This window comes from Peribacillus sp. NPDC076916 (assembly GCF_050269675.1).
Classification (GTDB): Bacteria; Bacillota; Bacilli; order Bacillales; family DSM-1321; genus Peribacillus; species Peribacillus aracenensis.
This window is the reverse complement of sequence record NZ_JBNNIU010000002.1, coordinates 633,819-691,489: the sequence shown is the minus strand read 5'-3', so window position 1 is coordinate 691,489 and position 57,671 is coordinate 633,819. Positions and strand designations below refer to the sequence as shown.

Sequence of the window (57,671 nt, the reverse complement as noted above, 5' to 3'; positions counted from 1 at the left end):
AAGTCGGCTTCGTCCCTGGTCAAATATGGGAAGTCGACAATAATTAAGACATTATCATCCTCTTTTTCAATTCGTGGCCTTTCCTCATCGTCCAGTGGGTCTTTCATGAAGTTAATCGGTAATTGCAAAGTCGTGCATATATAATCTATTTCAGCTTCTGTGGGCGCAACAATGTTCACCCAGGAACCTTTTGTCATTTCCTCGATATTGATTAGGTGACGGTTTTCATCCGTCTTGTAGATTTCAATCATTTCTTGACCTCCTCTTCTATAGAGAAAGCCTTATTTACCTTCTTCGAGCGGATACTCAGGGAGAATAACAGTCTCGACTTCTAGCATCATATCGGCTTCCTCTTTCTTTCTGGGTTCAGGATCATAAGAACTGCTGCTCACTTGTATCCACTTCCTTTCGATTCTTTAATCTTAATCCTTATTCATTTAAAGCACAATAAAGAATTTAATACCATGAATCCATCTGTGAAATTCGCAATTATCTGATTTTTATAATTTTAAAAATATAATAAAAATAACGCTTGGGTATCCCCAAGCGAGTCTGTTTGCATTATCCATGCTTCGCATTATTATAATAGTGAACACCATACATGGCGCCTTCATCTACCATTTTATTATCGTCATGATCATATGGATCAGGGTGACCTGCCTTTTCAATTACGGGATCCAGCTCGGAAGCCTTCCTATTCCAAAAACCTACTGTTTTTGCTTTTGCATTGGACCATATGTCCTTCACTTTTCCTCTGTTCGCTTTATTCGATAAAAATGAGACTCCGGCAACTCCGACTCCTATTAATACAACGTTTTTTCCTAATGCCATCATTACCTTCCCCCTTATTTATTGACTTGCTATATCTATACCCCACGCCAGTTAATTTAAACCTTTATTTATATGGAGGAATTTGATAAAAGAAATTAGGTTTCATTATTTCATTGTTATATGGCTGATGAAAAACGTGTGTCGTCGCTGGGGACAACGGTGGAATCAACCAGGTCCAGTCCCCCGTTACTTTCCTGGCACAAGAGGCTTCTTTTTCCTCGAATTTCTTGAATTGTTTGGCTGCTGTATGGTGATCTACGATGCTGACTCCGTGTTTTTTATATGAATGAAGGACTGCTTCATTCAGTTCGATCAGGGCTCTATCTTTCCATAAATTCGAATCACGCTTAATATCCAAGCCCATCCTCTCCCCGATTGCCGGCAGCATATTGTAGCGTTCTTCGTCCGCAAGGTTCCTGGCACCGATTTCAGTTCCCATGTACCACCCATTAAATGGCGCAGCCGAATAAGTAATACCGCCAATTTCCAATCTCATGCCGGAAATGATTGGAACCGCATACCATTTGATTTGAAGATCTTTGAACCATTTTAGCTTAGGGTGGGTGATTTGGACTTCTTTAACGAGGCTTTCAGGTATATCATGAAAACTAGGGGGGTTACCGTCCAATTGGACTACAAGGGGTAAAATATCGAAAGGTCCGTTTTTCCCTTCCCATCCTAATGCCATACATTGCTTGGTGAATTCGATTGAACTTGAATCACCGATCACGCCATGTTCCGTCTCATATCCTGCATATCGAATGAGCTGATGATTCCAAATATCCACTTTTCGATCATGATCTTTCTGTTTGAAAATTGTAATCACAGGCCTGATGCTCCCATTATTCGTAGCATATTCGATATGCTCAAAGAGAGCCGATACTATTCCTTCTTCGCTTTGAATCATCCTTTTATCAATCACCCTCAGCGATTCCCAAAAAAAGCGCCCAATACAACGATTGCTATTACGCCAAGCTAATTTAGCACCATATACCAATTCTTCATATGTATGTTCATATTTGCCTGTTTCATTTATTTCCTCGTTAATTTGTTCGATCCTGCCATTTATGTCCTCTTCCGTTTTCAATAATTCAGGATAACTTGTCCTGATAAAGGATACGGCCTCTTGCAGTAAATCATTCATCATTTCCACGGATCCTTCCATTTGCAAAACTTTGACTATAATATTAAAATAACATATTTTTCATGGTATCTCTAAAAAACACAATTTTTTAAAAGCGCATTTTTTTAAAATGTGGCAATTCAGAGGCGGATTACTTTTCATAATACTTAAAGTAAGTTCATAAATTTCTTATACTATAACATCTCTAGTAACTAAATAATTATCGGTAAAGTTGTTACATTTGAGGTAAATGGATTATAATATATTAATAATGAGGTGATATGATGAATAATACGACACTTTGTCCACGATTTGAAAAAGGAATGCAAATCTTGAGTAAACGCTGGACTGGATTGATTGTCAATCAATTACTTAATGGCCCTCAACGGTTTTGTAATATTGAATCTGCATTCCCGATAAGCGGCAGGATTCTTTCTGAACGTTTAAAGGACTTGGAAATTGAAGGTATTGTTAAAAGGGACGTATATCCAGAGACACCGGTCAGGATTGAATATTCCTTAACTGAAAAAGGAAAGGCTCTTGCACCGGTAATGAACGAAATTCAAAATTGGGCACAAGAATGGCTTGAACCAATACAGAATCAATGACATAGGAATTAAAGGAAGGAGGAAGTTCCGCCAGCTGCGGACTCCCTCCTTTTTTGTTTAAGCGCCAGAGACTGGTGGTATATTTTTTACAGATAGAATAACACTAGGTTTATTCCAAATTTATGGGCGGTGAATTCATGAAACAAGCAGATTGCATTATTATTGGTGGAGGGATAGCCGGTATTCAGGCAGCCATCCAGCTCGGAAGATATAAACATGATATTATCGTCATTGATTCTGCTCAAGGCCGATCTTCCATTGCCAAGGCTTACCATAACATTCTTGGATGGCCTGATGGGGTAAGCGGCAAACAATTAAGGACGCTTGGCAGGCAGCACGCTGAAAAATTCGGTGTCGAATTCCTGGATGATACAGTGAAATCTCTTGAAAAAAAGCAGGACAAGTTTTTTATCCGAACAAAGAATGACATGGATTATGAAGCCAAAATGATTTTTCTTGGTACTGGCATTACTGATAACATTCCTCCAATCAAAAACATTTATCCGACCCTTGGGACATCCACATATATATGCCCTGATTGTGATGGGTATGAGATCATGGATAAGCAAACCGTTGTCATCGGAGGCGGAAATGCGGGAGCGGGCATGGCGCTTACTCTATTATATTGGTCAAAAGATATCATTTACGTAAATCATTCGAAAACAAGAATTGATGATGAGTATAGGGAAAAGTTAAAGGAAAATCAGATTCCTGTAATTGAAGAGGAAGTTTGTGAAGTTCATATTAATGCCAAACAGCAGTTGAAAGCCGTTCAATTAACATCCGGTAAAATAATCGAAGCTGAAAAAGCATTCACGGCATTTAAAGGTAACAAACTTAATAATGAGCTAGCCTTGCAATTAGGTGTGCAAGTAAATGAAAACAATCATGTGGTGATTCATCCACGGACTAAAGAAACGAATATTAAAGGAGTCTGGGCAGGCGGCGACCTCGTTGCCCATTCCGAACAAGTCACCATTTCGATGGGGGATGGCACCCAAGCAGCGATATGGATTCATAAAAGGCTGCTAGGCCAGCCACTTCCATACGATTGACAACCTGATGGAAAAACACAAGGCGACCTGTCCACCAGGCCGCCTTTTACATTGGTATTTATAAAGTTTTCCACGTTAGCCTTCCATACACATCTATATTCGATTCCTTCCCTTAAAAACTTTAACCAAAATGAGAATGACCGCAATGATAAGCAAGATATGTATAAATCCTGCAGCCACTTTAAAGACTAAACCAAGAACCCATAATAATAATATTATACCAATAATTGTCCAAATCATGATAATCCTCCTTCTTCCCTTCTTTAAATGATTTTTTATTAATAAGAAGCTACAACGAAATTTTTTGCTTACATTTAAATTACCCATATCTTTCTGTAACAAACCCTCACCCTATTTTTTACATAAAACTGTAAATGCTGTAAATGATAATAAAGAAATAAGGAATCTTCCATATTGAAAAACATCCACCATCAGGAAGAGACTTACAAGCTTTATAGGTACCGCAAAAATCAATTAGAAGGAGTCGTTCATTCATGAAAAAGTTTTTAGTCATCTGTCTAACAGCCTGTTCCCTGTTCTTGGTTAACCTGAATCATCCGGCTGCACAGGAAAATAAAGTAAAACAGGAAAGTGTCCAATTCACTGAAGCTCAAAAATCGGAAATCGCTAAGATCCAAAAGCAGATACTCGCTGACAAAAAGCTATTGATCGAAAAATATGTCGAGTATGGCGCTCTCTCGAAAGAAGAAGCCGATAAAATGGTTTCACATTTTGAAGAACATTATAAAATGATGGAAGAACATAATTTCCAAATTCCGCCGCACCTCCCACATGCTCGGCACATGCATAAGTAATTGTATGTTTTTTTGCCTATATAGCCTAATAATCCGACCTGATGAATAGGCCGGATTATTTTCATTCTTTTGTCCTTGATAAATAAACATTACGCGTTTACCATTTACTAAAGGATTTATATTTCTCTTTAGCGAAATACATAACTATGAGAAATGAAAGGGTGAAAAGGATGAACAAAATAGGCATTACAGCAAGAGACTTATTTCACTTGAAATCAGTAACCGATCCAAAGCTATCCCCGGATGGCAGCATGGCGATTTATGTCCAAACCAGAATAGATGAAAAAACGGAAAAATACATTTCCAATCTGTATATGTTCAGCCTGATTACGAATGAAACTAAGCAATGGACGTTTGGGGATAATCGTGATACATCACCAGCCTGGTCCCCCGACGGCAAGCATATCGCCTTCATATCGGACAGATCAGGTAAAAAACAAGTTCACATTATTGGGAGCATTGGTGGGGAAGCTCGACAGCTGACACATTTCGTTAACGGCGTAACAAAGCCTATTTGGTCTCCTTGTTCCACAAAGTTGCTGCTTTCAACCGGATTAAAGGTGGGCGAAAACCTTAATACGGTTAAGGAAAATGATTTGTCCAAAGAAGTTCATAGGTATGACCGTATTAAGTATAAATGGGATGGGAGAGGCTATTTTGATCAGTTATATCAGCAGCTGGTTATAGTAGGAATTTTTAAGGGAGATTCCACATTGCTAACAGAAAACAATATTGATCATCATCCGAATGCATGGTCCCCAGACGGACAGCATATTGCCTTCATAAGCGGAGATGCAGAAAGAAGTGATGATGAACTTTTTTCCGATATTTTCATCATGGAACTAGAAACGAAAGCTTTAGAGAAGATAACGGATGGCAAAGGTTTCTTTAGAGATCCGAAATGGTCACCAAATGGTGAATATCTATCATTCATTGGCCATAATAAAGAATTTGCCGGTGCCACCTTTTCAAATATCTGGTTATATTCCATATTCGATCAAACGACTCAGTGTTTGACCGATGGATGGGACGTCCAAATTGGAGATTCCGCAATTGGGGATTTCCAAATCGGAGCTGTCGACCCAGGTATCTTATGGACAAACGATAGCCAAGGCTTTTATTTTTTAATAAGCGATTACGGAAATACCGGAGTTTATTATGGTTCCATTGAAGGAGCCATGTATCCATCGATCCTTGACCCGCAGCATATATACGGCCTGACTATAGATCCCCAAAGCCATCGTGCTGTCGTGGCCATAAGTACACCTGTTCATCCCGGGGATCTCTTTGCTTATAACCTTACCAATGGCGATAAGAAACAAATCAGTTTTGTTAATGAGGATTTTTTGAAGGATAAACATTTGTCCATGGCTGAACCCATTACATTTCCATCTGTTGATGGACTTACCATTCACGGCTGGCTCATGAGACCGACTGATTTTAAAAGTAATCAAAAATATCCGCTCATTTTAGAAATCCACGGCGGTCCGCATATGATGTATGCCAATACATATGTTCATGAATTCCAGACCTTGGCTAATGAAGGGTATACTGTTTTGTTCACTAACCCGCGCGGAAGTGTTGGATATGGCCAAGATTTCGTAAATGCCTGCCGGGGCGATTATGGAGGCATGGATTATAAGGACTTAATGGCTGGAGTTGATCACGTTCTAGCTACGTATGATTTTATTCAGCATGAAGATTTAGGTGTATCCGGAGGAAGTTATGGAGGGTTCATGACAAATTGGATCATCGGACATACCAACCGCTTTAAGGCCGCTGTGACTCAGCGTTGCATCAGTAACTGGCTAAGTTTTTATGGTGTCAGCGACATTGGTTATTATTTTACAGAGTGGGAAGTAGGCGGCGATATCGTTAACTCTGCTGAAAGATTATGGCAGCACTCTCCTTTAAAATATGTTTCCAATGTGACTACCCCTTTACTTTTACTTCACGGTGAAAAGGATTTCCGCTGTCCCATTGAACAGAGCGAGCAATTTTTTGTCGCTTTAAAACGGCAAAAAAAAGAAGCAGTGCTTGTTTCATTCCCAGATGAAACTCACGAAGTATCCCGAAGCGGATCTCCAAAAATGCGCCTGCAACATGTTGAGGAAATCAAAGGATGGTTCAATAAGTATCTTTAAAAACAAAGCTCTGTTAGCAAAAGCTAACAGAGTTTTGTTTTTAGTGTTGAATTTGGTCCCTGTCTTCGGAAATTGAACTTAAAGCATTTCCCGCCATTGAATTTGTCTGATGGTGTACAGCAAGATCACCTAATGCCACGACTCCCACCAGCTTGTCATTCTCAATGATAGGGAGCCTTCTGATTTGCTCGGTAGCCATTAACTCTTCAGCTTCCTCCACTGACATACCTGGCGTGCCTGTTACAAGGTTCGTGGAAATGACATCAGTAATTCTAGTTGAATTCGGCTTTTTCTCTGCCACACAGCGAATGACGATATCCCTGTCCGTGATGACACCAATTAAATGGTTATTCTCCAAAACAGGAATGACACCAACATCATCATTCTTCATTTTGACTGCTGCTTCATATATATTATCTTCCGCAGTGCAACAATTCACGTCTGTTGTCATGATATCTCTTAATGTAGTCACGGATATCCCTCCATTTTCATAAGTTGCTTGTTTATTTTTGACTTCTGAAGAGAAATTATTCATGAAACATATTCATGTTTCATTCCACATATTTCCCATGGTCCGGCTTAGCTAATGAATCGAATTCCTTTGCAAGCTTTGATAAACCCATTTCCAGCTCATGCCCTTCAACAGGATACCCGTGCCCCGTTATGGCAACAGCCGGCTTCATACTTTCCAATAACTTTACAGATTCTTTTGCAGCCTCCCAATCGGTTGTCAAATACCGCGGTGGGCCTGCTATTTCTTTCTCCTGAGTGATGACCTTGTATAGTGAATCTTGCCTGACATTCACAAAAGCATCTCCAGCAATCAAACTTCGGTCACTATCACGGAAAAGTGAAATATGTCCTTTTGAATGGCCAGGAGTGTGAACCCATTTCCAATCACGAAGTCCGGGAACACTATGATCATCAGGCAATGGCTGAACTTTTTCATCAAGGTTGATTCCCTCATTCGGAAATATCCAGGAAATTTTTGCAACCATCCCTCCTTCAACAGTAGGGTCCGGATGGGGGTAATCTTCCTGTCCCGTTAAATAAGGCATTTCTTTTATATGGGCATAAACTGGAGCTCCCCAATGCTCCATTAACTCAATCAGTGCTCCAACATGATCGAAATGTCCATGTGTCAAAATAATGGCAGCAGGTGGATTTTGCGGTCCATATATTTCTTCTGCAGTTTTCTTTATTACCTCTGCTGAGCGTGGCATCCCTGCATCTATCAATACCCATTGATCATCTTTGGGTGACCCTACAAATATTACATTAACGATTTGGACGGACAGACAATATATATCCTCATTTATTTTCTGTACATCACCATTGGAGACTGAAGTCATTGGCATGAATTTTTTATTCAAATGATTATCATCCATTTATAATCCTCCTAATTTTGAACATTCTTTTTTAAAAGGATACCCTGTACAAGAAAATAAAAAACAACCTATTATTTATATAGGCTGTTTCAGACAGAAGACAAATTCAAAGTAAAAAGCGAGTTTGCCTTCTTTTTTTTATTTTTAAAAATGAAGATGATTTCAGAAATCCGCTCGCTTTCCGCCGTCTGTCCGCCGGGGGTCACGGCTAGCCATTAAACCGAGTCTTCTTTTGAAATCCGGTTCGGGCTGCGACACTTCCGGAAGCCCTTTTGTCAACAAACTGAAACATCCAATAATCTATATAGTCTGTTTCTCAGAATACATCCCTCCGGGTAAACACTGTAAAAGATACAATTAAAGCAAGAGCCCACCAAACGAGCAAGGTAATGACAGATGATAATAAAGTCATCCCTTCTATCGGTGGAGCCGTGCCGCTAATATAAGCGGTCAACTTCAAATTCACCATAAAGAAATACTTCGCTGATTCCCATGATGAAACCATATTGTTCAATATAGCCCCGGAAATTAATGCAGCCAGCATGATGCCCATGCCAGCAGGAGTGCTCCTTACTAAAACCGAAAGCATGAAAGAAAGAGTCCCTACAACAACCGCCACCAGCCAGACAAGTCCCAAATCCATCAATAGGAATTTCCATTGTTCAACTAACCTTACTTGACTGACATCTACATCAGCACCATTCAATTCAAATCCCGTTATTATGGGGGCCCCCCAGCCTTGGTACCCGAAAACGATTCCTGATAAAAGGTAAGACAATAAGGCTGTCATCGCCACGATAATCGAAACCGATAATAATAATGTTACATATTTGCTCAATAAGATTTTCCAGCGCTCCACTGGCCTTGTCAACAGAAGTTTGATCGTGCCTTGTCCATTTTCGGAAGAAACCAAATCACTGGCCACAATCATGATCAACAGCGGAATGAACAAATCAATTGCATTTTCCAAAAACATGCGTGTAAAAGTAGCTGCGCCTGGTTCTGAGGGATTAATATCATGATCGAGATAATATTGCTGCTGCTTCAGACTTACTTGCAGCTGTTCACGCCACTCATCCAGCATCCTATTCGAGCCCAACCGATTTTGAGTATCAATGATTTGCTGCTGAAGAGCCGCACGCCAATCATCAGTTCCCAACTTCTCCCGTTGCTCTTCCACTTGTTTGTATTGGGCATATGTAAACATCAACACTAAAATTCCAACGATAATACCGATTATGATCAGCCGTTTTTTTGCCAACATCTTCATCATTTCATTTTGGACCAATTTATTCAATGCCTGCACCTCCGACACCGGTAACTTGTAAAAACAACTCTTCCAATCCTGGGAGCTTTCGATTCATTTCATGCACCCTCACCCCTGCTTGGTTAAGTGCTGCATTCCATTCAGGCGTTTCGGATTCATCATAAGCTGTAATGATATATTTTTGATCTAAGGTAATATCGGTGAAGCGGCTAAGAATTTCCGCTCCCTTTTGAATAGGTTCCACCCGCCAAATTATCCGCTCCTGCTGGGATAATAAGCTTTCCACTGTATCCGTTTTAATAATTTCCCCGCCTTTAATAATTGCGACCCGGTCACAAAGTTGCTGTATTTCACCTAATAAGTGTGAGGAAACCAGCACACTCATACCCTCTTCTTCAGCCAGCTTCCTGATGAATTGTCGCATTTCACGGATTCCGGCAGGATCTAGACCGTTAGTCGGTTCATCCAATATTAATAGCTTAGGACTGTTCAGCATTGCCTGCGCGATTCCTAAACGCTGCCTCATACCTAACGAATAGGTCTTCACTTTATCGTGAATTCTCGCTTGCAGACCGACGAGTTCAACAACCTCGATCATTCTTGTTTCATCGACTTCAGGTAACATTCTTGCAAAGTGGAGTAAATTATCCCACCCACTCAAAAATGGATATAATTCTGGATTTTCAACGATGCAGCCCATTTGCTTCATGGCCTTCGTAAATTCCTGACGAACATCATAACCGCATATATGGATGGAACCTGAGGATGGCTTAATCAATCCGACCAACATGCGGATTGTCGTCGTCTTACCTGCCCCATTCGGTCCTAAAAAGCCGAAAACCTCACCTTCATTCAACTCAAAATCTATTCCTTTAATAATTTCCCGTTTGCCAATCTTTTTTCTCAATTCCCTAACAGACAATGTCACCTGTTTCATCGTTCCACATCCTCCCATTTGATTAAAGGAGCAACTCTATCAGCAATTAAACGATACCCTTTCTTATTAGGGTGAAAATTGTCCGAATACAAATACTCATTTACCGACAATTGAAATAAATCGAATGTTGGAACAAAAATTGCATTTTCATAATGAGCCACGACTTCCGCCGTTGCATTATTCCAGTCCCGTACGATGCGGTTCGTATCTAAGTCTTTATCCAAATCTATAAATGGATTATACAGACCAAGTAACAAAATAGTAGCTGAATCATTGACTTTATTTATATCTTTAAAAATTTCATGTAAATTTCCCAAGAAATTCTTTTGTGAAACGGATATAGCTTCACGATCATATTCAAGCAGGGTCTGCCCTTTTTGAAATAAATCGTTCCCCCCGATTGTAACTAAAATAACATCAGCTGCCTGGATTTGGCGCTTAACTTCCGGTTGTTTCACTTGCTGCACCAATTCTTTAGACACTTGTCCATTAATTCCGAGGTTATGAATGATTGGTTTTCTTTTATATTGACTCTTCAACTCTTCAACAACAAGTCCAACATAGCCTTTGCCTGTTTCATCACCTGTGCCACGTGTTAATGAATCGCCTAATGCCAATACCGTAAAATCAGCAGGAAGGTCACTTTTAATGGGGGTTTCTTCAATTACTTCCATATCGGACGATCCTTTTCCATAATGGTCCATCATCGCCCATCCTAGGCAAAATGCAAAAAACAGGCTGATTAGGGCTGATACGATGGTAGTAGCTAACACTTTTGGTTTACTCAAAAACACTCACCCTTCCATTCATTCTCTATCTTCCATTAAATCATATTATTTCCAAAAATAAAAAAACGTTTACTTATGGACAAAATCCCAACAACTTATCAAAAAAAAAGGCAGAATGGGACATATGTATTCCCTTTCTGCCTTTTTGGAATGACTGTTTAATCGATTCCTGACCTTTCACGTAATACCCTTTGATATTGTCTACTCCTTTTGACCTGAAACATGATGCCACCCCCTAAAGAAGGCACTCGGGGGCCGCTAGTGATGAGAAATGAACGGTCGTTAATGAAGCCCTAGACCTGAGTTTTGCATGCCCACTTCAATTGAAATCATTTTTGATCTTCCTTATTAGAACTGTTCACTCATCAATTTTCCATTATACCTATGGGTTTCCCCATTACTTTTACATTCTTTTCTACCTTCATGAGCCATATTGTAAGCAGGATCCCGATCAGTGTGAGTAATCCATAAAATAAATAGACTGAATATATCCCTGATTTTTCCAATATTATACCGCCGCTGAAGGTACTGAACCAGTTCCCCAATCCGTTGCCAATGGCGGAATAAAGCGTTATTGCTGTTACTGTTATACGTGCTGGGACAACTTCCCTGATATATTGTAAAGCTGCTGGAATGAATAAGCCAAGTGAAAACCCTTGAATGATCGAAGTCACATATACGGTAGCCAAACTTGGTTCAGTGAAGTATAAACCCCAGCGGAGCAATGAAGCCGTGCCAGCCAGTAAGGTAATTGGCAGCAAGCCTATCTTATGAATCCAGGCACCTGCCATTCTCATAAAGGGGATTTCCGATAATACAGCTAATAGGAACGCGATGCCAATTCCTGTATATGTACCGCCTCTTGCCTCGACAAACAAACCATAGTATACATTATTTGCAAGATTAGGACCAAAAAGCAAGAACGTTATAGCAAGAAAGATAAGAAATCGCTTCATGGTAATCAATTCTTTCATTCCACCAAAAAGTTTCACTTTCCCCCCTGGTGGTTCTTCGGGCAAACGAAGAGCCAGACCAGCCGCTATCAGCAGGCCGAAGAAAAAGGCATAAAATATAACGGAAGGACCCATGAAGGATTCAGATAACTTGCCCATTATAAAAACAGCCACACCGTAACCAAGTGATCCGAATAAACGGATTTTCCCATAATTCGATTTGATTTTTGTTGTATATTGAAGGGTGATGCTATCAGAAACTGGTATTATCGCACTTTGAAAGATGGCCAAAGCGATTGCGACGGATACGAAAAGGAAATAGTGTTCGAACAGCAAGTAGCCTAAACCGAATAGACCAGCAAGAAACGATGTCATTGCGAGTATTTTTGCTGGTCTCCCGCTCCAATCACAAACAATTCCCCAAAAAGGTTGAAAAACGATCATCACTATCGGTCCAACAGACATGATCGTCCCTATCTCAATACCTGATAAACCTCCCTCATTGGCCAAATAAACGCTTAATAGCGGTGTTAAACTTCCCACTGCAAAAAAAGAAAAAAGGTAAAATACCTTCAAGCTAATAATATTGACATGCTTTTGTTTTTCCAAATCCCGTTCCCCCACACAGACATCTTCTAAAAAGTTGATGATTTTTTTCATTGCTTCCTATTAGACATTAGGGAGCACGATATTAAAGACTGTTCCTTTATTGACTTCGCTCTCGACATAGACATTTCCAGAATGGCTTTCTATGATTTTAAAGCTGATCATGAGACCTAACCCATTACCAGATTTTTTCGTTGTGAAAAATGGTTCTCCCAATCTCTTAAGCTGCTCTGGCGGCATCCCAATTCCTGTGTCGGTTATGGATATATGCACATTATCCTCTTTAAGTTCAGTAATGACTTTTATGAATCCACCGTCAGGCATAGCTTCCATACCATTTTTAATGAAGTTCAATATGACCTGTTTTAACCGATTCTCATCACAACGAACGAGGATTTCTTCGTCATTACATTCCGAAATCAGCGTGATGTTCTTCTTCCTGGCTTCAAACTCCGTCAAAGATACAACATTTTGAATGATCGACACAAGGTTCTTCGTTTCCAATATCAATGCCTGTGGTTTGGCCAATTGTAAGAACTCTTCAACTATCTCATTCACACGATTGATTTCATCCATGATTATTTCTAGATATTCTTGTTTATTTTCGTCCGTTTCATCCAATTGCAAAAATTCCGTATACCCTTTCATGGAGGTCAGCGGATTCCGTATTTCATGCGCCACCCCAGCAGCAAGCTGACCGACAGCGGCTAATTTATCCTGCCGATGGAGCATCTCTTCAGATTGTTTACGCTCAGTTATATCATATCTCAGTGCCAAGAACTGAAACGGCTTTCCTTCTTCGCTGAAAAATGGAACAATCGTTGTATCGACCCAATAAAAACTGCCATCTTTCGCCTTGTTTCTAATTTCACCTTTCCAAACTTTCCGTTCATGGACGGTCTTCCACATTTGTTCAAAGAATTCCTTTGAATGGTATCCGGAATTAACCATTCTATGGGTCTGGCCTATCAATTCACCTTTGCCATAACCTGAAACCTCCGAGAACTTTTCATTCACTTCAATAATGACTCCTTTATCATCGGTTATCGCCACAATCAAAGATTGGTTAATTGCATATTGCATATCTTCTAGTTCCTTGATTGACCCCTTTAAAGCATTTTCTGCTTTTTTACGAGCGGAAATGTCCGAACGGATGGAAATATATTGATATGGTTTCCCCTTTTTCATAAACGGAACGATAGTTGTATCCACCCAATACAGATTACCATCTTTAGCCCGATTGCATATTTCACCATGCCATGTATTCCCTTGGCTGATCGTTTGCCATAAGTCAGTGAAAAATTCTTTTGCGTGATAACCAGAATTGATTATCGAATGATTTTTTCCAATTAGTTCATGTTTTTCAAATTGTGATATTTCCAGGAATTTTTCGTTAACATATGTAATGATTCCTTTTGCATCCGTGATGGCGACGATTGCCGATTGATCTAAAGCATAACGGATATCACTCACAGTATTATCACTTTTTGCTAACCTACGGCCCACGATCGTACTTGAAGCTATCAAGCTGGCAAGGATGAATATTGAAACGAAGCATGTAAGATAAAGCATAAGTGGAGTGAGTGGAACAAATTCATCCGTTTCATTTTTCACATTCATTGGTAACACTCTCACAAAAAGATAATAGCCTTCAATGATTGCACCACTCATCATGAGCGTACTGACTGGCTTTAGCGAAGATTGACTTAATTTGTTAAAATAAAATAATATTGCAAGCGCTGCTACAAATAATACAAAGATACTGAAAAGCGTACTGAGAACCGACAATGGGCTAAAGTGCAAGGAGTGATTTAAAGAAGATGTTCCCATTATATAATTAGATAAAATGGCCATCGTAAACATAAAGCCGCAAAATACGATTTGCAGGACTTGGGTTTTATACGATATGGCCAATAACCCAACCCCTGCGAGCGCTATCGCTAAAGCTAACGAAAAAATTATTGTAGAAAAGTTGGATGCTGCCATTCCTGAATTATCGAGGGTATATATGACCACAAAATTAAGCGTCCAGATAGCCACTCCCATAGAGCAGCTGCTCCCTATATATACCAGGCGTTTATATCTCTCTATCGTCAGTAATGTTGTCAATAAATCCAATGCCGTATAACACGCCATTATTATCAATAGTACTGCAATCATAAAGAGGACAGGATTTGATGCCACAATTGATTGTTCCATTTTTTTACTTGATCACCTCTAACGTTCTATTCTCCTATATTGTAATGTAAATTCATAGGACCTCAAAGGTTTTTATTTCCTTACTCCTGTATATTTACACTCTGATTCTTTCGGCGCAACCCCTTCCTCAAGAAAATGCAGGTTTTTTCATAAAATCAATTAAATGAGAAATACTATTGTTTTATATGGAGTAGAATATGAATACATGGTACTGACAAGCATTCACAACCCTGCTTCATCATTCCAGGGAATGATGAATAATACCAAAAATTATTCAGGAATATAATAATTAGGAATGTTAATTTCTTTATTTAATTATACCTATAGGTTTATAATTAAATGGAACTTATATAGAGAGAAGGAGTGGGGGCATGATTATGTCAGACCTGGCAGGTGCAAGTACAACAGAAATTATGCAAAAGAAGACCCAGCATAAAAGATTAACACTTAGACAAATTTTACAAAGAGGTCTATTAATTACAATCGGTGCAGTTTTAATGGCTGTCGGCCTCGAGATTTTTTTAGTGCCGAATAACGTAATCGACGGGGGCATAACGGGTATTTCGATTATGTTATCTTACATCACTGGATGGAAGCTTGGAATCTTTCTTTTCATTTTGAATCTTCCTTTCTTTTTTATCGGTTATAAACAAATCGGAAAAACCTTCGCATTCTCTACCCTTTATGGAATTTTAGTCCTTTCCATTACCACTGCATTGCTTCATCATGTACCAGCTTTCACTCAGGATATCCTTCTAGCGTCCGCTTTCGGCGGTATGATTCTTGGAATTGGTGTTGGAATGGTCATTCGATATGGCGGCTCGTTGGATGGCACAGAAATACTTGCTATTCTCGCTAGCAAGAAGCTCCCTTTTTCCGTTGGGGAGATCGTCATGTTCTTTAATTTATTCATCCTTGGCAGTGCGGGCTTCGTATTCTCGTGGGATCGTGCCATGTATTCGATCATAGCCTACTTCGTGGCATATAAAACGATGGATATCGTCATCGCAGGTTTAGACGAATCTAAATTTGTTTGGATTATCAGTGATGAATTTAATGATATCGGCGAAGCGATAATGAATCGTCTTGGACGGGGCGTAACCTTTTTAGCTGGAGAAGGTGCTTATTCTGGTGATGATAAAAAAGTCATCTTTTGTGTAATAAACAGGCTTGAGGAAGCAAAACTTAAAGAGATAGTCAAAAGCTTCGATCCATCTGCATTTCTTGCCGTAGGGGATATCGCGGAAGTTCGAGGCGGTCGATTCAAGAAAAAAGATATCCACTAACCTCACCTGCTTTTTGCTTCATCCAATTGGCAAAAAGATAAAAAAAGCTGAAGGGAGAATCCCCTTCAGCTTTTTTTATCTAGCCTTAATAGTTCCTTGGATTGTTGATTGCTTGAAGCATTCTGGTGCCGGGTTTCATCTCGCTGCTACATAACGGACAAACATGTTCATCATTACTTGTAAAGTTATCGCGAATCCAACCTTTGCAATCTTCTGATGTACATTCCCACACCTTAGTTTCTTCAGGAATGATTTCTTCCGTATTATTTCTTCTATACATATATCTCACTCCTTAGAATTGAATTGACTCCGTCCTGCATAACAGATCACAAGCCATAAAGATAAAAGAAAGAATAGATGGCGTTTAATCTAAATTGTGAGTAAATAACCATTCGCAAATTTAAGTATGATTATTGTTTTCTTTCAAAACAAACTTTTGAATGGTAAGAACTTGAGATTACGACATGATTTTTTCATATCTCAGTACCCATTATATCATATATATGCTTTTTTTATTTGAAGAAAAATTCTAAAAAAGAAATGATTCCCCAAAATGAAACACAGTCCCTGACTTACCCTTCAAGATAATCGAGACTGCGCTGTTCAAGAATCCATTCCATATGGTTCTTCCTGCTCGTTCAATGAACATTTCAAAGCGTATCGAGCATGAGAGTAATTTTTAATGCCAAAACCTAAAACAATGAAAGCCCTGCCTCTCTCCCATCCATACGGTTCCTAGACCGTGCCTGCGAGAATCAGATAAAAGCTTGTAAGTACATGTTTATTAATTAAAACCGTCCGTAATTCCAATTGGGTAGATTAAATTCCAAAAGACAAATGGTACATAGAAGTAAGTTAATGAAGAACAGAAATGGATCGAGGAAAATAATTACATGTAGTTCTTTTTTCTAGATGTGTTTAACTTGTTTCTACTTCATCATGAAAATGATGAAAAATTATTTTATTAATAAAAATGTTACTTTAAATTACCCTCCAGTGCTTTATTTCCATAACACTGAAACTTAATAATACCATAAATATTTTTATATGTAAAGCGTTATTCAAAATGAAATCACTCGTCATACTTCTTTCTTAAAATAAAAAATAAAGAGGCTATGATTCACCTCTTTTATTTAAACGCATTATACTCATTTTCAATTTTTGGAAGTTCCCTGACTTCCTCAATTAATTGACTTCCGCACATTGGGCAATCATAGTTTTCCGAGGCAAAATCTTTTCTCATCCAACCATTGCAATCCGCTGATCCACATGCATATACTATCGTATCTTCCATAACGATTTCTGGTTCCTCTGAATTCTTTTTACCAAAATACATGAGCAACCTCCTCTTTTTTATATAAAGACTCTGATTAAAGGCGCAAAATTCCTCCTTTTTATCATTCCTAGTATACGCAATAAACTAAATTCTTATTTATTCAATGAAAAAATTATCCAAAAAACCTTATCACCTTTCGTTTTCCAACCCTGCTTTAACCAAGATCGCTTTAATCATGAAGTAGGAAATATGCTCAGGCAAGGCTTCTTTTAGCGGTTTCAATTTTTCAGAATCCAATTGTTTCGCAGTTTCCAAAACAAGATCAAACTCTTTATCCGAGAAAATCTCATCCCATTTGATATCCAAATGTTCTTCTGCACACTTTAATAAATGATTTTCAATTGAAACGGAAGACAGCCCTCTCAATGTTCCTATTTCCTTGATTGATTTGCCTTCCCGATATAAGCGGTAGCTTTCTAAATGAGATGGTTTAGTAGCTCGCTTTACCGTTTCCTTTGTAACCATAGTATTCATTTCTATTTCAGGATGTGCCTGTACATACTGGGAAATACCTTGTAAGAACACAGATCCGAAGCGTTCAAATTTCTGCATCCCTACGCCTTTAACTTCCAGGAATTCCTCTTCTGTCCTCGGCAATTTGACAGCCATATCTTTCAAAGATGCATCGGAAAAAATAATGAATGGAGGTACATTTTCCTTACTTGCCAATTCTTTTCTTAACTGTCTTAAATCTTCGAACAACCCATGATCTGCACTGATGCTGCTTACTTTTTTCATTTCCTTACGCAGGACTTTTTTCTGTCCCAGTAACACTTCCCTGCCAGCATTGGTGACCTTGAGGACCGGAAACTGGCCGCCCGTCATTTCGATGTACTGTTTTGCGGTCAGGAAATCAATGAAATCACCTACATCCTTCGCAGATTGATCATTGATGATACCATAGGTTGAAAGCTTCTGGAATCCAAACTCTTCAATTTTCTTATTGCGTGATCCCGTAAGCACTTGGGAAATCATCGTTTTACCGAATCGCTCACCCATTCGCAACATGCATGAAAGGACCATCTGTGCCTGAGTAGTTACTTCAACAGAGTCACGTTTATCTGTACAATTTTCGCAATGACCGCAATCTTCCGGATTTTCTTCTCCAAAGTATCGAAGGATGAAGGCTTGCAAGCACCCTTCTGTAAAACAATAATCCTTCATTCTGTTCAATTTCTTTAATTCCTGGGATTGCCACTCCTGCGAGGGATTAGATTGATCAATCAAGAAACGCTGTATCTGCATATCCTGAGGGGAATATAGGAGGATACATTCACTTTCCAATCCATCCCTCCCTGCACGGCCCGCTTCTTGATAATAACTCTCCATGTTCTTTGGAGTTTGGTAATGGATGACGTATCTGACATTCGACTTATCGATTCCCATCCCAAAGGCGGATGTTGCTACCATCAAGGGAACGTCATCCCGAATGAATTGGTCTTGCTGTTCCGACCGGTCTTGTTCATTCATGCCAGCATGGTATCGACCTGTTTTGAACCCGGCTTTAATAAGTTTGGCATACAAGGTATCGACTTCTTTCCTAGTGGCTGCATATATGATACCGGATTCACTTTTGTTTTTCTCTAAATAGCGCATTAAAAACCGTCCGCGATTTTCTTCTTTCACAACGGAAAAGAACAGGTTATCCCTGGAAAATCCCGTTGATACTGTATGCTGCACTGATATTCCTAGTGACTGACATATATCATCGGTCACATGCGGTGTGGCTGTTGCCGTTAATGCCAGTACAGTCGGAGCTGATGGCATGTTTTTCAATAAGGTTTTGATTTTTAAATAACTTGGTCTGAAGTCATGTCCCCATTGAGATATACAGTGGGCCTCATCAATGGCAACCAATGAAATTTCCACATTAAATAGGTCCTGTTGAAATGCAGGATTTTCCAGCCGTTCAGGTGCAACATAAACTAGCTTATATCTACCCTGCTTAATATCGTTCATTCTATTGGATGATTCTATCCCAGAAATGGAGCTATTAAGAAATGTGGCATCAATCCCATTTTGTTCGAGGGCATCTACTTGGTCCTTCATCAAGGAAATAAGTGGGGATATCACGAGTGTTACACCTGGTAACAGAAGGGCTGGAATTTGGTAACATATTGATTTACCTCCGCCAGTAGGCATGATTCCCGCCGTGTTTATTCCTTCTAAAACTTGTTCGATAATCTGTTCCTGACCTTTTCGGAATGATTCATAACCAAAGTATTCCTGTAAATAATCACGAGCTTTTTCCATCAATTTACTACTCCTCCTATATTCCTTGTTAGGATTCATAAGGATCTATTTCTTTCATTGTACCTGCTTTTCCCGTGAACCAAAAGGACAAAAAAAGCAGACACATTATGTCTGTGTCTACTTTTTTCAATATATAAACATGTTTTGTATGGTTTAATTAATTCAGGATTTGAACTTTGACGTTTTTAACGCCCCAATTCACGGCATCTTTTTCGTTAGGTACAAAAATGTCCACTCTATTCCCTTTGATGGCACTGCCTGTATCAGCTGCGGTCGCGTAGCCATAACCCTCTACATAAACTTTAGATCCAAGCGGAATGACTGATGGGTCCACTGATATTACCTTTGCATCAGGATTAGCTTTCAGGTTAACTCCTGTGGCTGTAGTACCGCTGCAGCCTTGACAATCAGCCGTATAGGCAGTTGCCCTAACAGTGATTTCCTTTTTGATTCCTGCTTGATCGTTGGATTCATTGTTTGTGTCTGCTTTTTCAGATGATTCTGCTGGTTCCGATTGTTCAACCGGCTTTGTTTGTTCTGCTGGTTTCGATTGTTCCACTGGCTTTGATTGTTCTGCTGGCTTTGATTGTTCCACTGGCTTTGATTGTTCTGCTGGTGCAGCTTGCTTTGATTCCTGCGCTGGCCCTACACTCGCAGCTTCTACTTTATTAGCTGCAGGTTTAATGACCAGTTTCTGGCCAGGATGGATTGTATCTGAATTTAAACCGTTCCAAGATTTAATATCATTTACCGCTACATCATATTTGTCTGCAATTTCCGATAATGTGTCCCCTGACTTTACTTTATAATGCTCCTCTTGAGAAATATGTATGGTTTCTCCGGCATAAATCACGTCTGAAGACAAATTGTTCCAAGACTTAACATCTTCTATTGATACTTTATATGTTTGAGATATCCCCCATAATGTGTCTCCATCTTTCACTTTGACATCTTCTGCTTGTACCGGAATTGTAAATGCACCGGATATTGCAGCCGCTGCCGCTAACGATAAGATTGATTTTTTCATATGTTTGTTACCTCCTTGTGAGCTGCTTTATAAGCTATGAGTTAAATCTTAACATAGTATTCTTCTATACAAAGAACAAACAGATAAAGAATAGATGACAAACATCACAGCAAGATAACGGGACTATAACAAGATTTTTTAATATTCTGAAAAAACATCATTTTCCAGATAATTTCCTTTCCAGGCCAGAGAAGTCATATTATGCATTATCCAGGCATAAAAATTAAAAGCTATATCTTTACAAAGGAGGTATTTTTTTGACTCGCGAAAAGACTTTTACATTAGTTAAGTCATATAAACCTTTCCATAGTAAATTCGATCCTTGTCCGCCTATTGGGAGAAAGTATTACAGGACACCTCCTAATTTGTATATTAATTTTCAACCGCCTAATATGGAGCAGTTCACACCGGAAGAAGCTTTGAAATACGGTACACTTTGGAAATTCTTTTATGATTTTTATGATAATCCATATCGGGAAAGGGAGACGTAAATGAATAAGAACCTGGATGATGAATATTATCAGTTGCTTGAACAAATACAGGCTGCCGATTTCGTACTTGTCGAGTTGACTCTTTATTTGGATACACACCCTAACGACCAGCAGGCTTTACAGCAATTTAATCAATTTCATGAATATTCCAAACAGTTGAAATCGGTTTTTGAGCCTAAATATGGTCCATTATTGGGATTTGGAAACAGTCCAGGCGGTGAAAATAAATGGGAATGGGGCCAAGGCCCTTGGCCATGGCAGGTATAAGGAGAGATGAGCTATGTGGGTTTACGAAAAGAAGCTGCAATATCCAGTTAAAGTCAGGGACTGTAATCCTCGATTGGCTAAATTTTTAATAGAACAATACGGGGGTGCTGATGGTGAGTTGGCTGCAGCACTCCGATACTTAAATCAACGATATACAATTCCGGATAAAGTGATTGGCCTGCTGACGGATATCGGAACGGAAGAATTCGCTCACCTGGAAATGATTGCCACAATGATTTATAAACTTACAAAAGATGCCACACCACAGCAGATGGCCGCAGCCGGCCTAGGTGAACATTATGTCAATCATGATAGTGCTCTTTTTTATCAAAACGCGGCAGGAAGTCCGTGGACTGCCACATATATTCAAGCTAAAGGCGATCCGATTGCTGATTTATATGAAGATATTGCCGCTGAAGAAAAGGCCAGAGCAACCTACCAGTGGTTGATTGACATCTCGGATGATCCTGATATCAATGATTCACTCAGGTTTTTACGTGAAAGGGAAATTATCCATTCGATGAGGTTCAGGGAAGCTGTGGAGATTTTAAAAGAAGAAAAAGGTAAAAAGAAGTTCTTTTAATGAAATTCACATAAAAAAAGGCAGCGGAGAAAATCCGCTGCTTTTTCATTTTCGGTCTGAAGAATATGTCCATCCATCTTCCTGGTAAATCTTTTCTTCTTTCATCAGTTTGCCGAGAGCACGCTTGAACGCTCCCTTGCTCAAACCGAAGTGAAACTTAATATCATCAGGTGGCGTTTTGTCACCATAAGGCATTGCACCGCCGCGATTCATTAAGTAAGTGAAGATGATATCAGCATCTTCCCCCATTAAATCTTGTTTAAAGGGGATTAATGAAACGTTAAGCGTTCCATCTTCTTTACTATCAATGACGCGCCCTTCAACTAATTCACCAAGACGGGGCTCCTCCTTGCGTTCACTCTCGTGAATAAAACAGCGGTACCCTTCTTGCGAAATAAAGAAAGATCCAACCATAAGCAAACGATAGACATTTCCCTTAATACTGGTATTACGGACTCCTTTTAAAGGAGCTTTCACTGCAATCTCCTGAATTATATCTTCCGTTGCAAGTTTACCAAACAGGCGATCATGACGATCTGTCTTCAGGGATACAAATAAACGATCACCAACCTCGGGCCATAAGCGATCTATATTCGGAAGGTCATCCAGGGATACAAGAATATCTTTGGAAAGACCGATGTCCACAAAAACACCCAGTTTCCTTTTCACATTGACAACTTCCGCCCAGCCATATCGATCAATCTGAATTTCGGGTATCTTCATTGTCGCTGTTAGCCTTGCTTGTTTGTCATGGTAGATGAACACAGTTACTTCATCGCCAATCTCAAGTTCCGTTCCTTCATTCATTTCATTATGATGAAGTAAGACATCTTCTGAACCATCCGTTAAAAACCATCCAAAATCAGCCTTACGTTCCACTTCTAACTCTACAGCCATACCGGCCTGAATTTTTTGCATGAATAAAAATCCTCCTGTAACTTACCTTTACCTACAATTGTACCCAATTATTTATTTTTCCAACATATTTGAATTTATCATTTTTTTGGTGTTCTGTATACCTATTACGGTTTTTTATTTTTTAACCCTTCTTTTCTTCATGGAATACTTGCGGGATCAGAATCTGCCCTTGTTTACCGTTACTTAACAAGGTATGCATGATCACTTTGGATAATTGGCTCGGTTTATAAGGTTTAACTAAATAATCCTTCGCTCCCAAGGAAATTCCCTTCTCCCTTTCGTCAAGTGCAGTCGATACAAAAACGGGAATCTCATTCAAGTGAGCAGATCCTTTTAATTCCCTTAGGATAGTCCAGCCGTCCATCTCTCCCTCTTCAAGAAGGATATCCAGTACAATGGCATCCGGAGGTGAGGTTTTCAGTTTTTGAAATGCCTTTCTACCACTGTTGAAATAGCTAACGTGGAAGCCACTGTCCATCAATTCATATTTTAGCAGTTCCGCTAAGTTTATATCATCTTCAATGACCATGATTTCATGGTTAAGTTTTCTTGGCTGTCCTTCATGGTTCTGCCCCAATTCTTTCAGAGTTACTCTAGGTAAGGATATGGTAAATGTACTTCCATGTCCATAATTGGAAACCACCGAAACATTTCCGCCGTGTGACTTTATGATTTCATCAACAATGGCTAATCCAAGGCCCGTTCCTCCAATCCGCCTGCGATCTGAATTATCGACCCTATAAAATTTCTGGAATAAATGCGGCAGTGATTCTTTTGGGATGCCTAAACCCTCATCCTGGATATCTATGAAAAGCATATCGTTCCTGCTATATACTCGGACAGAGATCCCGCCCCCATCAGGAGAATATTTGATTGCATTGCTTAAAAGGTTTGAAAACGCTTGTTCAATTTTTAAGCGATCCCCTAGGATCATTAAATCCTTGGCTTCGATATTGAGCCGAATATCGTGCTGTGCTGTATTTATTTCCAAATGTTCAATTACCTTTTGAATTAATGGAATGATTTCCACATATTTTTTTTCATATATTTGTTTACCGGACTCCATTTTTTGAACATCCAGGAAATCATTGATAAGTGCGGTAAGCCTTTTTGCTTCATTGTAAATTGTCTGTAAATATTTTGTTTGTCTTTCGGGTTTCAATGGTTTGTTCAGCATCAATTCGGTAAAACCAAGGACGCTTGCAAGCGGTGTCCTTAATTCATGACTAACTGTACTGACAAATTCGGACTTCATTTGATCCACTTCATATTCTTTTGTAATATCACGATAAACTAAAATTGTGCCATAGCCTTCATCGCGATAATGCAGTGTTTCAAGATATACCTTTATGACCTGATTCGTCTCTTCCTTTTTAAATGTAAAACTTCGTTCTTCATCATTCACTCCCTCCGGATTATTGATCGCTTCATCCATTGCATATAAAAACCTCTCCCCCTCCATTTGAGCAGCCATTTCAGCACTCCACGTTTCCCATGACATGTCAATTATTTGCTCAGGAAAAGAACCTATTTTAAAAATATCGCAAAATGGCTGATTGACCTGAATGATCTTTCTTTCCTGATCAATCAATTGGATGCCTTCCTGAATCGTGTTCAGGATATCCTGATTCAGCTTCCTATTCTCTTCTGTCTGTTCGTAAAGCTTGATCTTGTCAAGCGACGTTGAAATTTGCTTAGCCAAGGTTTCGCATTCTTCCACTTCCTGATCGGTAAATGGTGTCCCGTACCTGCTGAAAACCATGATTGCATCCACTTCTTTAAACGTGGATAAAACGGGAAGATATAAATCATAACTGTAATTCTTATTTTCGTGATACCCTTTCTCAGCCACATCTTGTTCTCTCTTTATAGTGAAGGGTTTCTTCTCTTCAAGGAGACGATGATTCAAACCGCTGTGGATATTATTCCGGAATTGCCGTATTCCATTTTCCGATATTCCGAATGATGAGGAGACATCCTCATGTACTAAAGCAATCATCCCACGATCAGCAGAAATTAACCTGCTCATATTAAAGACAATGCTTTTTAGCACTTCCTTTTTATCTAAAGTCGATGATATACCATTGATCAGTTCATTTCTCCTCGTGAGCTTCTGCTCATTATCAGTGATGATTCCAAGTGTTACTTGAAGTTCATTTTGCTGGGCTTGAAGTTCATCCTGCTGTGCAAGCAGTTCTTCATTATGCGCCATCAATTCCTGCTCTTTTTCCTGAACGCTTGTAAACATTTTTTTGAATGCAATCGACAATACCCCTAGCTCATCCTTCCGGTTCTCCTTGACGGAAATAACAGCCTCCCGTCCGGCTGCAATTTCATTCGCCGCTATTGAAAAATCCGAAAGAGGTCTTCCTATGTTCCGGATGATCGATCTGACGATGAATAAGAAGATGAATAAGAAAATAAGAACGAACCCGACAAAGGCTCCTTGAATATAGGACTGCTCTTTCGTCAGATCCTTCACATTTTTATCGAGCCTTTCCGTTAAAGTGCCCGAGTATGATTTAATAGTACTGCGAAGACTCGTAATTTGTGCCGTAATTTCAGTACTATCCATTTTTTCAACCTCTAACTTCCCCCCTTTTTTTTCGGAATCAAATAAAGATGGAAGAACCCCACTAAAATAATATTCAGTAAAAGTCCCAAGCTCATTGGAGATATTCTTATCCTCCTTTGTATTGGCAATCTCCTTAAACGCTTCAATATTTTCCGTGATTGAAGTTTCCTCATTTAATGCTTTATCCTTTAATGCATCATTATTGAAAGCTATATATCCCTTAATATCTAAAAAGACGGTATTATATTGATCGAATATTTCATCCATCAACAATTGTTTATCCACAATGCTTTGCCTCTGTTGGATATATTCAGTATTCAAAGACTGCAAAAAATAAAATAAAACCCCTGTACCGACAATAAATAAAATGATACAACCCGTCATTAAAGAAACTACTTGCCTAGAAAGGCTCTTAGTAAAGTAAGGATTCAGTTTCATGCAAAATGACCTCGATTTTTTCTATTAATTTTAACGGACTAAATGGTTTGGACATGAAATAATCCGCACCCGCTTCCAATATCCTTTCTTGTTCAAATTGTTGGCTTTTTGCAGATAACATCAAGATTTTCCCTTGGTTTTTAATTTCAGACGACTGGATTTTTTCAATGATTTCCAATCCGGTATATCCGGGCATCATATAATCAAGAATTATAAGGTCGTACGTATTGCTTTCGAGAAGCTGTATGGCCTCCATTCCATCCGCTGCTTCATCAACCTCATAATCTTCATCTTCTAAAGTGTCAACTACTAGCATACGTAACACTTCCTCATCTTCCGCTAATAAAATACGCTTCATCATTCATCCTCCTAATTAACCTTCATGCGATTGGTGACTTGACTCCTGAAGTGTTCATGCTCCATTTTGCAGATGGTATTCCATCGCAATATGTGACCGTAAAATCCCCTTGCCCAGTTAAATTAACTTCGTCAATAGACGCTCTATCCTAGCCTGAAGTTCCCTAATGCTAAATGGTTTCGTTACATAATCATCCGCACCAAGTTTCAAAGCATTTGCAATAGCATTTGTACTTTTCCTTCCAGTTAGCATTAAAACGGTGAAAAACTCAGCATTACTGCTTTGTTTCACATTTTGCAGCACTTCAATTCCATCCATGATGGGCATCACTCCATCCAGGATTAAAAAATGCCCTACATCTTCTTTTGCTCGATTGGATTTCAAAAATGATGGACCATCTTCATATACAGCGATATTCAAATCAAAATGCGGAATTTGTAGCGAATGCAAGGCTTTAGTTAAGATGGTCCGGATAATGAAATCATCATCGATAACGGACACATTGAGGGATTTCTTGTTATTTCCCGCTATTTGCATGCTTCCAACTCTTCCGCGACCTGAGCGTTTCGCTTCATATAAGGATGTGTCGGCTTCCTCCAATGCCTTCTTGGGCGTAACATCTTCATTATCAACCGTAAAAACACCCGCAGAAAATGTAACCGAAAATGTGTGACCATTCTGGTTGAATTTCTTTGCAGAAAAGTCCTTGATTAACTTTGTTAACTTGTGTTTAGCTTCATCATTCGATGTATCGGGGAAAATAATGATGAATTCCTCCCCTCCATACCGGCAAATCAAGTCCGAATTCCTTATATTGCTTTTCATGAATCGGGCAAACTCAGCCAGTACAAAGTCGCCCACCGAATGTCCATATTGATCATTCACCCTTTTAAAGTGATCTAGATCAATGATGCTTATCGAAAAATGACGCCCTGACCGCTTATAATCATTAAAATAGCGTGGCAGTGTATCTTCTAGGAATCTTCTATTATATACCTGTGTCAACTCATCAATAAGCACCGATTGATCAAAGATTTTCTTCCGCTGTATATGCCTTTCCATCTTTACGATAAACTCATCGATATCAATCGGCTTACCAATAAAATCATCCGCACCCATCTTGAATGCTTTTATCCGGGAATCTTTATCGTTCTGTATGCTGATCATGATCTTCGGTATGAAATATTTCTCGTTATGTAGATGAATCTCTTGAAGGATTTGAAAACCGTCCTTTGCAGGTAACTGAATATCAAGAATTAGGCAATCCGGCTGCATTTCAAAGTATTGATTTGTCGCTTTGACAGGGTCGGCGTTCGTTATGACCATCCATCCCTTATCCTCCAATAGATCTTTCAATAAAATCAACATGGAAATATCATCATCAATGATCTGGATGAGCGGGGCTTGTGAATCGCGGACAGGTTTTGCTTTTATTTCAACTTCATCAAAATGCTCATATTCATATGTATGTTCAATGAGCTCAAAAAGGAAATTCCTAAGTTCCGTCCGATTCCAGACCTGCTCACTATCTTCATCCATCCCTTCCAATAGCTGTTCGGTGATGGACATAAGTCCACACAATTGCAGGGTACCAGCCGTTCCTTTGATTGAATGCAGAAAACGGAATATCTCTTGGGCAGGAATGGTCTGCTCTGCATCCAGCTCTAACCAATCAGATAGTTTGTTTTTTATATTCCCAAATAAGCTATTTTTGTATTTTTCCATATTTACAAGATTCACTTCTTATCACTTAACCCTTTCCACCTAAACGACCCTACGGTCATCCTACTCCCAACAATTTCAACAATGACTTTTTGACTACTAAAATCTGTTTAACTCACTTTAACTAGGCCTAAAGTATATGCTTTCAGGAATATTTTACATCATAAGGGTTAGTCTGATAAATAGAATATTGCCATCTTGCACAATTTATTTAAAATTTGTCATAAAGTTTACTTATTTACCTGACTTTTTCTTCTAAATCCGCAATTTCATACTCAGGTATTTCGATGATATAATTTAATGATCAACAGAAAGGAAAAAGAAATCATTCATGACAAAAAAATTGTATTACACATCCACAAAGACTTCCCAATGGGATACCAAAATTCAGGAGAGCTTTGAAGAAGATGGCTTTTATTACATCACTCTTGAAGAAACCGCTTTTTATCCCGAAGGGGGCGGTCAGCCTGCAGATACTGGTTTAATAGAAGGAATCACCGTTCTTGACGTTAAAAAAGGCAATGATGGAACGATTCTGCATAAGACGGAGAAAAGGCCAGATTCAGAAATCGTACACTGTGAACTTGATTGGTCCCGTCGCTTCGATCATATGCAACAGCATAGCGGTCAGCATTTACTCTCTGCTGTCTGCAGGGAACTGTTCGACTCTAATACGGTCAGCTTTCACCTTGGAAACGAATATTTAACGATCGATATAATGTCAGGAGTTCAATGGACTGAAGAACATACGGCTGCTGCTGAAAAGCTAGTTAATCAATATATCATCGAGAATCGCGAAATACTTATCTATTACGTGACAAACGAGCAATTACAGACACTTCCTGTCGTCAAAATGCCTAAAGTTTCAGAGAATATCCGTATTGTCGAGATTGAAGGGATTGAATATAACCCTTGCGGTGGAACCCATGTAGAGCGTACAGGTGAGATTGGCTTAATAAAAATTTTCAAAACGGAAAAGCAGAAAGAGCATACCCGTCTCTATTTTAAGTGCGGCTTCAGGGCATTGAACGATTATTCCGAAAGTCTAGGCATTCTTTCAGCATTATCGAATAAGTTCAATACCGGACGTACAGAGATTCTGAATAGGGTGGAGAAACTGGAGAATGACTATAAGCAGTTACTATCGGCAAATGAAAACTTAAAACTTGAAAATGCAAATTTTCTTGCTGACTCTCTGCTTGCAGAAAATGCAGGGGAATTCATCTCTCATATTTTCGAAGATAGATCAATGAAGGAACTTCTTTACCTTGCAGGTACGATTGTAAAAAAGGAAAAGGTTACCGTATTATTAGCATCACGTAAGGAGCAAAAGGTCATCCTTACGCACAGTGGGGCCATGCCCTTACACTGCGGACAATATTTCAGGGCCGAACTCGGTTCTTATAACGGGAAAGGCGGAGGGAACGAACAGACTGCACAAGCAGGTTTTGCGTCACAAAATGACTTAATTGAATTTTACCAATACACAGTTGAAAAATTAGGTCATAATCTTGGTGTATAAAACCTTTGCGTAGTGGTTGAAGACATTCGTGATGAACAAGGAAATCATGACTTCCAAGAACGATAAGAAAGAGGACAAATTATGTCCTCTCTCTTTTTATTCTTCAATTTTCAATTTTACTAATCCGTGTTCTTCAATATGAAGATGATATTTTTCTTCAAGCTCCATGATACGTTTAAACGCTTCCTCCTGATTGTATTCATGTTTATCCGACTCCTCGGCAAACTCTTTTCTAGCCAAATGGTAAGCAAGCTTATCCCTGAACACTCCTTCTTCATACTCATTTATGACTTCATGAAGTTGCTCCTCCAATTCCCTGCTTATATCATAAATTTCATGTTCCTTCACAAACTGGACACCTTCCATGCCGAAATCTTTGGCAAAGGAATTGAGATACTGTTCCACTTCACTGAACTCTTTATTATTTTCAGTATCGGAAGCAACCCAATATCCGTACTGAACCATTTTGAATAATGTCTCATACTGTTTCTTGGTAAAATTGATTTTCATGTCGATACTCCTTTTCCGGTTTCCTTACAACAAAAAGAATAAACCGCAATGGAACAAAAGTCCAATGCGGTTTATTCTCAATCCAATATTTCCGTTACTGAAAAATAAGCTGCTTTTTCCGTATCTACGACATAATGGCAATCGCCTTTAACTAAATTATAATAGCGGTGCTTTTGAATATTTGAAATCATTTGAGTTGAGTCATCGCCTTCAACCTCATGCTCTAGTTCTTTGCCACCCGGAAAATAAAAACTAACTTTCAATTTCATCTTTCTCATCCTTCCCCTCATCTGGTTGAATCACTCTTTTATTTCTTATCCTTTCTCATGCAGTTTTAAACATAAATAAAATGCTAATTCACTTTTTCCATGATATTCTAGGGAAAAATACGAAAATCAGAAGGTGTTTTCATGAAGATAAGGAAAGCCAAAGAAAAAGATGTAATTGGAATAGCAAATGTCCATATTAACAGCTGGAAAACGACTTATAAAGGAATCCTCCCGGACCAATATATGTCCTCCATGAATCTAGAAGCCAAAAAGAAAAACTGGCTAAGAAATTTAAAGATGCTGCATAATGCCACCTTTGTAGCGGAAAACGCCAATGGGGAAATTATCGGTTTCGCTGCCGGCGGGCCTGAACAAGCGAAGGATCCGCATATTCAAGGTGAAGTGTATGCCATATATTTTTTAAAAGAATATCAACGGCAGGGACTCGGCCGAAAAATGATAAAAGCGGTCATACATGAGCTTATTGAAATGGGACATAAGAATTTAATAATCTGGGCATTAAAGGATAATCCTTCATGCGGTTTTTACAAAGCCCTTGGCGGTCAAGTGATAGCTGAAAAAACCGTTAAAATGGCAGGCATCGAGCTCATCGAAGTCGGTTTCGGGTGGGAAGATATTCAGGATATCCTTTTGCATTTGTAATCGTATCTCAAAGAGGGTGGTTACACTCCACCCTCTCTTTCACGTCTCGATAAGGAAAGCCTTTTTCTCATTACCTAAAAAATAAAGCCTGTGCAATGGCCTTGTCATTGTTACGTACAGCAATTTGATATCAAGTTCATTTCCATGGCAATACGCTTCTTCCAGGGATATTGCAAAAACGACATCGAATTCGAGACCTTTGGCTTGATAGGAAGGAACAATCAACGTTTTATCCTTAGGGATGTTTCCAGCTTCATCTATTAAATGAAAGCCTTGATGGAATCCCTTTAGTTTCTCGTTTGCCAGTTTGCAATCTTTCATCGTTTTAGCAATAACGGCAAACGTTTTAAATCCTTCTTCTTTAAGGCTTGCAATAAGTTCGATAAGTTCTTCTTCCCAATCTTCCTTTTCAATGGAAACGAATTCTGGATCTTTGCCATGACGGACTACAGGTTCAACTTCCGGGAAATCATATGTTAACAACTGAAGTATTTCATTAGCTTGTTTCATTATTTCAACAGTAGTTCTGTAGCTTTTTTGTAATTCAGTATACGTTGCCCGGGGGAAAATACGACTGTGAACCTCTTCCCATGTTTGAAGTCCGCGGTATGAATGGATGCCTTGTGCAAGATCGCCTACAAGTGTGAACATATCGGTATCCACTGCCGTCTTTAGTGCCTGTAACTGCATGAAGCTGTAATCCTGTGCCTCATCAATGACGACATTTTTTGCTTTGTTTTCTTTATCGACACCAAAAAGCCGCTCCTGAAGATATAATAATGCTCCTAAGTCCTCCAGCTCGTAACTTTTGACAGAAAATAATTTATGATTATACTCACATAATACACTGGCATCTTCAACAGTAAGTTTACCGTTGCTGTAAGAGGCAAGACGCTCCGGATCTTCGTATAACTCCTTATAGTAATCCAAGAGATCTTTACTTTTGAATTGCTTAAAATACCCTTTTACGGAAGTACGGATCGCCTTTTGGATCTGACCAATCCTTTCCTCCTTTTTATCGAGGCATTTTGTAACAAAATCCTTACGAATGACTGGATCAATATTTCTATAGAGAGCTTTCTCAATTTTGGCATCATAAAGATCAACAACACGTTCAAGCATTATTTTCTTTTTCAATTTCACTTCATTTTGTAAAATGGCCTTCAGTTTGTCCAGCCTGCTGTATAATGGTAAATACCAATAATCCTCTTCCAATAATCTAATGAACTTCTTAGCGGAATAGAGGCGATATTTATCACAATAAAAATCAGCATTAGGATGGAAACCCTTGAAAATATCCTTTACATATTCGTCCAATATATATTTAAAGACAGGGGAGCCCTTCAGACCTGATATCCAGACCGCTGAATTAATTTCTTGATCATCCTTTTCCAGCAATCGAGTTAATTTATCATCCGCTACAAGCTTCACCTGCTTTCCTATCGCTGCCTGAACATATTCGGAAAATGTGAATTGTTTTACCTTTTCCACACCCAATTCAGGTAAAGCTTCAGATATGTAATCAATGAAAACCCGGCTCGGAGCAAGAATCATTAATTGGCGCGGATCGAACAGGTCTTTATAGTGATAAATGAAATAAGAGATCCTATGTAAAGCAATTGTAGTTTTACCACTGCCCGCTGCGCCTTGGACAATGATAGGTTTATTCAAATCTGCACGAATGATTTTATTTTGTTCTTCCTGGATCGTGGTAATGATATCTGTCAGTCGATTGCTGGAACTTTTGGAAAGGGATTCTTGCAATAATTCATCCGTCGTTGTCAAATCAATGTCCCTTATCTCCTCCAAGACACCTTCTTCGATCATTAGCTGTCTTTTTAAAGTGATATTCCCGCTGAATGTCTCTCCTTCGGCTTCATATTCTATTTCACCAATCCGTCCCTCATAATAGAGGTTTGCAATCGGCGATCGCCAATCGACGATGATCTGTTCCTGGCTTTCCCTCTGATAAAGCGATGTTTTTCCGAAATAAAGGACTTCGCCTATATCACTGTCATTCCTTTCGAAATCCACTCTTGCAAAATAAGGCTTTTTACTTGCTTTGCGTAAACTTTCAAGTTCGGTTTTGGACATCTCAAAAAAGTTGGCCGTCGTCAGTAACTGTGAATATAAGCCCGATTCAGACCAATCGGCATCGCCAAAAGCTTCTTGCATATTCCGCTGAAACTGATCTTTGCTTGTTTCTGATGTTTTGATGACTACATCGATATAACGTTTCGTAAAATCCAGCCGCTGCCGTTCCTGTTCAAAATCAGGGTGATTACCCAATGAAACCACCTCCCCTTCCTTATTTAGTTATCACACTCATTAAAATGCCGATGCTAAGACGAAATGGACATTTATACTATCAGAAAAGCCAATGGTTGACAAATCTGGAGACATAGAATGATATAGTTGAAATTTTACCTTCCCTGATACTTCATATAATTTGTAGAATGCGCTAATAATTCCAGATTGGATTTTGCTATAATATGTTGACTTATGAAGGAACATTCAAACTTCCAGTAGGAAAATCATTTAATGCTTTTTTTACCATTCTGGGAATGGGAAGTTTATTTCCATTTCATCAGTTGGATATCACATGATCCGATGCATTGACAATTATACTATCCTCTTTATACATAATGATATGCAATGAATTCATGTATATCAAAAAAACAACTGCCCCCCTCCTCTATCAAAACTGCTATAAGATTGCACAACAGTTATTGCATGTATTAGGGGGCAACCATACCACCGTTTTACTTGTTATTTTATTATTCATATATTAGGAAAGGCTTAATTCAGGCACTTTGGCACCATTGGATTGATCATTAGTGTAGTTATGTATGTGATGCACGCTTTAATGACTTTTTCTTATCCATGAAAGCCTTCACCTGAAAAGGAATTCAATCAAATAAAGTTGGCCGAGGTAAAAGGGGCGGACATCATAGAAAGCTACAATTTGTGCGGGTATAACTGCGACCGTGCATTAGGCATCATCATGGGTATGTTGGATTGGGATATCCCAATGGACTGGCGGGGGGTGACATACCTTTATTCGGCAAGGAATTTACTTCAAGATACATTTTTTTCAGATAGGGTCTGACTAAAAATATTATAATGTTTCTTCTACGGCTATAACTAATCAAGTCTCTGGCTTCAATAATGTATGGTCCTCATGATTCTCTGGAATGACCCAGCACTTCCATTAGGATAAAGTGCTCGATTATACTTTCTTCTACAATTGTCATCATCTCTTAACATAAATAACGCTAATTTAATATTTTTATTGGAAACTCCCATTATATACTTACATTACAATTAAATAATTTTTTTAAGAAAGTGGGTACTGTCATGGAAATGAATGAAAGACAACCAATGCTATCCCCTAAATTAATCCATGAACTTGAAATTTTATCAACCAAAACAAATATGCCTATCTCCGAACTATTGGAAATATCTGTAGTGTCACTGCTGGAAAAGGTGAATAATACTAAAGAACTGAATGTTGGACTTAATAATAAGGAAATGATCTTAAGAAATAAAATCATTATCAATCAAAATAAAGAGGTTTTGAATAACCAAAGCACTTGACCATATAGGTGAAGTGCTTTTTGCTTCCTAACTGCCACTGTTTAATAGATAAATATTCTATCGTGGTTTCCAATATAATATTTATTAAAAATAGCCCTATAAAATATTCAGCAAAATCCCCTTCATATTTGATTAAGATGCCATGTAGGGTTCCTGAAAAAATCATATCGGTTTGATAATTACGCATAAAAAAAAGCAGCTATTAGCTGCTTTTCAAAAGGATGGCTATCTAAATGTTAAACAAAGTGACTCCCGCATAGAAAAGTTCGTACAAGCGAGTGCCCTCCGTTCCAATCAACGTTTGAATTTTTAAAAACCCTCAAAAAACTATAGACAAACTTGATCCTCCAAGTTTGCCTACAGTCTGAAACAGCTATTAAACTCTTATCATTGAATCATGGTCTATTTGATGTCACGTATGTACCAGCTATGAAATCATGTATCGCTCTATGGTCTTTCCTTAGGCCGACCATGAATGCACTAACAATAAACCCTATCCCCAATGTAATGGCATAAACCAAAGCAGCAACTAAATACCTCAATAGCATTGTGCCGATTCCTAATTTTTTGCCGTCCATCCTTACTATGCGTATTCCCATAATCCGTTTACCTACTGTATAGCCATACCATAATATCGGGACAAGCAGCATGTAAAGAAAGTCGAAGAGCGTTGAATAGTTTTCATTTTCCCAATCTCCAGTAATCAACCCGAAAATTATCGCTAATGGTAAAGATACTATTATGCCATCCAATAATCCTGCTAAAAAACGTTTCCAAAAACCTACTGAATCACTCATTTATGATCCTCCTGTCGTGTTAGTTACAGTTACCTATATTACCAATTAAAAGGGTGATGCGTAACGAGTCTTTATACCTATAATCATTTTTGTTTAAATAATAAAACATACTTTATACGCTACAATTTTAAAATAAAATTTAATCCTTGTGTAATTTTTGCCTATAAACGTTTGTTTTTGCTAATCTGCCTTTAATTTTCATAAGAAATAAGATACAATTTAAATGATGCACAGTTTAAAACATACAAGACCGTAAACTGCTGTTTGTGTGAATCAGCGTATAACTAATGAAACAAAGTGTTGGACACGTTGAAACAAAAGTATTTTGGAGGAATGTAAATAAATGATTACAGTAAATAATGTTGGTTTACGCTATGGCGATCGTAAACTGTTTGAAGATGTTAACATAAAGTTCACGCCTGGTAACTGCTATGGCCTGATTGGGGCGAATGGTGCGGGTAAATCCACTTTCTTAAAAATCCTTTCAGGTGAAATTGAAGCGCAATCCGGCGATGTCCATATGGGCCCTGGCGAACGCCTTGCCGTTCTAAAACAAGATCACTTCGCTTATGAAGAGGAAGAAGTCCTTAAAGTTGTCATTATGGGACATGAAAGATTATATGAAGTCATGCAAGAAAAAGATGCCATCTATATGAAGGAAAACTTCACGGATGAAGACGGAATGAAAGCGGCCGAACTTGAAGGTGAATTTGCCGAATTAAACGGATGGGAAGCCGAACCTGAAGCTTCAATCCTCTTAAAAGGCCTTGGCATTGCAGAAGACCTGCATACAAAGAAAATGGCTGAGTTGACTGGTGGCGACAAAGTTAAAGTATTGCTTGCCCAGGCACTATTCGGTAAACCAGATGTTCTATTACTGGATGAGCCTACCAACCACTTGGACTTAAAAGCGATCAAATGGCTTGAAGAGTTCTTGATCAACTTTGAAAACACTGTTATCGTAGTTTCCCATGACCGTTACTTCCTTAACAAAGTTTGTACACATATCGCGGATCTTGATTTCGGTAAAATCAAAATTTATATCGGGAACTATGACTTCTGGTATGAATCAAGCCAGCTTGCCCTTAAATTGACTCAAGATGCCAATAAGAAAAAGGAAGAAAAAATCAAAGAGCTACAAAATTTCATCGCGCGCTTCAGTGCCAATGCATCGAAATCGAGCCAGGCGACATCCCGTAAGAAATTATTGGATAAAATCAGCTTGGATGACATCGAGCCTTCTTCGCGCCGCTATCCATATGTCGGCTTTACACCTGATCGTGAAATCGGGAACGACCTGCTTCGTGTAGACGGACTCTCGAAAACGATCGATGGTGTAAAAATATTGGATAACGTCAGCTTCACGATGAATAAAGGCGACAAGATTGCATTTGTCGGTAAAGATGAGATTGCTAAAACAACAATGTTCAAAATCTTGGCAGGTGAAATTGAACCGGATAGCGGCTCATTCAAATGGGGCGTTACGACATCCCAGGCATACTTCCCTAAGGATAATGCTGAATTCTTTGAAGGTGTCGATTTAAATCTTGTCGATTGGCTCCGTCAGTATTCTCCTAATGACCAGAGCGAAAGCTTCCTGCGCGGTTTCTTAGGCAGAATGCTATTTTCTGGCGATGAAGTAACGAAAAAGGCAAGCGTACTTTCAGGGGGCGAAAAAGTCCGCTGTATGCTTTCCAAAATGATGTTAAGCGGATCGAACGTCCTAATGCTTGATGAACCTACCAACCATCTGGACTTAGAGTCGATTACGGCATTGAACAACGGTTTGATCAGCTTTAAAGGATCTATGATCTTCTCTTCTCATGACCATCAGTTCATCCAAACTATAGCGAACCGGATCATTGAACTTACACCAAAAGGTACAGTCGATAAGCAAATGAGTTATGATGAATACCTTGAAAATAGCGAATTGCAAAAGCAAGTAGCTGAAATGTACAAATAATGCTTTATGAAAGCACATCCTTAGTTGGATGTGCTTTTTTCGTTCCCGATTCTTCTGCTCCATTTATTAATGTATTGAAGGTATAAAAAACACGCTACATTAAATATAATAATATTTCCCGAAAGATGGGCACTGAATAATTTCATTGATAAAAAGGTATATTGATAAGGAAGGAGTGGGTTAGAATTGGATGCTCATACAGTGAAAAATATTTTTGATGATACAGGATACCTTTTTTTATATGATAAATTCAGTTATCATTTTTATGTATCCGGATTGTTCGACTTAGTGGATCAAGAAAAAACGATCTCGGATTTTTTAAATTCCTATGGATTCGATGATAAAAATCCTCTTTTTTTTGACGACTTTTCCTTTTATTTTAATTGCTTTCATTATTCCCACCAAAAACAAAAGATGATAAATTACTTGAAAACCGAGTATGACGAACATATATGTTAAGTATAAAAGGCCAGATAAACTGATCCTGCCTTTTTTAAACGAGCACTATTCAAAAAAAGGTAAGAGCATATAAGTGCTCTTACCTTTCTTCATTTTATTCTTCTCTGTTACTCTTCCTTGCCTGCTGCCCTATTCATGTTTTCTTCAGCATTTTCTTGTTTGATGGCTGGTAATGGTATATTGCGGTTCCCTAAGAAATTCTGAAAGAAAGTCTTTGACATCAATGCCCGAAGATGCCTTTAATGACTCCTGCAATGTGGCCATTGAATCCGTTGCATACCCAGGCCCCGCCATTCGCACCGCTTCCAGCTGTATCCACTACAGTGATTTTGTCGATATTACTAAGCGGGCTTGCCGCTTGTTTTGCATCTTCCGGAAGCATTTTCAAGATCATATCCATGACGGCTGCCTAACCGAACTGTTCAAATGATTCGGCAATCTTCTGCTTGACTTCGACATCTGCCTCCCCTGTCATCGACCCAAGAATGGAACGAAGATGTCCCTCTTTGTAACAGGGTTAAAGAACTTATATATGGAATATGGAGTATCCATTAAACCCAACCCTTTATTTCTCCACTTTTTCCTTATTTCTTAACTTCTCCACTTTTTCGGGAGTGAGGGTGATGTCCCGGACAGGCGAAACTCTTCCCCATTCATCCTTGTGTACGATGTGTTTTCGTTCAAATTTGGTCGGAGTATCTATACCTGCGGCAGCTGCAAGGTTAAACAGCCCCTCGCGGAGTGAAATCACGTAATTGGCGACCCGGAATTGTTTTTCCTCAATAACCAGCCCTTCCTGCAACTTTGAATCAGTCGTGGCTACGCCCGCGGGGCAGTGGTTTGTATGACAGATTTCAGCCATGATGCAGCCAACGCTTATCATAAAACCACGGGCAATATTGACCAAATCTGCCCCCATCGCTAAAGCGACTGCCACTTTATCTGGAGAAGTCAGCTTGCCGGATGCAATCAGTTTGACCCTGTTACGTACATCATATTTTTTTAACATCTCGTCTACAAGTGGCAAAGCTGACATAATTGGAAGTCCGACTGCATCAGCAAGCTCCTGATAGGTTGCCCCAGTTCCACCTTCTCCACCATCCACGGTGATAAAATCCGGCCCTTTACTTGTATCTCTCATGGTTTTCGTCATTTCCTCAAGTGCATCAAGATCCCCCACAACAATCTTGATACCGATTGGCTTTCCGCCTACATCCCTCATTCTTTCCACGAATTCAAACAATTCATTAAAATTCTTGAATTCATAGAACCGGTTAGGGCTGTTGATCGTTCGGCCAGGCTCTACCAGGCGGATTTGGGCAATTTCTTCAGTCACTTTTTGTCCTTCAATATGCCCACCCCTGATTTTGGCACCTTGTGCCAGCTTAATTTCAAATGCCTTTACTTGCTCGATTTCACTTTTCTTCTTGAATTCTTCCCAGGAGAACTCCCCACCTGGTGTCCTTACTCCAAACAGTCCCGGGCCGATCTGCATGATGATGTCGGGATTTCCGGAGAGATGGTATTTGGAAAGACCGCCTTCACCGGTATTCATCCATGTTCCTCCTGCAAGGCCTAATCCTCCCGACAGTGCAGTGATGGCATTCTCTCCGAGTGCACCGTAGCTCATTGCAGACTGTCCTATGAGCCCCTTTAATTTAAATGGATTCTGGCATGTACCCCCTCCGATTATGACAGCATCCTCGTCTCGTAAGTAGTACGGTTCTATTTGTCTATCTTCCCGCTTCTCCTTTCGGGTCAATAGTCCTTCATCAACTACTTCATATACCTTTGTATTGATTTTTTGGCTATTATCTATTCTCAATTCTTCCCGGAGTTTGGGAAACATGCTATTACGAATATAGTATCCAGCTTCATTGAAGTCACGTTCCGATCCAAATCCGATTAGACGCTCCTTATATTTACCTGCTTTTACAACATCCTCGAATTCCTTTCTTGAGAAAGGGGTGCCTTCATTATTATTCTCAAATAAATACTGCCTAAGTTCAGGTCCTATTTGCTCTGTCATGTATCTAATTCTACCGATTAGGGGGAAATTCCTCAGGATTGAGTGTTGTTTTTGTGTATCATCCTTACGGTAAAAATACGCTGCGGCCACAGCTGTCCCTAAAACGGCAGATCCTTTTAAAACTGTAGGAAGATATTTTTTCAACTTGGACATTTTATCACCCTTTGTTTCTTATTTTTTGTGCAAGTTATTCGAGCTGTCTATAATCTTTGGAGTGCTTCATGAATCAGAATTTCTCCAGAAGTAACGTTGATCGTTTTATTAAATACTTCTTTAGTATCCAGCGCTTCTACCAATACGGAAGCAATATCCTCTTTTGGGATCTCGTCTTTGTCATGCTCAATTGATAGTCCAGCTTCTACCTTACCTATTCCTGGCTTGTCCACAGGCATGCTTGTCCGTATAACCGTATATGTAAACTTTTCCTGTCTTAATAGCTCCTCTGAGTTGAAACGGATTGCACTAGCATCTCCCATTTCATTTGCTCGCATGGCGCTCATGAGAACAAAGCGCTTCACCCCATGTTTCTTGGCAGCCTCAACTGAGTCTATTACTGACTGATGGTCAACCAGTATTGGTTTGCCCTCCCCAGTCCGAGGGCTGGCGCTACTCAAGTAGATTACTGCTTCACAGTCCGAAAAAGCACTGGAAAATTCCCTTCTTTCCAAAGAGACCACTGCTGATGCTCCAAGTTTAACCATTTCTTCAACTTTATTTTCAGCTCCCACTAGTGCTACCGGGTTATGGTGCCTGTCTGCCAGCTGTTTTACAACGTGCTCTCCCGTCATATCCTCTGTTCCTATTACAAGTACTCTCATTTTAATACCTCCCTGCTAGCTTCATACTATCTATTTACCACTTTAAAGTTTAATAAAACACTTAAGCTTCTTCTGCCGTATCGTTTATTTTAACGATACTTTGAAAGTTAATTATTAGGGAAATTCCCGTTTCATCAGTGGAAGCAATTATACTTTTTTTACTTATATTGAACGTATGTACTCAAGATTTTATTTCGTAAACCATAGAAGAAGCATGGAAAAATAAAAGAGACTGTCTTTTCAAGTAAGGATACTGCCATCTACAAAGAATAAAACTAAATTTATCAATTCAAAAATGAGGAGCCCTATTTTTTCAAAACTGAAAAATTACCAAATACAGGAATGCTAAACGACCCTTTAGCTTTCCATATACGAAAAAAGAACCTCTAGTAAAATACTAGAGATTCAGGATTAATAAATATATTGTAACTTTAATGAGTTAAATGAAAGGAATTAAGTTAATATATTTCCATAATTCGAGATAAACGAATAGAGAAAATCTTTTGATTTTCATCCTTTAAGGAAAGGGTTTGTTCATGAAGGTTAAGTTTATGCAATTGACCCTTACATGTTTTTAATACTCCTTCTTTATAATAAATGATGGTCGTTATGCCCTTTTTTTTCAACGATTTCAAGATCATCTGATTATCTCCTTTCTGTCTTTTCAATTATTTATTAATATTTGTATGATAATTGGTGCAATACTATGAAATCAGTTAAGATACTTATATTATATACTGAAAATCGTAAGCGTTTTCATTATTGTTGTGAACAATTTGTGAAAGTTTGAACATTAGCATATTTTGGGAAAATCGTAATAGGCTAGAAAATGGTAAAATCCATGATAAAAAAATGAATATTAGGTGAATCGGCATTAAATTTTCGTCTAATTTGGATAAAATTTCAATTTTTGTATAGGTGGATATATTTAGTTAGCAGTTCTTGGTAAGTGTCCACTTGTGAAAACCATATTAGGTAAAGCTCATCAGCTCTATATTTTCATTCAAATCTCCCCTTGCCTGCCGCCTGCTCTACTGCATAACGGTCGGCATCCGCCTTTTTCTTCACTTCGGAATCATATTGCTTTTCAAAAGTTAGATTAAAATGAGGTTGATAGATTTGAATGTTTGATCATTTTTTTACAATACTATATATTGACGGCTTCAATACGTGATGCGATTCTTCATTAAGAAGGATCGCTTTTTCTTTGCGGCATAATCGTAAGGGAGAGCGGGTGTCAGACACCGATTAATAGATGGAATTTAAAGACTAACGACTCATTTACAAACTATTCAATTAAATACATAATTAGGAATATTATGAATAAGGAGGGATTATGTGTATAAAAAATCACTAACAGCACTTTTAGCTGCGGGTATGGTTCTATCAACTGGTACAGTATTTGCACAAATAAACGGGGCAACAAATGCCCAGTCTGACACAGCTTTTGATAACAAAGTTATCAAAAAAATTAGTGCGGACAATATGTATAATACGATTGCCTATCTATCAGAACAACCGAGGGCTGCTGGTACAGATGGGGAGCTCCGTGCAGTCAAATACATAGAAAGTCAGTTTAAGAGTCTTGGCTTTGAAACAAAGGTTCAGCCTTTTCCCATCTATGATACGGTGCAAAATGTAAAAGTGAAAATTGGTGACAGTGATATAGGAGGAACACCGCGTGCCCTTAGCGGCAGTATCAGCGGAAAGGTAACGGCCGAACTTGTTAATGTTGGAAAAGCAAAGCCAGAGGAAGTTGGAGAAAATGTATCCGGGAAAATTGCACTAGTTGAACGTGGAGACATTACCTTTGTTGAAAAGGTTCAGAATGTCCTAAATAAAGGAGCGGTTGGCGTTTTAATGTACAACAACTCACCATCAGGAAATAATTTCGGACAAGTATCAGCGGGGCAAAATATACCTGCTGTAGCCATTACCCAAGCCCAAGGATTAGAGTTGGTCGAACAGCTTAAAACTAAACAAATCACGTCCACTCTGGAAGTGGGAAAAGCTGAAAGGATCGAAAAGACATCCTACAATGTCATCGCTTCCCTAAAACCAAAAGCCAATAAGGATAATGGTCAAATCGTGACTGTTGGAGCCCACCATGATTCTGTCCCGGGCGGTCCTGGTGCAAATGATGATGCTTCGGGTGTATCAGCTGTGCTGGAACTGGCAAGGATCCTGGCCAAAACGCCAATTGACACTGAAGTTCGCTTCCTCACGTTCGGATCTGAGGAAAGAGGGCTCGTTGGATCATCCTTCTATGCAGATTCCCTTCCCAAAGAGGATGTAGACCGCATGGTGGCTCACTTCCAAATGGATATGATAGGCGGACGTGATGCTGGCGAGGATAATCCTGCAGGTGGTTTGATTATGTATACCATTGATGGAATGAAAAACCTTGTGACCGACCTGGGTTCCTCAGCAGGGGCCAGAACGATGGATGTTCCGATTCCTTATGGACAGCTGGGCAGGAGTGACCACCAACCATTCCATGAGCTTGGCATTCCATCCGCCTTGTTTATCCATTCCCCTGTAGAGCCTTGGTATCACCAGCCTACAGATACACTGGATAAGATATCGAAAGAAAAATTGCAGCAAGCAGCTGAAATTGTCGGTGCTAGTGTGTATCAAATTGCCCGTCCGGAAACTCCGGCATTAACAAATGCACGTGTAGCTCCTGGCACGGTAGACTATGATTTTGATGACCGTCCGGTAGATTAAATACTTCATTGTACAGAATTACGAGATTAATAATGGATCTTGGAGAAGATCAGGAGGGCACCTGTGTAGTTTACAGATGCTCTCTTCTTTTTATCGGCTAGCGCCTCGTGCTTAATTTATTCACTATTTCTAAGCTCTAAGTCTAGTGAAAATCCTATATGAAATATGTAATAAAACATACATGCTTATCCAACTCCAAAACCATTCCCACTGTAAATACTTAATATTATCAGTGTACCTCTCCAATACTACTTCACAGAAATAATTTCAACAATCAAATGAAAAAACACCATTTAAAAGTCGTTTGACAAACTTGCGACTTTTAAATGGTGTTTTTCTTATTTTTATCAACTCATATTGATCTCATATTGACTCTAAATAAAGATATTTGCTTTGCAATCTTACTTAAGGAATCATCCAGGATAACACCCCATTCTGCAAATATGTCATGATTCCAACAATAATCACCAGTATAATACTATGCTTTATAGTGAATCGAAACAAATCAGATTCTTTCCCTGCTAGGCCTACTGCGGCGCAAGCTACTGCAATTGATTGAGGCGAAATCATCTTTCCTGTAACTCCACCTGAAGAGTTCGCTGCCACTGCGAGCACCGGATCCATGCCTATTGAAGTAGCTGTAACTTTTTGCATGTTACCGAATAGTAAGTTGGCTGAAGTATCAGAACCAGTAATGAACACTCCTAGCCAGCCTAGTATAGGAGAGAAGAAAGGGAATAAAAATCCTGTTTTCGCCAAAACCATCCCCATAGATGTGCTCATTCCTGAAGAGTTTGTTACATAAGCGTATCCTACAACAGAAGCGATTGTGATAATGGGAAATTTAAGTTCGTTTAGTGTTTCACCGAATGTAACTATCCAACCCTTCCAAGAAATTTTTACAATATATTTTGTAATGATTGCTGCAATCAGAACCGCTGTACCAGCAGCACCTAGCAATTCCAGCTTGTAAAAGGCAGGTATCGCTTCTCCCGCAGCGTTTATAATCTTGTTATTTAATAATGGAACGTTAGGAATAAACGAAAATGCATGCCCTATAGAATTAATCATTGATAAAACAACATTTGTTCCTTCATAGTGTCCTGTTAGTGCCTGCTTTATGGTTGGAATTCCCCAAAGGGAGATTACTCCCGTTAAAACCAGAAATGGTGACCACGCTTTAAAAATTTGTCCGCTGGTATAAGTTAGCTTGTGGCCAGTAGGTTCATTTACAGCAAGTGTTGCGGCCATTTCTTGTTCGGCTGAAAAACGGAAGATGGTTTTCGGTTTCCAAAATTTAAGGAAAACTGCTAAAGCAAGTAATGAAACAAGAGCCGATAAAATATCCGGAAGTTCTGGTCCAAGGAAGTTAGAGCTTAAGAATTGTGTTACAGCAAAAGTAATACCAGTTACTAAAATTGCAGGAATGACTTCGAAGGCTTTTTTTAAGCCTGCCATAATCACGATTAAATAAAATGGTATGACTACAGATAAAAACGGTAATTGGCGACCAACCATTTTTGAAATCTCCATCGCAGAAATTCCGGTAGGTCCCTCAAGCGCAATAATTGGTGCTCCTATTGCACCAAATGCAACCGGTGCTGTATTGGCAATTAAACACAAGCCAGCTGCATATAAAGGATTGAATCCAAGACCAACAAGAAGTGCAGCAGAAATGGCAACAGGCGCACCGAAACCAGCGGCTCCTTCAAGAAATGCCCCAAATGAGAACGCTACCAATAGTGCCTGGAGACGACGGTCTTCCGTAAGTGAAACAACTGAATTACGAATAATATCAAATTGTCCTGTTTTTACGGTTAATTTATAAAGGAAAACTGAACTGATAATGATCCAACCAATAGGCAAAACCCCGTATACTGCCCCGTGTGTAGCAGACATAATCGCCATTTGTGTTGGCATTCCAAATGCAATAACCGCCAACATCAAAGCAATTAATAGCGTCGTGAGCCCTGCCAGATACCCTTTCATTCTCTTCACTGCCAATGCCCAGAAGAAATAAAGTATTGGAATTACTGCCACGATAGCGGATAAAGCGAGGCTATCTCCTACCACTGTAAAGTTTTGTGTATATGTCATATTGTACCCTCCAATTTATAGTCCCTAAAAGTAACCGCTTACATATTTTTATTAAAATATGCTACCATTTCTTCTGCTCTAATTTACAAGAAAGTGAAAAAAATTTGAATCCAATGAAAATATTCAATTTTTTCGTGTTGTAAAGTCCGGATGTTTGTGATTTTATCTTGGTTGCGTAATGATAAAATCATAATAGTGCTTGTCCGGTAAAGGGACTATAAAGTACTTTAAACCTTTAGTTACTAAAGGTTTATTGCGACTCAGGTGAGATATACAAAAAGAAAAACGCTAGCAAATCTGCTGTCTACATAATATTTCCCTTAACACTTTCTATCGGCATGATAACACTCTATAAGACAATTCCCCCTTTCTGTTTCGTATTAAGAAACAATGTTTCTGTAAGTTTGCGAAAAAACACTATTGTTTAGTAACTATATAAGTAGTTGTTATATAACAAACACTAATCCTATTTTAATTATACAAATTATTGGTAAAATTTCAAAACCAATATCAAAATTTGCCCGATTATTTTGAAAAAAGATATATCGGGCAAATTTTCTTTGAAAAAAATTCTAAAAATATATTGGAAAGTAATTCCACTTTAAAATCCAAGCCTTGTTGGACCAGATATGATGACAGCAGCAATGACTTTCCCCGAATGAACGAAAATAGGAACGGCAATACAAGTAATTCCATATTCATTTTCTTCTAGATCCAATGCATAGCCTTTAATTCTAACCTGAATGAGTTCTTGAAGGAAATCATCTTTATTCGTAATCGTTTTGTCAGTATGCATTGGCATTCCCTTTGCTCAAGAATGTTAAGCACGACATTAGATGGCAAATAAGCAAGAATTGCTTTGCCGACAGAAGTACAATGCATGGGTTCTCGTTTTCCAACTTTAGAGTGCATTCGTAGAGTTTCGTTTCCTTCTAGCTTTTCAATATACACTACTTCACCTTGGTCATAAACAACTAGATGGATAACCTTATTTGTGGTATTCTCCAGTTCTTGCAAGTATTGCCTTGCTTCCAATCTCAAATCAATTGATTCCAGCAATTTGGAACTAACCTCTAAAAATTTTTAACCGTACCTAATACGCTCTTGCACCTTCTTTAGCCGTAACAAATGTATTTCGAAGATTTCCAATTTCCTTTATTTCACATTCTATAACGTCGCCTGCGCCGACCAACTCTGCTCCAACAGGACTACCTGTTAAAATTACATCTCCCGGTTTAAGTGTCATAACTTTTGTCAGATAGGAAACCATTCTGCGAATTGGAATAATCATCAGTTCAGTTGCACTGTTTTGTTTTTCAACATCGTTCAGTTTTGCTTTGACCTTTACATTAAAAGGATCAAGTACGGTTTCAATAACAGGACCTAATGGAGTGAACGTGTCAAATGATTTACCAATTGTCCAGTGGCCATCCTGGTGGAAAAACTGAGGTGCTGTTACGTCATTTCCAACTGTGTATCCAAAAACATAATCCAGTACGTCGGATTCAGGCACATTTTTTGCCTCTTTCCCAATGACAATCGCTAATTCGGATTCAAACTTTACTTCCTTGATACCCTCTGGAATGATAATTTCATCTTCAGGTCCAATCACTGATGAAGTTGGCTTAAAGAAGAATACTGGAATTTCCGGGAGCTGTTCCGGAAGATCCTCCACATTTGAAACGAAGTTTGCACCGATTCCAATGATTTGATTTGGTTCTAGGGGTGCAATAGACTTAACTTCACCCTGAGAAAATGTTTGGCCTGTATACTCCCAAGCACCAAAAATATCGCCCTTAATTACTCTTATTATACCTTTTTCTTTAACACCTTTATGGATGGAAGAATTAGCTATAAACCTAGTAAACTTCATTGTTTTATTGCTCCTCTCAGACTTCTATTTCGGTTTTTTGTCTCGCAACACCAGACTGTATTGCTGCCTCTGCTACAGCATTGGCGACAGATTCTACTACTCGGTTGTCGAAAGCATTTGGTATTACATAATCATGTGTCAGTTCTTGCGGCTGAATTAAGTTTGCAATTGCATAAACCGCTGCCACTTTCATTTACTCATTAATTTCAGAAGCGAACACCTGAAGTGCCCCTTTAAAAATCCCTGGAAATTTCTACAGCTACTTTACATTTACATTTATTTTCCCTTTAATACTCATATGAAGGTCTAGTGCTTTTTCCCGAAGGTCTTTCATAGCTTCAACTCCCCCAATCTGTTATCACTATTTAATAATGAAAGTTAGTTGTTGAAACTGCAGTACTTCAATTAAATTAGCAATATACTCTTTACATTGTAAATCGTGACGTTGTAAAAAATAGAATGTCCCCTAGTTGTTTATTGTTTTATAGCAAACTTTGCTTTTGCTTCAATGCGGCGACGATGCAATATTGGCTCAGTGTAGCCACTTGGCTGATTATAACCTTCAAAAATCAGGTCACATGCAGCTTGAAATGCCACCGAATCGTCAAAATTCGCAGACATTGAGCGATATGCAGCGTCTCCAGCATTTTGTTCGTCTACTACTTTAGCCATACGCTGAAGCGTCTCTAGCACTTGTTCCTTTGTTATGATACCGTGGTGTAGCCAGTTCGCCATGTGTTGGCTGGATATACGTAAGGTCGCACGATCTTCCATTAGTCCCACGTCGTTGATATCAGGTACTTTCGAGCAACCAACTCCCTGGTCCACCCAGCGAACAACATAACCTAGCATAGTTTGAGCATTGTTATCAATCTCTTCCTGTATTTCCTCCGGGCTCCAATTAGAATGTTCCGCAACTGGGAATTGTAAAATTTCATCCCTCAAGTCTCTAGATTCACTGATCTTTTCATTTTGGACCTTCGTTACATCAACTTGATGGTAGTGCAGTGCATGCAATGTAGCTGCAGTAGGTGATGGAACCCACGCCGTAGTTGCACCTGTTTTTACATGTCCAATCTTTTGTTTTAACATTTCATCCATCAAGTCCGGCATAGCCCACATACCCTTTCCAATCTGTGCACGCCCCTGGAAGCCGCTTACAAGGCCTGTATTAACATTCGATTTTTCATAGGCTTGCAACCAAGTGGATGATTTCATTTCACTTTTTCGAATCATTGCTCCCGCTTCCATTGAGGTATGGATTTCATCACCAGTACGGTCTAAAAATCCGGTATTTATGAATACTACCCGTTCCTTAACTTCGCTTATGCAAGCTTTTAAGTTTAAAGATGTGCGGCGCTCCTCATCCATAACACCAATTTTTAGAGTATTCCGTTTTAGACCGAGCAATTCCTCTACTTGATCAAATAGATGGTTGGCAAAAGCGACCTCTTTTGTTCCATGCATTTTAGGTTTAACGATGTAAATGGATCCTTCGGATGTGTTTTGGTATGAGCCGTTTCCTAAAAGAGTATGTTTTCCAAGAAGACTAGTGATGATTGCATCTAAAATCCCCTCTTGGATTTCCTCCCCATTTTGATCTAAGATTGCATTATTCGTCATTAAATGACCTACATTACGAACAAACAAAAGTGAACGACCTGACAAAGACAATTCTTCTCCCGTCGGGGTCAAATAAATGCGATTAGGATTAAGAGTTCTTGTCGTTGATTTATTGCCTTTTATGAAGGTAGCAGATAAATCTCCTTTCATTAATCCTAACCAGTTACGGTAAACTAGAACTTTATCCTCGGCATCTACCGCAGTTACTGAATCTTCACAGTCCATAATCGTCGTTACTGCTGCTTCTAATAGAATATCTTTAACGCCAGCCTCGTCAGTTTTTCCGATTGGATGACTGAAATTGAATTGAATTTCAAAGTGCAGGCCATTATTTTTCAAAAGTACAGCACTTGGATTTTGTGGTTGTCCTTGATAGCCAGTTAATTTCGATTCGTCCTCAAGTCCTGTCGTTTCTCCATTCCGGAGTGCAACATTCAGCTTTCCAGACTCAATTGTGTATTTTACAGCATCTTTATGAGAAGCTTCCCTTAATGGAGCTGCTTGGTCAAGAAACTCTCTTCCAAACTCAATAACCTTAGCACCACGAACTGGGTTGTAGCCACCTTCTCGATGTGCACCATCTTCTTCACTGATTGCATCTGTACCATAAAGTGCGTCATAAAGGCTTCCCCAGCGGGCGTTGGCGGCATTGATTGCATAACGAGCATTATTAACTGGAACAACCAGTTGCGGTCCAGCTTGGATAGCTACTTCGGCATCCACACCTTCAGTGGTGATCTTGAAGTCTTCAGCCTCTGGTTCAAGATATCCAATTTCTTTTAAAAATGATTTATACTCTTCAAAATCAAAATCATTATTATTTTTTCGATACCAAGCATTTATTTGATTTTGAATCTCTTCACGATGTGCCAATAATTCCTTATTTTTAGGAGTTAATTCATTTATCAAATTTTCTAAACCAGACCAAAACTGATCACGATCCACTTCACTACCTGGTAGAGCTTCTGAATTAATAAATTCAAATAATTCCGTTGCAACTTGAAGATTCCCTGATTTAATATATTTTGTCACTATGAGTTCCTCCTTGTAATTCAAGATTTTATTTTAGATAATTCTTCTCTGGAAAAAAGTAATTTGTTCACTCTAGGATGTAATTATCCTAATTGCTCTGTTTGTTTGTTATTACAAAACAATGTTTCTTTATCTGTGTATAAAAACGATGGCACGATACCTGATACGGATTCGAATATTTCATAATATTCTAATAATTTATATTTATCTCTAAACTTTAGCAAAAGGACTTTGCCACGAAATGAATTGGCTTCATCCGTTTTATGGACTGCGCCTTACTAGACAAACATATTTAAGATATAGCAGCTGCTTCTTTTTCTTTTAAATCTCTTTTTATCTCAACACAGCGTCCCGGCATCGGGAATAATTTCCCTGCATTTAAAAGGTTATGAGGATTGAATACTTCTCGAATATCTGTTTGTGCAATAATCTCTTCGTCAGAAAAGACGAAACGCATTTCCTCTATTTTTTCAATCCCCACTCCGTGTTCACCTGTAATCGTCCCCCCAACATCAGCACATGCTTTTAAGCAGGCACTACCAGCTGCCAGGGCCTTTTCGCTTTCCCCAGGGATTCTGGCATCGAAAAGAACAAGTGGATGTAAATTCCCATCACCCGCGTGGAAAATATTAGCGATTCGCAAACCATATTCTTCGCTGATTCGATTGATTTTGTTTAATACCTCGGGCAATTTGCTTCGTGGAATAACACCGTCCTGTACTAAATAGTCCGGTGAAATGGCTCCCATGGCACCAAATCCTGTTTTACGATTGGCCCACCATCTACCTCTTTCGAGTTCATCCTGTGCTACCTTCACTTCAAGTACATTTCTGTACTTACACACTTCCAAAATGTGATTAATTTGCTCTTCAATACCCACTGAGATTCCATCCACTTCAATGAGTAGGACAGCCTCAATATCACTTGGATGACCTACTGGAAAAGCAGCCGCCTCCACTCCTTCAATCGCTGTTTTATCCATCATTTCAAGGGCTGCCGGTACGATTCCTGCTGAAATTATATCAGATACGGCCTGACTCCCGTCCTCCACTTTATCAAAATAAGCAAGAACAGTTTGTTTCGCTTCCGGATTTTTCAATATACGAACAGTGATTTTCGTTACAATGCCTAATGTTCCTTCAGACCCTGTCAACAGACCGAGCAAATCATATCCAGGAGAATCAAGAATTCCATTTTCACCCATTTCTATAATTTCCCCGTTAGGAAGTACTACTTCCAGCCCTAGAATGTGATTCGTGGTTACTCCATACTTAAGACAGTGAGCCCCTCCAGCATTCTCTGCGACATTTCCGCCAATTGTACAACAATATTGGCTAGAAGGATCCGGAGCATAGTAATATCCTTTATCAGAGATAGAGTTCGTGAGTTTAAGATTGATAAAACCAGGCTGTACAACAGCACGCCTATTTTCGAGATCAACGCTTAATAACTTCTTCATCCTGACCAGACTGATAATGACTTCTTCATTTAAAGGTATAGCACCGCCGCTTAATCCAGTTCCAGCGCCACGGGCTAGGAACGGCAGTTTATTTTCGGAACAATATTTAACTAGTTTGGCTACTTCCTGAGTATCTTTTGGAAACACAACCGCTTTAGGTAAGTGTCTATGAAGCGTAAATCCATCGCTATCATAGGCAAGCAGATCCTCTTTGTGAAATAGAATTGAATTGGCGTCGCCAACAATAGCCTCTAAATTCTTTATATGTCGATCATTCGATTTTATTTTTTTCGGTGCCATTTACTGTCCCCCCTTTAGATCATCCTCTTTTTGATAAGCCCAATCCAGAAGCTGAATTGTATGGACGACTTTTTGATTTCTACCATATTTCTGTACCCCCATTGCCATCTGAAGCATACATCCTGGGTTACCCATTGAAATCATCTCAACATCGCCTGGCACATTTTGCATTTTGCTTTCTAGCACGGCACCGGCCATTTCCGGATTAGTGATGTTATATATACCTGCACTTCCACAGCAGCGATCAGCGTTTGGCATATGTACCATTTCAACTCCTGGAATACTAACAAGAAGGTCTCTCGGTTCCTGGCGAATTCCTTGACCATGTGCTAAATGGCATGCGTCATGATATGTGATACGAGTGTTCAATTCAGCTTTTGGTATTTCATAGCCTGTTTCATGAATATATTTAGAGATGTCCTCGACCTTAGCGGAAAATTTTTCAGCTTTATCATGCCATTCAGGCTCTTCCCGAAACAATTCAGCATATTCCTGAAGCATACAGCCGCATCCTGCTGCGTTAACGATGACTTTATCAGCATCCTTAAACGCTTCGATATTCTGTTTCGCCAGCTTTCTTCCAGTTTCACGGTCACCGGCATGAACATGTAAGGCTCCACAGCAAGTTTGGTTTTGCGGAATTGTCACATCATTTCCGTTTCGTGTTAAAACATTAATCGTGGACTGATTAATATCACTGAACATAACGTCCATCACGCAACCTGTCATAAACGCCACTTCTGCTTTAGTTTTTCCTAATGCTTTGATCACTTTTTCATTTTTGTATTTTTTGCGTACAGGCTCTTTAATTTCAGGCATAATTGCTTCCATCTCAATTAAATGCTGTGGCATAATATTCATTAACCCTATTTTGCGAACCACTTTCTGCAATCCGCTCTTCTGATAGAACTTTAATAAACTCCCCACTGTATTCAGTCTGTTTTGATGTGGGAACATTCCTTCAAGTACTAATCTACTTACTTTTCCTTTCACTCCTGTCAATGGAATCGCCTGTCGAATTTGTCCGCGAGCCTCTTCAATTAATCCTCCGACATCTACATTCGCTGGACAAGCAGTGGTACATGCACGACAGTCAAGACAAGCAAAAACAGGATCCATGAATTGCTCGTTCACCTCAAGCTTTCCTTCTGCTACTGATTTGATAAGATGAACACGCCCACGGGGAGAATGCTGTTCCTGGCCTGTTAGCTCATATGTTGGGCAGGATTCCAAACACATACCACAATGTACGCAATCTGCCCATTTGTTTTCATCAGGCTTATCACTCCATAGATAATTGCTTAAGCTATTAGATGTACATGATGGATCTTGCTTTATATCAACTTCTCGCAGACTCACTATTAAATCCCTCCCACGAATCTTTTATTATTAAGTACTCTATTAGGATCGATCTTTGTTTTAATTCCTTCTAACAAGAAGAAATGTGATGGTTTTTCACCCCATACATCTATTTGCTGACGGAGCGTTAAAGGCAGATGCTTCGCAATCACATAACCACCCAATGCTTCGACGGATTTTCTGAGCTTTAATATTACCTGTGTTAATTCTTCATCTTCAGTTCCCTTTAGGTTAACCTGGCATATTCCATGACCTAGTCCACCATGTGCTTCTACTCTAAGAGTACTAGAGTGATGTAAAATGTGGCTTTCTTTAATGACCTTCAAAACATCTAGGTTAACAACGCCTATTTTCAATGCCGCTTCTATCTGATTTCCACTAGCAAGTGTTGCCCCATTTGGAGAAATCGAATAAAATTTTTCCCAAAAAGCTTCTGCCTGATTTTGTGAAAGCACTGTCATTTTTGCGTTAGAAGGTTGGATGTTCTTTACAAAATCCTCCTGGTAATGAACAGAGCTCTCCACATCTTCAAATGAAATTGCTAAGGTATAAATGTTTTGACCCGTTAACCTTTCCGATAAAGCAGGATTTAGCAGTTCCAAAGCGATTGGTTCCATCACTGAATCCAACAACTTAACTGCTAGTGACCGAACTTCTTCGAGATTTCCATTGGGAAACACTAACAGTCCAAGGCTTTCGTACTTTGGTATTGGTCTAAGCTTCAAAGTCACTTCAGATAAAATACCAAGTGTACCCATCGATCCTATAAAAAGTTTGTTCATATCGTACCCAGCAACATTCTTTACTACATTTCCCCCAGCTCTTATGATACTGCCATCCGGGTAAACCAAGCGAAGTCCTATTACCACATCTCTGGAAGAACCATAACCCAATCTTTTGGGACCGCTTTCATTTGAAGCAATGATTCCGCCAATTGTCGCATCTTCAGGCCATGCAGGGTCCAGCGAAACCTTCTGATTATGTTGTGCCAAATAGTCTTGCAATTCTTTAAATGAAGTACCTGCTTTAACCGTTAATGTCATATCTCCTACAGTATGTTTGACAATTCCTTTATATTTCGATAATGAGAGTAAGATATCAGCTGTTTCAATCAATCCTCCAAAACCTCTCTTGGTTCCGCCTCCTACCACCGTTATTTTTTTCCCTTTATCGTTTGCATACTTTAAAATACTTGCTATTTCTCCCTCTGTTTTCGGGTAAACAGATACCTGACCACCATTCCCAAGTGGATGTCTTTGGTTTTTCCCATCAACTATTTGCACATCAGGTAAAAATGACTTTAAATCTGATAGAAGATCCGCTACAATCAAAACCCACGCCTCCTTTTTGTTTCGTAATAACTAACATCGTTTCTATATTGTTGCAAAAAAAACATTTTAAACTTCATACCTTTTGTAAAATATTGTTTTGCAAAATTTCTTCAACATATTGTAAGTGGTTAATCATCGACTGATTAGCTTTTATAGGGTTCCCCATCTTTATTGATTCATAGATTTTATCATGTTGTTCATCCATCGTTTTTACGATGTTCTCATTCTCTTGAATATACCTGTGAAAATCAATCATTGCCTTCTTCATGGTGGTTGAAATGGTTTGCACTAATTGGATCAGGCTTTTGTTTCCTGTCGCATTAGCAATCGCCATATGAAAGTGGTAGTCCCCTTCCCAGCCATTGATACAGAGGTTTGAAAGGATTTCTTCCATACGTACCAAATCTTGTACCGACCGATTGGAAGCAGCCATTTCCGCAATACCTGTCTCCAATATTTTCCTGACTTGAAATAAGTCTTTTATGTCTTCACAGCTGGGGATTAACATATGGTTGGTAAACAATTTTGCGGAATCAAATTCGCAAATGTATGTACCTTCCCCTTGTTTCACGTAAACAGTACCTTTTCCTTTAAGTGTTGTGATTGCATCTCGGACAGCGGAACGTCCAACACCGAATAAATCACATAATTCCCTAACGGAAGGTAGCTTTTCACCTGACTGGAATTTGCCAGACTCAATCATCTTCTCTATTTCTTCTTCGACTGTTTCCGATACTTTCTTGGTGAATATTTTCTCCACATTTACACACCCACCCTCTATCCTTTCAGACATCACATATCCGATAAGTTATATTCTTACATTTATTAAAACACCTTCCAATATATATTTCAACAAATAATTCAGAATTTAACAAATAATTCAGAATTTAACAAATAATTAAAAAATATTTATTATAGATTATTGGAGACATACACGATCGCCAGGCCGAGCTTTGCTGTTTCTTAATGCACTAAACGTTGTTTCACCAGCACACATAAGTGGTGCTGCTTCTAATACAGATAATTCATTCGCCTTTAGACGGAATCTGTATAGCTTTCATAATTTTCATCACATATTAGCTCCTACATTTTAGTAATGGAATTTTTGAAAATAAGATAAAAAACAAAATAGTTAATTGTTTAATAGAATGTTAAGTTACCTTTATTAAGGTCTGTTTTTTTTAGATTAGTGATTTCAAAAACTGCCTGATCAGCTGCCAGGAGTGCACCTTCAAGATGTCCCCCATATTGTGAATATTATATTGCTGATAGTGTCATTTACGATGATGAATCTTATTTTGTCGATAAAATGTATGATTTTGCATTAAACAAAGCATCCTACCTAGCAAAAATAAAACGAGATTTCTCTGCAAATGTTGATTTAAATACGTTGACTAAGTAGGTTTAAAGAAAAGACTTGTCTTTAAATATGTTACTAAGTTTAAGTATTATGTACATCCAAATATCGGTTTCAAACATTTAATAATAGCCAAAACTAAAAACGAATTTAGGCTTAAAAAGCAAAAAAATAAACAACCAATTTTCCTTGGTTGTTTATTCTCTATAAGTAAGTCCAATGACCTCAGCTTTAATATCAGTATAATTTACCATGTATTTTCTTAATCGTTACTCTTCCTTGCCTGCTGCCATATTCATGCTCGCTTCGACATTCTCCTGGCTGATGGTGGTGAATGGTAAATTTCTCTTTCCAGAGAAATTCTCAAGCAAGTCTTTGACATCAATGCCCGAAGATGCCTTTAATGACTCCTGCAATGTGGCCATTAAATCCGTTGCATAGCCAGTCACTTTATTGGCCCCGCCATTCGCACCGCTTCCACCTGTATCCACTACAGTGATTTTGTCGATATTACTAAGCGGACTTGCCACTTGTTTGGCATACTCCGGAAGCATTTTCAAGATCATATCCATGACGGCTGCCTGACCGAACTGTTCAAATGCTTCGGCAATCTTCTGCTTGGCTTCGGCCTCTGCTACCCCTGTTAACCGGATAATTTCCGCTTCTGTCGTACCTTGTGCCCTTTGGGCGTCCGCTTTAGCAAGACCGTCCATGCGAACACGTTCCGCTTCGGCTTTTGCCATGGCTTCGATTTTATACTTATCGGCATCCGCTTCCGTTATCTGTTTCATTTTATTTGCGGAAGCCGCCTGCTCTACCGCATAACGGTCGGCATCCGCCTTTTTCTTCACTTCGGAATCATATTGCTTTTCACGGCGAAGGATTTCTTTTTCCTCCAGCTCGATTTGCTTTTGCCGTTCAATGATCCTGATTTGCATTTCCTGCTCGGTTACTTCCTGTTTGGAGCGGGCCGTTTCCAGATCGTAAGCTTGGTCAGCTCGTGCTTTGGCAATATCCTGCTCGCGACGGAATTCCGCAACCTTTAGCTTATTGATTTTTTCGGCTTCCGCAATTTCTGTTGCCCTTTCAAGTTCGGCTCGCTGTGCTTCCTTCGATGCTTCGGCGCGCTTGATTCGCGTTTCCTTCTCTGCTTCTGCGGTAGCAATATCGGCATCCCTTTTCACTTGAGCGATTCTTGGCTTACCAAGGGATTCAAGATATCCATTTTTGTCCCGAACATCTTTTATTGTAAATGATACGATGATGAGTCCCATTTTTGCTAAATCCTGCGAGGCTACCCTCTGTACTTCCTGTGAAAACTTTTCGCGGTTTTTATAAATTTCCTCGACTGTCATCGATCCAAGGATGGAACGAAGATGTCCCTCCAAGACTTCCCGCGCTTCCTGTTCACGGTCATCTTTGGATTTTCCAAGGAATTGCTCCGCTGCTGTGGCAATATCGGTGATTGAACCGCCAATCTTGATGATCGATACACCATCAGCCATGACTGGAACTCCCTGTTCCGTATATACTTCAGGAGTTGAGACCTCAAGTTTGCTTGACAACAAGCTTAGTGGTTCCGCTTGCTGGAACACAGGGAGAACGAAAGCACCACCTCCGCGGACGATTTTAATTTTATTTCCTGATTCGTCGATGTGAACATTTTTGCTTCCTAAGTAGCTTCCGGTCACGATCAATGCTTCATCAGGACCAGCCGTGCGGTATTTCGTAATAAAGACAGCAATAAGTGCGATAAGTAAAAATGCAACAATGGCGACGACAACCCAAATCAAATTAAACATAAACTACCTCCTACCCTTTTTTTAATCCTGATGGGGCATAACATAGACAACCCCGTTTTTAACTTCGATGATCAAGACCTTTGAATCCGAAACAATTCCTTCATTTTTATAACTGG

Annotated in this window: 48 protein-coding genes and 3 pseudogenes (2 of these 51 cut by a window edge); 13 read left to right on the top strand and 38 right to left on the bottom strand. The window is 39.1% G+C overall.

Annotated elements, in window-relative coordinates:
• The 3 genes from ACQKFG_RS08310 to ACQKFG_RS08300 all read right to left on the bottom strand — a co-directional run.
• A protein-coding gene (locus ACQKFG_RS08310) for a magnesium transporter CorA family protein (protein ID WP_192205068.1) crosses the window boundary here: on the bottom strand, positions 1-251 show its 5' portion. It extends 688 nt beyond the left edge of the window; 251 of the gene's 939 nt are visible here — the first part of the coding sequence; it begins with the start codon at positions 249-251; its stop codon lies off the left edge, out of view.
• Between the two features lie 310 nt (positions 252-561).
• Positions 562-831: a hypothetical protein gene (locus ACQKFG_RS08305; RefSeq protein WP_353872101.1), complete on the bottom strand. Its 270-nt coding sequence runs from the start codon at positions 829-831 to the stop codon at positions 562-564.
• A 64-nt stretch (positions 832-895) separates the two neighbouring features.
• Positions 896-1,978 carry a nitric oxide synthase oxygenase gene (locus ACQKFG_RS08300; RefSeq protein WP_427557750.1) on the bottom strand — a complete coding sequence of 361 codons (1,083 nt, stop codon included), beginning with the start codon at positions 1,976-1,978 and terminating at the stop codon, positions 896-898.
• A gap of 260 nt (positions 1,979-2,238) precedes the next feature.
• Here ACQKFG_RS08300 and ACQKFG_RS08295 point away from each other — a divergent pair, with 260 nt between their 5' ends.
• Positions 2,239-2,562, top strand: coding sequence for a winged helix-turn-helix transcriptional regulator (locus ACQKFG_RS08295; RefSeq protein ID WP_048678030.1), 324 nt, complete (start codon positions 2,239-2,241; stop codon positions 2,560-2,562).
• Positions 2,563-2,699: 137 nt separating this feature from the next.
• Positions 2,700-3,617, top strand: coding sequence for an NAD(P)/FAD-dependent oxidoreductase (locus ACQKFG_RS08290; protein WP_349728272.1), 918 nt, complete (start codon positions 2,700-2,702; stop codon positions 3,615-3,617).
• Between the two features lie 93 nt (positions 3,618-3,710).
• On the opposite strand, the gene ACQKFG_RS08285 is transcribed toward ACQKFG_RS08290, so the two are convergent.
• Positions 3,711-3,857, bottom strand: coding sequence for a lmo0937 family membrane protein (locus ACQKFG_RS08285; protein WP_192205072.1), 147 nt, complete (start codon positions 3,855-3,857; stop codon positions 3,711-3,713).
• A gap of 254 nt (positions 3,858-4,111) precedes the next feature.
• Between ACQKFG_RS08285 and ACQKFG_RS08280 the strand changes: the two genes are divergently transcribed.
• Positions 4,112-4,432, top strand: a complete 321-nt coding sequence (locus ACQKFG_RS08280; protein ID WP_353872104.1) for a DUF2680 domain-containing protein — start codon at positions 4,112-4,114, stop codon at positions 4,430-4,432.
• A 170-nt stretch (positions 4,433-4,602) separates the two neighbouring features.
• On the top strand, positions 4,603-6,576 hold the full coding sequence (locus ACQKFG_RS08275; RefSeq protein WP_349728269.1) for a S9 family peptidase: 1,974 nt from the start codon (positions 4,603-4,605) through the stop codon (positions 6,574-6,576).
• Positions 6,577-6,616: 40 nt separating this feature from the next.
• Here ACQKFG_RS08275 and ACQKFG_RS08270 read toward each other — a convergent pair whose 3' ends face one another.
• From ACQKFG_RS08270 to ACQKFG_RS08240, 7 genes are all read right to left on the bottom strand, one after another.
• Positions 6,617-7,048, bottom strand: coding sequence for a CBS domain-containing protein (locus ACQKFG_RS08270; protein ID WP_192205075.1), 432 nt, complete (start codon positions 7,046-7,048; stop codon positions 6,617-6,619).
• 79 nt (positions 7,049-7,127) lie between these two features.
• Positions 7,128-7,964, bottom strand: coding sequence for an MBL fold metallo-hydrolase (locus ACQKFG_RS08265; protein ID WP_427557743.1), 837 nt, complete (start codon positions 7,962-7,964; stop codon positions 7,128-7,130).
• A 316-nt stretch (positions 7,965-8,280) separates the two neighbouring features.
• Entirely contained in the window at positions 8,281-9,261 is a 981-nt protein-coding gene (locus ACQKFG_RS08260; protein WP_192205077.1) for an ABC transporter permease, read from the bottom strand.
• On the bottom strand, positions 9,254-10,168 hold the full coding sequence (locus tag ACQKFG_RS08255; protein ID WP_427557739.1) for an ABC transporter ATP-binding protein: 915 nt from the start codon (positions 10,166-10,168) through the stop codon (positions 9,254-9,256). Before ACQKFG_RS08255 ends, ACQKFG_RS08260 begins: the two co-directional genes overlap by 8 nt.
• Positions 10,165-10,956, bottom strand: coding sequence for an SGNH/GDSL hydrolase family protein (locus ACQKFG_RS08250; protein WP_427557736.1), 792 nt, complete (start codon positions 10,954-10,956; stop codon positions 10,165-10,167). Before ACQKFG_RS08250 ends, ACQKFG_RS08255 begins: the two co-directional genes overlap by 4 nt.
• 365 nt (positions 10,957-11,321) lie before the next feature.
• The gene (locus ACQKFG_RS08245; RefSeq protein ID WP_427557733.1) at positions 11,322-12,569 is read right to left on the bottom strand and encodes an MFS transporter; all 1,248 of its coding nucleotides are present in this window, start codon (positions 12,567-12,569) and stop codon (positions 11,322-11,324) included.
• A 9-nt stretch (positions 12,570-12,578) separates the two neighbouring features.
• The gene (locus ACQKFG_RS08240) at positions 12,579-14,714 is read right to left on the bottom strand and encodes a PAS domain S-box protein (protein ID WP_427557730.1); all 2,136 of its coding nucleotides are present in this window, start codon (positions 14,712-14,714) and stop codon (positions 12,579-12,581) included.
• A 371-nt stretch (positions 14,715-15,085) separates the two neighbouring features.
• On the opposite strand from ACQKFG_RS08240, the gene ACQKFG_RS08235 reads away from it, so the two are divergent.
• A complete protein-coding gene (locus tag ACQKFG_RS08235; RefSeq protein ID WP_228467431.1) occupies positions 15,086-16,000 on the top strand; it encodes a YitT family protein in 915 nt (304 codons plus the stop codon).
• A gap of 85 nt (positions 16,001-16,085) precedes the next feature.
• Here the strand turns inward: ACQKFG_RS08235 and ACQKFG_RS08230 are convergent, their stop codons facing one another.
• The 4 genes from ACQKFG_RS08230 to ACQKFG_RS08215 all read right to left on the bottom strand — a co-directional run bounded on the left by ACQKFG_RS08230 (position 16,086) and on the right by ACQKFG_RS08215 (position 20,616).
• Positions 16,086-16,280: a cold-shock protein gene (locus tag ACQKFG_RS08230; RefSeq protein WP_034307294.1), complete on the bottom strand. Its 195-nt coding sequence runs from the start codon at positions 16,278-16,280 to the stop codon at positions 16,086-16,088.
• An 849-nt stretch (positions 16,281-17,129) separates the two neighbouring features.
• The gene (locus ACQKFG_RS08225) at positions 17,130-17,336 is read right to left on the bottom strand and encodes a cold-inducible protein YdjO-related protein (RefSeq protein ID WP_192205082.1); all 207 of its coding nucleotides are present in this window, start codon (positions 17,334-17,336) and stop codon (positions 17,130-17,132) included.
• Positions 17,337-17,465: 129 nt separating this feature from the next.
• Entirely contained in the window at positions 17,466-19,589 is a 2,124-nt protein-coding gene (gene recQ / locus ACQKFG_RS08220; protein ID WP_427558232.1) for a DNA helicase RecQ, read from the bottom strand.
• 157 nt (positions 19,590-19,746) lie between these two features.
• Positions 19,747-20,616: a LysM peptidoglycan-binding domain-containing protein gene (locus tag ACQKFG_RS08215; RefSeq protein WP_342614001.1), complete on the bottom strand. Its 870-nt coding sequence runs from the start codon at positions 20,614-20,616 to the stop codon at positions 19,747-19,749.
• Between the two features lie 257 nt (positions 20,617-20,873).
• On the opposite strand from ACQKFG_RS08215, the gene ACQKFG_RS08210 reads away from it, so the two are divergent.
• Genes ACQKFG_RS08210 through ACQKFG_RS08200 form a run of 3 tightly spaced genes read left to right on the top strand, consistent with a single transcriptional unit; the run spans position 20,874 to position 21,957 of the window.
• Positions 20,874-21,107, top strand: coding sequence for a spore coat associated protein CotJA (locus ACQKFG_RS08210; RefSeq protein ID WP_048679115.1), 234 nt, complete (start codon positions 20,874-20,876; stop codon positions 21,105-21,107).
• A complete protein-coding gene (locus ACQKFG_RS08205) occupies positions 21,108-21,374 on the top strand; it encodes a spore coat protein CotJB (protein WP_192205085.1) in 267 nt (88 codons plus the stop codon).
• A 13-nt stretch (positions 21,375-21,387) separates the two neighbouring features.
• Complete coding sequence (locus ACQKFG_RS08200) at positions 21,388-21,957, top strand: manganese catalase family protein (protein WP_192205086.1); 570 nt, start codon at positions 21,388-21,390, stop codon at positions 21,955-21,957.
• A 45-nt stretch (positions 21,958-22,002) separates the two neighbouring features.
• On the opposite strand, the gene ACQKFG_RS08195 is transcribed toward ACQKFG_RS08200, so the two are convergent.
• The 4 genes from ACQKFG_RS08195 to ACQKFG_RS08180 form a co-directional block, all read right to left on the bottom strand.
• Positions 22,003-22,875, bottom strand: a complete 873-nt coding sequence (locus ACQKFG_RS08195; RefSeq protein ID WP_349728261.1) for a CvfB family protein — start codon at positions 22,873-22,875, stop codon at positions 22,003-22,005.
• A gap of 121 nt (positions 22,876-22,996) precedes the next feature.
• Positions 22,997-25,834, bottom strand: coding sequence for an ATP-binding protein (locus ACQKFG_RS08190; protein ID WP_427557723.1), 2,838 nt, complete (start codon positions 25,832-25,834; stop codon positions 22,997-22,999).
• Positions 25,835-25,862: 28 nt separating this feature from the next.
• Complete coding sequence (locus ACQKFG_RS08185; RefSeq protein WP_349728259.1) at positions 25,863-26,246, bottom strand: response regulator transcription factor; 384 nt, start codon at positions 26,244-26,246, stop codon at positions 25,863-25,865.
• Positions 26,247-26,363: 117 nt separating this feature from the next.
• Entirely contained in the window at positions 26,364-27,986 is a 1,623-nt protein-coding gene (locus tag ACQKFG_RS08180) for a diguanylate cyclase (RefSeq protein WP_427557719.1), read from the bottom strand.
• 313 nt (positions 27,987-28,299) lie between these two features.
• On the opposite strand from ACQKFG_RS08180, the gene ACQKFG_RS08175 reads away from it, so the two are divergent.
• Positions 28,300-29,490 carry an alanyl-tRNA editing protein gene (locus tag ACQKFG_RS08175; protein ID WP_427557716.1) on the top strand — a complete coding sequence of 397 codons (1,191 nt, stop codon included), beginning with the start codon at positions 28,300-28,302 and terminating at the stop codon, positions 29,488-29,490.
• A 96-nt stretch (positions 29,491-29,586) separates the two neighbouring features.
• Here the strand turns inward: ACQKFG_RS08175 and ACQKFG_RS08170 are convergent, their stop codons facing one another.
• Entirely contained in the window at positions 29,587-30,000 is a 414-nt protein-coding gene (locus tag ACQKFG_RS08170) for a hypothetical protein (protein ID WP_427557713.1), read from the bottom strand.
• A 77-nt stretch (positions 30,001-30,077) separates the two neighbouring features.
• Positions 30,078-30,269 (bottom strand): hypothetical protein, encoded by a 192-nt coding sequence (locus ACQKFG_RS08165; RefSeq protein WP_098369411.1) that lies wholly within the window; start codon positions 30,267-30,269, stop codon positions 30,078-30,080.
• Between the two features lie 141 nt (positions 30,270-30,410).
• Here ACQKFG_RS08165 and ACQKFG_RS08160 point away from each other — a divergent pair, with 141 nt between their 5' ends.
• Positions 30,411-30,932, top strand: coding sequence for an N-acetyltransferase family protein (locus tag ACQKFG_RS08160; protein ID WP_427557710.1), 522 nt, complete (start codon positions 30,411-30,413; stop codon positions 30,930-30,932).
• A 39-nt stretch (positions 30,933-30,971) separates the two neighbouring features.
• On the opposite strand, the gene ACQKFG_RS08155 is transcribed toward ACQKFG_RS08160, so the two are convergent.
• Entirely contained in the window at positions 30,972-33,221 is a 2,250-nt protein-coding gene (locus ACQKFG_RS08155) for a HelD family protein (protein ID WP_427557707.1), read from the bottom strand.
• A 1,068-nt stretch (positions 33,222-34,289) separates the two neighbouring features.
• On the opposite strand from ACQKFG_RS08155, the gene ACQKFG_RS08150 reads away from it, so the two are divergent.
• The gene (locus tag ACQKFG_RS08150) at positions 34,290-34,529 is read left to right on the top strand and encodes a hypothetical protein (protein WP_349728252.1); all 240 of its coding nucleotides are present in this window, start codon (positions 34,290-34,292) and stop codon (positions 34,527-34,529) included.
• Positions 34,530-34,924: 395 nt separating this feature from the next.
• Here ACQKFG_RS08150 and ACQKFG_RS08145 read toward each other — a convergent pair whose 3' ends face one another.
• The gene (locus tag ACQKFG_RS08145) at positions 34,925-35,326 is read right to left on the bottom strand and encodes an RDD family protein (protein ID WP_192205096.1); all 402 of its coding nucleotides are present in this window, start codon (positions 35,324-35,326) and stop codon (positions 34,925-34,927) included.
• A 343-nt stretch (positions 35,327-35,669) separates the two neighbouring features.
• Here ACQKFG_RS08145 and ACQKFG_RS08140 point away from each other — a divergent pair, with 343 nt between their 5' ends.
• Positions 35,670-37,289: an ABC-F family ATP-binding cassette domain-containing protein gene (locus tag ACQKFG_RS08140; protein WP_192205097.1), complete on the top strand. Its 1,620-nt coding sequence runs from the start codon at positions 35,670-35,672 to the stop codon at positions 37,287-37,289.
• A 654-nt stretch (positions 37,290-37,943) separates the two neighbouring features.
• On the opposite strand, the pseudogene ACQKFG_RS08135 reads toward ACQKFG_RS08140, so the two are convergent.
• The 4 genes and pseudogenes from ACQKFG_RS08135 to ACQKFG_RS08120 all read right to left on the bottom strand — a co-directional run.
• Positions 37,944-38,223, bottom strand: a pseudogene (locus tag ACQKFG_RS08135) (flotillin domain-containing protein); the annotation flags it as partial.
• Between the two features lie 90 nt (positions 38,224-38,313).
• Positions 38,314-39,930 carry an FMN-binding glutamate synthase family protein gene (locus ACQKFG_RS08130; RefSeq protein ID WP_427557702.1) on the bottom strand — a complete coding sequence of 539 codons (1,617 nt, stop codon included), beginning with the start codon at positions 39,928-39,930 and terminating at the stop codon, positions 38,314-38,316.
• Between the two features lie 47 nt (positions 39,931-39,977).
• Positions 39,978-40,595, bottom strand: coding sequence for an NAD(P)H-binding protein (locus ACQKFG_RS08125; protein ID WP_427557700.1), 618 nt, complete (start codon positions 40,593-40,595; stop codon positions 39,978-39,980).
• Between the two features lie 458 nt (positions 40,596-41,053).
• Entirely contained in the window at positions 41,054-41,236 is a 183-nt protein-coding gene (locus ACQKFG_RS08120) for a YolD-like family protein (RefSeq protein WP_076369858.1), read from the bottom strand.
• 697 nt (positions 41,237-41,933) lie between these two features.
• Between ACQKFG_RS08120 and ACQKFG_RS08115 the strand changes: the two genes are divergently transcribed.
• On the top strand, positions 41,934-43,322 hold the full coding sequence (locus ACQKFG_RS08115) for a M28 family peptidase (protein WP_427557696.1): 1,389 nt from the start codon (positions 41,934-41,936) through the stop codon (positions 43,320-43,322).
• A 405-nt stretch (positions 43,323-43,727) separates the two neighbouring features.
• Here the strand turns inward: ACQKFG_RS08115 and ACQKFG_RS08110 are convergent, their stop codons facing one another.
• The 11 genes and pseudogenes from ACQKFG_RS08110 to ACQKFG_RS08060 all read right to left on the bottom strand — a co-directional run.
• Entirely contained in the window at positions 43,728-45,419 is a 1,692-nt protein-coding gene (locus tag ACQKFG_RS08110; protein WP_427557693.1) for an L-lactate permease, read from the bottom strand.
• A gap of 616 nt (positions 45,420-46,035) precedes the next feature.
• A pseudogene (locus ACQKFG_RS08105) lies at positions 46,036-46,502 on the bottom strand (IclR family transcriptional regulator); the annotation flags it as partial.
• A 10-nt stretch (positions 46,503-46,512) separates the two neighbouring features.
• Entirely contained in the window at positions 46,513-47,292 is a 780-nt protein-coding gene (locus tag ACQKFG_RS08100) for a fumarylacetoacetate hydrolase family protein (RefSeq protein ID WP_353872120.1), read from the bottom strand.
• Positions 47,293-47,308: 16 nt separating this feature from the next.
• Positions 47,309-47,542: pseudogene (locus tag ACQKFG_RS08095) on the bottom strand (NAD-dependent malic enzyme); the annotation flags it as partial.
• Between the two features lie 224 nt (positions 47,543-47,766).
• Positions 47,767-49,947, bottom strand: a complete 2,181-nt coding sequence (locus ACQKFG_RS08090) for a malate synthase G (protein WP_427557688.1) — start codon at positions 49,945-49,947, stop codon at positions 47,767-47,769.
• 292 nt (positions 49,948-50,239) lie between these two features.
• Positions 50,240-51,706 carry an FAD-linked oxidase C-terminal domain-containing protein gene (locus ACQKFG_RS08085; protein ID WP_427557685.1) on the bottom strand — a complete coding sequence of 489 codons (1,467 nt, stop codon included), beginning with the start codon at positions 51,704-51,706 and terminating at the stop codon, positions 50,240-50,242.
• On the bottom strand, positions 51,707-53,065 hold the full coding sequence (locus ACQKFG_RS08080) for a (Fe-S)-binding protein (RefSeq protein WP_048679958.1): 1,359 nt from the start codon (positions 53,063-53,065) through the stop codon (positions 51,707-51,709).
• Between the two features lie 2 nt (positions 53,066-53,067).
• Positions 53,068-54,396 carry an FAD-binding oxidoreductase gene (locus tag ACQKFG_RS08075; protein WP_427557682.1) on the bottom strand — a complete coding sequence of 443 codons (1,329 nt, stop codon included), beginning with the start codon at positions 54,394-54,396 and terminating at the stop codon, positions 53,068-53,070.
• A gap of 73 nt (positions 54,397-54,469) precedes the next feature.
• Positions 54,470-55,156 (bottom strand): FadR/GntR family transcriptional regulator, encoded by a 687-nt coding sequence (locus tag ACQKFG_RS08070; RefSeq protein WP_427557679.1) that lies wholly within the window; start codon positions 55,154-55,156, stop codon positions 54,470-54,472.
• 866 nt (positions 55,157-56,022) lie between these two features.
• Complete coding sequence (locus ACQKFG_RS08065; protein ID WP_427557676.1) at positions 56,023-57,555, bottom strand: SPFH domain-containing protein; 1,533 nt, start codon at positions 57,553-57,555, stop codon at positions 56,023-56,025.
• Between the two features lie 21 nt (positions 57,556-57,576).
• Positions 57,577-57,671 carry the final stretch of an NfeD family protein gene (locus ACQKFG_RS08060; protein WP_214787077.1) on the bottom strand. The gene runs 424 nt beyond the window's last position, so 95 of the gene's 519 nt are visible here — the last part of the coding sequence; the start codon falls outside the window, past its right edge — the gene reads right to left on this strand; its stop codon occupies positions 57,577-57,579.

Excerpts from the sequence above, each read along its gene's own strand:
- ACQKFG_RS08305 (WP_353872101.1), bottom strand. The coding sequence starts at position 831 with ATGGCATTAGGAAAAAACGTTGTATTAATAGGAGTCGGAGTTGCCGGA.
- ACQKFG_RS08300 (WP_427557750.1), bottom strand. The coding sequence starts at position 1,978 with ATGATGAATGATTTACTGCAAGAGGCCGTATCCTTTATCAGGACAAGT.
- ACQKFG_RS08295 (WP_048678030.1), top strand. The coding sequence starts at position 2,239 with ATGAATAATACGACACTTTGTCCACGATTTGAAAAAGGAATGCAAATC.
- ACQKFG_RS08290 (WP_349728272.1), top strand. The coding sequence starts at position 2,700 with ATGAAACAAGCAGATTGCATTATTATTGGTGGAGGGATAGCCGGTATT.
- ACQKFG_RS08285 (WP_192205072.1), bottom strand. The coding sequence starts at position 3,857 with ATGATTTGGACAATTATTGGTATAATATTATTATTATGGGTTCTTGGT.
- ACQKFG_RS08280 (WP_353872104.1), top strand. The coding sequence starts at position 4,112 with ATGAAAAAGTTTTTAGTCATCTGTCTAACAGCCTGTTCCCTGTTCTTG.
- ACQKFG_RS08275 (WP_349728269.1), top strand. The coding sequence starts at position 4,603 with ATGAACAAAATAGGCATTACAGCAAGAGACTTATTTCACTTGAAATCA.
- ACQKFG_RS08265 (WP_427557743.1), bottom strand. The coding sequence starts at position 7,964 with ATGGATGATAATCATTTGAATAAAAAATTCATGCCAATGACTTCAGTC.
- ACQKFG_RS08255 (WP_427557739.1), bottom strand. The coding sequence starts at position 10,168 with ATGAAACAGGTGACATTGTCTGTTAGGGAATTGAGAAAAAAGATTGGC.
- ACQKFG_RS08245 (WP_427557733.1), bottom strand. The coding sequence starts at position 12,569 with ATGAAAAAAATCATCAACTTTTTAGAAGATGTCTGTGTGGGGGAACGG.
- ACQKFG_RS08240 (WP_427557730.1), bottom strand. The coding sequence starts at position 14,714 with ATGGAACAATCAATTGTGGCATCAAATCCTGTCCTCTTTATGATTGCA.
- ACQKFG_RS08235 (WP_228467431.1), top strand. The coding sequence starts at position 15,086 with ATGATTATGTCAGACCTGGCAGGTGCAAGTACAACAGAAATTATGCAA.
- ACQKFG_RS08230 (WP_034307294.1), bottom strand. The coding sequence starts at position 16,280 with ATGTATAGAAGAAATAATACGGAAGAAATCATTCCTGAAGAAACTAAG.
- ACQKFG_RS08225 (WP_192205082.1), bottom strand. The coding sequence starts at position 17,336 with ATGTATTTTGGTAAAAAGAATTCAGAGGAACCAGAAATCGTTATGGAA.
- recQ (WP_427558232.1), bottom strand. The coding sequence starts at position 19,589 with ATGGAAAAAGCTCGTGATTATTTACAGGAATACTTTGGTTATGAATCA.
- ACQKFG_RS08215 (WP_342614001.1), bottom strand. The coding sequence starts at position 20,616 with ATGAAAAAATCAATCTTATCGTTAGCGGCAGCGGCTGCAATATCCGGT.
- ACQKFG_RS08205 (WP_192205085.1), top strand. The coding sequence starts at position 21,108 with ATGAATAAGAACCTGGATGATGAATATTATCAGTTGCTTGAACAAATA.
- ACQKFG_RS08200 (WP_192205086.1), top strand. The coding sequence starts at position 21,388 with ATGTGGGTTTACGAAAAGAAGCTGCAATATCCAGTTAAAGTCAGGGAC.
- ACQKFG_RS08195 (WP_349728261.1), bottom strand. The coding sequence starts at position 22,875 with ATGCAAAAAATTCAGGCCGGTATGGCTGTAGAGTTAGAAGTGGAACGT.
- ACQKFG_RS08190 (WP_427557723.1), bottom strand. The coding sequence starts at position 25,834 with ATGACGGGTTGTATCATTTTATTTATTGTCGGTACAGGGGTTTTATTT.
- ACQKFG_RS08185 (WP_349728259.1), bottom strand. The coding sequence starts at position 26,246 with ATGAAGCGTATTTTATTAGCGGAAGATGAGGAAGTGTTACGTATGCTA.
- ACQKFG_RS08175 (WP_427557716.1), top strand. The coding sequence starts at position 28,300 with ATGACAAAAAAATTGTATTACACATCCACAAAGACTTCCCAATGGGAT.
- ACQKFG_RS08170 (WP_427557713.1), bottom strand. The coding sequence starts at position 30,000 with ATGAAAATCAATTTTACCAAGAAACAGTATGAGACATTATTCAAAATG.
- ACQKFG_RS08165 (WP_098369411.1), bottom strand. The coding sequence starts at position 30,269 with ATGAAATTGAAAGTTAGTTTTTATTTTCCGGGTGGCAAAGAACTAGAG.
- ACQKFG_RS08160 (WP_427557710.1), top strand. The coding sequence starts at position 30,411 with ATGAAGATAAGGAAAGCCAAAGAAAAAGATGTAATTGGAATAGCAAAT.
- ACQKFG_RS08150 (WP_349728252.1), top strand. The coding sequence starts at position 34,290 with ATGGAAATGAATGAAAGACAACCAATGCTATCCCCTAAATTAATCCAT.
- ACQKFG_RS08145 (WP_192205096.1), bottom strand. The coding sequence starts at position 35,326 with ATGAGTGATTCAGTAGGTTTTTGGAAACGTTTTTTAGCAGGATTATTG.
- ACQKFG_RS08140 (WP_192205097.1), top strand. The coding sequence starts at position 35,670 with ATGATTACAGTAAATAATGTTGGTTTACGCTATGGCGATCGTAAACTG.
- ACQKFG_RS08130 (WP_427557702.1), bottom strand. The coding sequence starts at position 39,930 with ATGTCCAAGTTGAAAAAATATCTTCCTACAGTTTTAAAAGGATCTGCC.
- ACQKFG_RS08125 (WP_427557700.1), bottom strand. The coding sequence starts at position 40,595 with ATGAGAGTACTTGTAATAGGAACAGAGGATATGACGGGAGAGCACGTT.
- ACQKFG_RS08120 (WP_076369858.1), bottom strand. The coding sequence starts at position 41,236 with ATGATCTTGAAATCGTTGAAAAAAAAGGGCATAACGACCATCATTTAT.
- ACQKFG_RS08110 (WP_427557693.1), bottom strand. The coding sequence starts at position 45,419 with ATGACATATACACAAAACTTTACAGTGGTAGGAGATAGCCTCGCTTTA.
- ACQKFG_RS08100 (WP_353872120.1), bottom strand. The coding sequence starts at position 47,292 with ATGAAGTTTACTAGGTTTATAGCTAATTCTTCCATCCATAAAGGTGTT.
- ACQKFG_RS08085 (WP_427557685.1), bottom strand. The coding sequence starts at position 51,706 with ATGGCACCGAAAAAAATAAAATCGAATGATCGACATATAAAGAATTTA.
- ACQKFG_RS08065 (WP_427557676.1), bottom strand. The coding sequence starts at position 57,555 with ATGTTTAATTTGATTTGGGTTGTCGTCGCCATTGTTGCATTTTTACTT.